Consider the following 44,495-nt stretch of genomic DNA (forward strand, 5'->3'; position numbering starts at 1 on the left):
CGGTCCGAGCGCGGGCGCGCCGGCACTGTCGTAGCGCTTGGCCACGCCGGTCAGTTCGATCAGTGGTGTCATGGGAGTTCGTCCGTCCTCGCGGTCGGTTCGGGTCGGGCCGGGCGGGCTCGTGCCGTTCCGGTCCGGCGAACGTAGGGGCGGCGGCGGGTGCGGCGCGTCCGCCGGGGCACCGACTTGCGGCCGTCCGCGCGAAGGACCCGGCCGTCGCGTCGTCCGCGCGGCGTACGTCCCGGGTACCGGTTCCCCGCCGTCGAGGCGGACGCGCGGGCGGGCCGGCGGGTCGCACAATGTGCGGATGGAGACGGAGGACCGGCGCGGGTGGCGTCGGCAACTGCGCGACGCGGTACGGCCGGAGATTCGGCGCGGCCCGTTGTCGCGGCGGGAGCTGCGCCTGGACGTGGTGCTGGCGGTGCTGCTGACGGTGGTCGCGCTGTACGCGGCGGCGCGCTATCCCGGCGACGGGCCGATCCGGGTCGATCCGAGGGCCGGGATCACCCCGTCGCCGCCGCCCCTGCCGCCTGTCCCGCCCGGCGCCGAAGTGTCCGTCGGCGTACGGCCCGAGGCACCGTTCGGCGAGGTCCAGGTCTCCCCCTCCTGGGGGTTGGTGGTGCTGTCCGCGCTGCCGCTGGCGGCCCGGCGGCGTTACCCGCTGGCCGTGTTCGCGGTCGTCCTGGCGGCCGTGCTGGCCATCGGCGACCAGGCGTCCTGGATCAACGTGCTGACGTGTGTGGTGGGCGCGTACAGCGCCGTCATGTACAGCAGGCACCGGGCGGGGGCGATGGCCGCGATGCTGCTGGGGGCGGTGCTGGCGGGGGTGGCGTTCCGCGACACCGAGCCGATCCTGCCGGGCTGGTCGAGCCCCGCGGTCGTGCTGCTGATCGCCGGGGTGCTGGCCGCGCTGGCCCGGTTCTGGCGCCGGCGGCTGGCGGCCGGCCGCGAGCGGCTGGCCCGGCTCCAGCGGGACCAGGAGGAGGCGACCCGCCGGGCCGTGGAGGAGGAACGGGCGCGCATAGCGGCGGAGTTGCACGATGTGGTGACCCACAATGTGAGCGTGATGGTCATCCAGGCGGGCGCGGCTCGCAAGGTGATGGACGTGGCCCCGGAGCGGTCGAAGGAGGCGCTGCTCGCCGTGGAGGCGGGCGGCCGGGCCGCGATGGCCGAACTGCGGCATGTGATGGGCCTGTTGGCGGCACCGTGTGCCGAACACCCCGAGGATCTCGAACCGCAGCCCGGGCTCGCGCAGCTCGACGCGCTGATCGGACGGGTCCGGGCGGCCGGGACGCCGGTCGCGCTGGCGGTGTCCCTGCCGCCGGAGCCGTTGCCGCCGGGCCTCGACCTCACGGCGTACCGGGTCGTGCAGGAGGCGCTGACCAACACGATCAAGCACGCGCCGGGCGCCGATGCCTCCGTGATGATCGGCTACGCCGAGGACACCCTGGAGATCGAGGTGCTGGACACCGGTGCCCTGCACGCCGCGCCGCCGGCCGACGGGAACGGCCGCGGGCTCATCGGCCTGCGGGAGCGACTGGCCGTCTACGGGGGCGAGTTGACGGCGGGCCCGACGCTCGCGGGCGGCTACCGGGTGAAGGCGCGCGCTCCTTGGCGGTCGGTGTGAGCGGGCGGGCGCTGCGCGCGGTCATCGCCGACGACCAGGCGCTCGTCCGCACGGGCTTCGGGATGATCCTCGCCGCGGACGGCATCGAGGTGACGGCCGAGGCGTCCGACGGGGCGGAGGCGGTCGAGGCCGTCCGGCGCACCGGACCGGACGTCGTCCTCATGGACGTCCGGATGCCGCGGATGGACGGCATCGAGGCCACCCGCCGCATCCTGTCCGGCGGCGCCGCCGAGGGCACGAGGGTGATCATCCTGACCACCTACGACCTGGACCACTACGTGTACGCCGCGCTCACCGCCGGTGCCAGCGGCTTCCTGCTCAAGGACGTGACCCCGGAGCACCTGGTGGCCGCCGTGCGGCTGGTGCAGTCGGGGGACGCGCTGCTCGCCCCGGCGATCACCCGCCGGCTCATCGAGCGCTTCGCCCAGCGCGAGGAGGCCCCCGCGGCCACCGCCGCCCCGCACCGCGACCTGGCGGGACTGACACCGCGCGAGCTGGAGGTCCTGCGGCTGCTCGGGACCGGCCTCAGCAACGCGGAGCTGGCCGAGCGGCTGTTCCTGAGCCCGACCACGGTGAAGACGCACGTCGGGCGCATCCTGTCGAAGCTCGATCTGCGCGACCGGGTCCAGGCGGTGGTGCTCGCCTACGAGACGGGGCTGATCACGCCCGGCGCGGAGCGCGCCCCGGGTGCCGAGGGGGGCGGCGGAAAAGCGGGAGACGGCCGGGGCGCCGATCACTACGGTTGATCCATGAAGTCCTTCAGGCACCGTCACACCGCAGCCGCGCGAGCGACCAGCTCCCCGGCTGCCGACGCCTGATCCGACTCACTTCTCCCCCCGGCGGCCGGAAACGGACCGCCGGTGCGGTGCGCGCCTCCAGCCGTCTTCCGCCACCCGTTCCCGCGGTCCTTTCCGGTCCCACGACCGAAGGAACCCCGCCATGGACACCGTCCCCAGCACCGTCGTGAACAGCGTCATGACCACCGAGCGGACCCTGCGCACCTTCCTCGACTTCTACGTCGAGCGCGGCCATCACCTGATCACCGGCAGCACCCTCCTCCCGCCGCCCGGCGACCCGGTCCTGTTCACCACGTCCGGCATGCACCCGCTCACCCCCTACCTGGAGGGCCGCCCCCATCCGCTGGGCCGGCGTCTGGTCAACGTCCAGCGCTGCCTGCGCACGACCGATCTGGAGGAGGTCGGCGACTCCACCCATCTGACGCTCTTCGAGATGCTCGGCTCCTGGTCGCTGGACGACTACGGCCATCCGCAGAGCCTGCGCTGGGGCCACGAGCTGCTCACCGACGGTTTCGGCATCCCGCGTTCGCACCTGTACGTCACCGTCTTCGGCGGGGACGGCGAGGTCGGCCCGGACACCGGTTCCCTCGGCCTCTGGGAGGAGCTGGGCGTGCCGGTGGAGCCGACGACGGACGAGAACTGGTGGTCCAACGGCCCCGTCGGCCCGTGCGGGCCCGACTCGGAGATCTTCGTGTGGACGGGCGGTGACACCCCGCCCACGGGCAGCCCCACGACCGATCCGCGCTGGGTCGAGGTCTGGAACCACGTCCACATGAAGTACCGCCGCCACGAGGACGGCTCCCTGGAGCCCCTGCGGTCGCCGTCCGTCGACACGGGGATGGGCCTGGAGCGGCTGCTGAGCGTCCTCCAGGGCTGCGACTCGGTTCACGAGACCGACCTCCTGCGGCCCTGGTCCCGGTCGGTCCGGCCGTTGTGGGACCTCGGCGTGGAGGAGCTGCGTCTGGTCTGCGACCACCTGCGGTCGGGGATCGTCGTGGTCGGGGAGGGCGTACGGCCGTCCCCCAGCGGTCGCGGCCACGTGCTGCGCCGGCTGGTGCGCCGGCTGCTCACCACGCTGTGGCAGCGGGATCCCACCCGCACGCTCGGCGATCTGCCGGGCGGACTCGTGGACCACACCCTGGACCACTTCCGGATGGACGTGGGCCGGGACGAGGTGCGCAGCGTGCTCCTGGACGAGGAACGCCGGTTCCGCGGGCTCCTCGACCGGGGCCGGACGGTTCTGTCCCGCCCTCGGTTCCGGGGCCCGCTGACCGACGAGGACCACGAGTACCTGCACGACACGCACGGCCTGCCCCGGGACCTGGTGATCCACCTGCGTGGTCCGCAGCCGCCCGACGTCTTGTCTTGACATGCGGTCGGAGTGGTTCGTAGCTTGGGCTGATCATTTAGAAACGTGAAGCTGGTTCATGTACATGAATATATGAACCTCCGGAGTGCGCAGAGCGGGAGACATGAAGTTCCAAGGAGTGCTGTTCTTCCCGGTGACACCGTTCACCGCGGACGGGTCCCTGGACGAGGAACGGCTGGCCCGGCACATCGAGTCCGGGGTCACCGCGGGGGCGGGCGGCGTCTTCGTCGCCTGCGGCACCGGCGAGTTCCACGCCCTGACGCCGGACGAGATCGAGCGGGCCACCCGGGTCGCGGTCGCCGCGACCGCGGGCCGGGTGCCCGTCCTCGCGGCGGCCGGCGGACCGGTCCCGGTCGCCCGCGACCAGGCCGCCCGGATCGCCCGCGCGGGCGCCGACGGCATCCTGCTGCTCCCGCCGTACCTGGTGACGGCCCCGCAGCAGGGCCTGGTGCGCTACGTCGAGGAGATCGCCGCGGCGAGCGACCTGCCCGTCGTCTTCTACCAGCGCGGAACCGCCCGCCTCACCCCCGCGACGGCCGCCACGATCGCCGCCCTCCCGCAGGTCGTCGGCCTCAAGGACGGCATCGGGGACATCGAGGGGATGCACCGGATCGTCCGGGCCGTCCGCGCCCTCCCCGAGGGCCGGGACTTCCTGTTCTTCAACGGTCTGCCGACCGCCGAGATGACCGCGCCCGCCTACCGGGGCATCGGCGTCGGCCTGTACTCGTCGGCCGTCTTCGCCTTCGCCCCCGAGATCGCCCTGGCCTTCCACGGCGCCCTCGCCCGGGGCGAGGACACGCTGGTCTCCACCCTGCTCGACGAGTTCTACGGCCCGCTCGTGCGCCTGCGCGACGAGGTGCCCGGGTACGCGGTGGCACTGGTCAAGGCGGGCGTGACGCTCAGAGGCCTGGACGTGGGCGGCGTACGGGCCCCGCTGGTGGACCCGGCTCCGGAGCATGTGGCGCGGCTCGCGAAACTCATCGATCACGGCCTGGAGGCGGTCCACGCATGAACCCCACGAACCCGACCCGGATCAGGGAACTGATCGTCACCCCGATCGCCTTCCGCGACCCGCCGCTGCTCAACTCCAACGGCGTCCACGAGCCCCTCGCCCTGCGGATCGTCCTCCAACTCGTCCTGGAGGACGGCACGGTGGGCCTCGGCGAGTCCACCGGCGGCGCCGTCCGGCTGGAGCGGCTCCTGACCGCGGCCAAGGTGGTGCCGGGCATGGACGTCTTCGACACGACGGCCCTGTCCGCCGCGATCGACGCCGCCCTGCTGCCCACCGTGCCCAGCTCGCACGAGCGCGGCTGGACGACCTCGGCCGTGGAGGTCGCCTGTCTGGACGCCCAGGGCAAGCTGCTCGGCCGCCCGGTCAGCGACCTGCTCGGCGGCGCCGTACGCGACGAGGTGCCCTTCGCGGCCTACCTCTTCTACAAGTGGGCCGAGCACCCGGCGCTCGACGGCCGTCCGGCGGTGGGTGACGACTGGGGCGCCGCCCTCGACCCGGCGGGGATCGTCGAGCAGGCCCGGCTGATGCAGGAGCGGTACGGCTTCCGCTCGTTCAAGCTGAAGGGCGGTGTGTTCCCGCCGGACGAGGAGATCGCCGCGATCCGCGCGCTGGCCGAGGCCTTCCCCGGTCAGCCGCTGCGCCTGGACCCCAACGTCGCCTGGACGGTGGAGACCTCACTGCACGTGGCGCGTGAACTGGACGGGGTGCTGGAGTACCTGGAGGACCCGACCAGGGGCATCGAGGGCATGGCGGAGGTGGCGCGGGACGCCCCCATGCCGCTGGCGACCAACATGTGCGTGGTCGCCTGGGAGCACCTCAGGCCCGCCGTGGAGCAGAACGCCGTGCAGGTCCTGCTCACCGACCACCACTACTGGGGCGGTCTGCGCCGCACCCGCGAACTCGCCGCCGTCTGCGAGGCGTTCGGCATCGCCCTGTCGATGCACTCCAACTCGCATCTGGGCATCAGCCTGGCCGCGATGACGCATGTCGCCGCGGCCATCCCGAACCTCGACCACTCCTGCGACACGCACTACCCGTGGAACTCCGCCGACGACGTGATCGTCCCGGGCGTCCTGGAGCTGCGGGACGGCGCGGTGAAGGTGCCCACGGGTCCGGGTCTGGGCGTCGAGCTCGACCACGAGGCACTCGACCGGCTGCACCGGCTGTACGTGGACTCCGGTGTCCGCGGCCGGGACGACACGGGCTACATGCAACGCTTCGACCCCTCCTACGAGTTGAAGCTGCCCCGCTGGTGACCTCACCCCCCGAGCCGGCGGAACGGCGGGGGCGCGGACGGGAGGACGCCGTCCACCGGCGTCACCCGCCGGGCGATCCGCTCCGCCGACTCGGGGACGAACGGACGCAGTTCACCGGCCAGGACACGGCACGCGGCGACGAGCGCGCCCAGCACCGCGTCCAGCCGTTCCGCCTCGCCCGCCCGGGCCAGTTCCCAGGGCCGGGTCGCCTCGACGCACCGGTTCGCCGCCTCGACGATCTCCCGCACCGCGCGCAGCGCCCGCCGGAAGTCGAACCCCTCCAGGGCCTCGTCGATCCTGCCGGGAGCCTCCCGGCAGGCCTCCCCCAGGGCCACCGAGGCCGGGTCGGACGCCGCGACGGACTCGGGCACGATCCCGTCCCGGTACCGGTGGACCATGGTCACGACCCGGTGGACGAGGTTGCCGAGGCCGCCCGCGAAGTCCGCGTCGGCGCGCTCGACCAGCCGGTCCACGGTGAAGTCGGCGTCCCCCACCCGGGGCACGTCCCGCAGCAGCCACCACCGCACCGCGTCCGTGCCGTACTCCGCGGTCAGCGCCACCGGATCGACGGTCGCGCCGCCGGACTTGCTGATCTTGCGTCCGCCGACGGTCAGATAGTCGTGGACGAGGACGTCCGTAGGCAGCGGCAGCCCGGCCGACAGCAGCATGGCGGGCCAGTACACGGCGTGGAACCGCACAACTCCCTTGCCCACCAGATGGATACGACGGTCACCGGCCGTCCACCAGTGGTCGTGGGCGGGGTCGCCGGTGCCGTAGCCGAGGCTGGTGACGTAGCTGCCGAGGGCGTCCCACCAGACGTAGACGACCTGGCCGGGATCGTCGGGCACGGGGATGCCCCAGCCGTGGGCGCGGGTGCGGGAGCGGGAGACGGAGAAGTCGTGCAGGCCGCCGTCGATCAGGGCCAGCACCTCGTTGCGGCGGACGGCGGGTTCGATCCGCAGGGTGCCGTCCGTGATCAGCTCCCGTAACCCGCCGGCGTACCGGGACAGCCGGAAGAACCAGTTCTCCTCGGCGACGCGCCGGGGTTCGGTGCCGTGCTCTGCGCATCTGCCGTCGACGAGTTCGTCCGGCGTCCAGAACTGCTCGCAGCCGACGCAGTAGAGCCCTTCGTACTCCTTGCGGTACAGGTCGCCGGCCGCCGCGCAGCGCCGCCACAGCCGCTCGACGCCGATGCGGTGGCGGGGGTCGGCGCTGGTGCGCAGGAAGTCGTCCAGGGAGAGGGCCAGCGGCTCGCGCAGCGCGGCGAACGCGTCCGCGTTGCGGTCCACCAGGGTCCGCACGTCGACGCCCTCGGCCTGCGCGGCCAGCACGTTCTTCAGGGAGTTGTCGTCCGTCCCGCTCGTCAGCCGGACGTCGGCGCCGCGCAGCCGGCCGTGCCGGGCGAGGGTGTCCGCCTGCACGAGTTCGAGGGCGAAGCCCAGATGCGGGCGGGCGTTGACGTACGGGATGGTCGTGGTGATGTAGTGCCGTGGTGGGGTCAAAGTTCCTCCTCGGCCGGCGGCGCGGGCGGTGACCGCACCCCGGCGGCGCTAGGGTCGAACACCATGACGATTCAGTTCTGTGTCCTGCTGTGGGCCCGGCCCGGCCGCGCCGACGCGCTCGCCGCCTACGAGGACAGGGTTCTGGCCCTGCTGGGCGAGCACGGCGGCAAGGTGGTGCAGCGGGCGCGAGCCGACGGCGCCGAAGGCCGCCCGGACGAGGTGCAGTTGATCGAGTTCACCGAGCGGGCCGGATACGACGGCTACCTGTCCGACGAGCGGCGCACCGCCCTCGCGGCCGAGCGCGACGCGGCGGTCGCGCGCACCGATCTCTACCCCGTCGAGTTCGTCTGACCTTCCTGCCTCTGGGCGGTCAGGCCGCCATGGGTGTGTAGAAGCGGGCACGGACGCGCAGCAGCCACGCCTCCACCGCCGCCTCGTCCGGCTCGTCCGGCAGCGCCGGGCGGGTCTCGTCGAAGGCCGTCTCGTACCGGGCGAGGAGCGGGCGGGCGGCCGACGGGTCGGCGGCCACGCGCTCGCCGAACGCGCGGTACTCGTCCGGGTTGTCGAGACGGATCGTGAGGTGGCCGGTGGCGTACAGCTCCAGGCCCTGATGGCACAGCCGCTTGAGGTGCCGCGCGTGCTTCGCGGTGCGGTGGTCGGGGGCGCGGTTCTCCAGCCGCCGGAACTGCTGCGTGGCGTACCCGAGATAGGCGTCGCGGATCCGCTTGGCGCTGAGGAACGACATGCGCAGGCCGATCAGTTCGTCGCCCAGCGGGGTCCGCACCTCGTACAACTCGGGCGGCAGCCAGGCGAGTTCCATGGCGGTGGGGTTGCCGCCCAGCGCCAGACGGCACCACTTGGCGGCCTCGTGCAGGGTCCGGTCCGGGTCGGTGCTGACATGGGACTCGCGCGGTGTGCGCAGGCCGAGCAGGGCTTCGGTGGGCACGGCGAACATGCCGAGCCGGTCCACGTCGGAGCCCTCGTGCGCGAGGCCGTACGCGGTCGAGCCGACGATGCCGGACAGCAGGACGTTCGGAACGGTCATGATCGGCCACCTTTCTCCTCCGCCCCATTGTGCTGACCTGCGGCGACCCGGGGCATCCGGTTTTCCGCGCCCGGGCCGGTCGTCGGCACCCTCCGCTAATGTGTGCCGCCTCGATCGAAGGGAGACACGGCGGTGCTGGTCAGGGCGGGGAACGCGGGGCGTCGGATGGCGCAGGTGGCGTTGCTGGCGGGGGTGTTGGCGGGGTGCTCCGAGGACACCGGGGCGAGCGGGGAGAAGGAGGACGCGAAGGCGTCCGCGAGCGTGTCGGCGAGCGCCTCCGAGGGCGCCGTGCGCGGGGGGACGGTCGGTGCGGCGGGCTCGGCCTGTCTGCTCCCGGTGGGTTTCGACACCGCGGCCGAGTGGCGGGCGGACGCGCTGGACGGATCGTCCGCCGACCCCGAAGGGGACGGCGACGGCAGCGGGAGCGGAGAGGACCTGGCGGCGCTGCTCCGTCAGGGGCCGGTCTCGCTGGTGTGCGAGATCGACGCCAAGCCCGCCGGGCACATCGGCTTCCTCCGGGTCTACACCGCGGAGCCCGGCGAGGACGACGCCGAGGCCGTCCTCAAGGCGTTCGTCGCGGGCCAGGACGGCACGGACAAGGCCCGGTACAGCTCCTTCGAGGCGGACGGCCTGACCGGAGCCGAGGTGTCGTACCTGAGCACGAGCGAGCTCCTGGAGGAGACGAAACCGGAGGCCGCCTTCGCCGTCGTCACCCCGGACGGCCCGGTCGTCGTGCACCTCGGCGGCATGGACGAGGAAGAGCACAAGGACATGCTCCCGGCCTTCGAGCTGGCGAAGAGGACGCTGCACACCGTCTGACCGCGGGCCACGCGGGCCGCGGGCGGTCCGCGTGGCGCGATACCGGGACAAGCTGCAACCATTGACCCGTCCGGGTTGTCTCACCAGATATCAGGCACAACAACCCTGGGGGACATCATGCGACGCACCCGAACCGCATGGATCACGGCCGCTCTCGTCACGGCGACGCTGGGGCCGGCCGCGGCCCCAGCACAGGCCGCCGCCGCGACCTGCCCGACCGGCTGGGGCAGCCAGACCAAGAGCCGGGAGGCCGGCACGACCGACTCCGTGCGCAACGCGCGGACCGGCCGGAGCGCCTGCTACGACCGGCTGGTCATCGACGTACCCGGGGCGGACAAGGCCGCGCTCGGCTACTCCGTCCGGTACGTCGACCGGCTGCGCCAGGACGGCTCGGGGCGGGTCGTCCCGGTGTCCGGCGGGGCAGTCCTGGAGGTGCGCGTGGCCGCGCCCGCGTACGACCCCGCGACCGGGGCCCCGACCTATCCCGGCCGGGTGGGCCGTCCGCTGCCGGGCGTGGACCTCACCGGGTACCGCACGTTCCGGGACGCCCGGTTCGCGGGCAGCTTCGAGGGCGACACCCAGTTCGGCCTCGGCGTCCGCGGCAGGCTCCCGTTCCGGGTGCTGCCGCTGGACGGCCGGGTCGTGGTGGACGTGGCCCACACCTGGGGCGCGAAGCCCTGACGGCGGTGCGCTACCCGGCGGCGCCGGTGTAGAAGGCGATCGTCGCCCTGGTGGTGGACTCGACGGTCCCGGCGTCGGCGCCGGACGCGGTGTAGGCGGCGCCCCACGCGGTGCCGGAGATCCTCGCGCACTCCTTGCCCTCGTCCGAGAGCTGCCAGGCGACGCTCTCCTCCTGCGTCATACGGCCGCCGGCGAGGTGCAGGGCGAGGCCGAGGGACATCAGGTCCCAGCCGACGCCGGTGGCGCCCGGCCCGAACCGGCCCCAGAACTCCTCGGGCACGACCGCGACGTGCTCCAGCTCGAACAGGGTTCGCTCGTCGCCCTGGGGCGTGAGCCGCACCTCGACCTCGCTGAACCCGGGGTCGGGGCCGAACAGCCAGCTCACCCGCAGCCGCTCCGGCTCGGCGCACTCCAGGATCTCGCCCCCGGCCTGCCCTTCGAGCTGGTAGCGCCCGCCGACCTCGAACTCCCCGCTGACGGGGAGGAACCAGCGGGCGATGCGCTCCGGCGAGGTGACCGCGTCCCACACGTCGGCGATGCCCGCGTCGTAGGTGCGCCGCATCAGGACGGTGCGGGCCTCGCCCGCCTCGACCCGCCGGGTGCCGACCTGCCGGTGCAGTCGGTTGATCTGGTCGACGAAGTCAGTCATCTCCGCTCGCTTCCTCTCGCAGTCCGCGTTCACGCCTGCCCCGGGCGAGTTCCGTCCCGAGGGCGTCGAGCCGCTGGTCCCAGAAGCCCCGGAACCTCTCCAGCCAGGCGTCCACCTCGCGCAGAGGGTCGGCCCGGACGGCGTACAGCCGCCTGGTCCCCTCCGCCCGCACGGACGCGAACCCGCTCTCCCGCAGCACCCTCAGATGCTGCGACACGGCGGGCTGGGAGATCCCGAACTCCTCCCGGATCACGGCACCGACCTCGCCCGAAGGCTGCTCACCCGAGGCCAGCAGCTCCAATATCCGGCGTCTGACCGGATCCCCGAGTACGTCGAAGGCATGCACGTGACCGACTATGCCATGCCCTGCTTATATAAGCCAAGACTTACATTCGACGCTCAGGCGCGGCACGGCGGCACGGCGGGACCGGGAGCGGGACCGGGACCGGGAGCGGGGTGGCCCGCCCGGTCGCTCCCAACTCGCCCTCACCGCACGGCATTTCCGACACACGGAACAGATGCGAACAGAGGGAGGGCAGTTTCGGAAGGAAGTATTGAGCAACCGTGCGAGATGGGGCGATGACGGTGTGTACTGTGCAGCGAAAGGCCTCTCACAGGGTTTCGACAACGTCGCTGACGACGCCCTGCCGGGAACCGCAGGTGCCCCACTCTCGTGCCCGACTCCTCCTGGACGCCGATTCGATGATCGAATTACCGGACCTGGCCGTGGGCGGCCTCGCCCTGGGCACGCTGACCGCCCTCGTCCTCGGCGGCGGACTGCTGCGGTCCCGGCGTCAACTGAAGCGCCATCGCACGGAGAACGCCGCACTGCGCTCCCATCTCGACGCCGCGATACCCGCGTTGATCGCCGAGGTCGACTATCTGGCGGCCCGGCGCATGCCCGCCGCCGCCCGGCAGCTCGACCACCCTCATGTGACACTGCCCGGTCCGCTCCAGCCGCAGACCGCGGGAACGGCGCTCGGGATCGCCCTGGAGAGCGTCCTGCTGGGGCTGCGCACCGAACTGGCCGCGCAGCGCACCCGGATCGACTCGGCCGCGCAGGCGGGGATGCGCGGCACCACCCGGGAGATCCAGGCGGCCCTGTACCGCCTCCAGGACGCGATCCGCCAGCTGCAACAGCGCTTCGACGATCCGGAGCTGGCGCAGATCCTGTTCCAACTGGACCACGAGAACGAGCAGTCGCTGCGCCGCGCGCAGGTCGCGGCCGTGGTGTGCGGGGCGTGGGTGGGGCTCGCCCGTGAGGAGTCCCATCTCGTCGAGGCCGTCACCGGCGGCCAGTCGCGGCTCGCGGGCTACGAGCGGGTCAAGGTGCACAACCACCTGGAGACCGGCACCGCCCTCGTCTCCCACGCGGTCGAGCCCGTCGCCATCATCGTCGCCGAACTCCTCGACAACGCGCTGCGGCACTCCGCGCCGGACACCGACGTCGTGGTCAACCTGGAGCAGGTCCCGCACGGGGTGTGCGTCACGGTCGACGACTACGGCGTGGGCATGACCCGGGACGAACGGGCCTTCGCCCAGCGCCTGGTGGGCTGCCACGACCCGATCCTGCTCACCGACCTCGGCGATCCGCCCCGCATGGGGCTCGCCGCGATCGGCCGGCTGACCCGGCAGTTCGACCTGGTCGTCGACCTGTCCTCGCCGTCGCCGTACGGCGGGGTACGCGCGGTGCTGCGCGTCGAGAGCCATCTCCTCAGCCGTATCGACCCCGAGGAACAGCCCCCGGCCGCGAGCACCCCGCGCTCCACGCGCCGCGCCCCGGAGCACACCGTCGAGGAACCGCTCCCGCAGCGGCGTCGCCGTACCCGTGTCACCGCCGCGGAGACACCCGCGGCGGAGCACTCGGCGCGCCGCCCCGAGGAGGCCGCCGCCGCGCTCGGCGCGCTCCAGTCCGGTACGGCCGCCGCCCGCGCGGACACCGTCCTGGCCCATGACACCGACCACGAGGAGGGAACGGCCCGATGACCAGCCGCGAGGCAGGCGACACGGCCTGGGTGCTGGAACCGATCCTGGAGGTGCCCCATGTCCGGGCCGCCGTGCTGCTGACCCGGGACGGCCTCGTCACGGGGTACACCGACGCGCTGTCACGGCCCTCGGCCGAGCGGGTCGCCGCCATCACCAGCACCGTGCAGGGCGCGTGCCGCACCGCCGCGGCAGCGTTCGCGGACCGGGACCGGGCCGAGGTGCGGCAGGTCGTCATCGAGTCGGACCGGGGATACGTGCTGATCGTGCCGACCGAGCACGGCACGTGCGTGGCCGCGTACGGCGGCCCCGAGGTCCGGCTGGACCTGCTCGCCCACCGCGTCCACTCCCAGGTCGCGCGCCTCGGCGAGAAGGCCATGTCCGCGGCACCCCGAGGGAGCGACCCCGGCGCACCGGCATGACGGCGCGCACCCCGGGCGAGCCGTGGGACCGCCCCGGCCCGACCGCCGCCCCGGCTCCGGGTGAACCCTGGGACGACACGCCTCCGCCGGACGCCCCCCACCCACCGAGCGCGGCCCCGTCCGACCCGGCGCGGCGCACGGCCGGGTCCGACCCCATCGCGGGCGAACCCTGGGACCGCTCGACGCCACTTCCCCGCACCCACAGCGAGCCCCCCTCCCCCAGCGCCTCCACCGGCTCGCACCCCGCCTCACCGGGCACCCCACAACCCCACCCCCGCAGGACGGGCCCCGACACCAGCGACTCCCACCCCCGAACGGCGACACCACCTCCGAACGCGGCCACCCCGAACACACCGCGCCCCACGACAACCGACGCCTCACAGCCCACGGGCCCCCAACCCACCCCACCCCAGCACCCCACCCCAGACACCCCACAACCCCACCCCCACAGAACCGTCCCCGACACCAGCGGCAACCGCTCCCACCCGGCCACCACCGACCGCCCACGAACAGAAACACCGCTCCCGAACAGCGGCGGGTCAAACACCACACGCCACGCCACCACCGACAACACACAGCCCGCCGGCACCCCGTTCCCCCCAACCCCCCACCCCACCCCAGACGCACCCCACCCCCACCCCCACAGAACCAACCCCGACACCGGCAGCTCCCACCCCCACCCAGCCACCACCAACCACCCACGAACGGAAACAGCGCCCCGCCACGACACCCCGAACACACCGCGCCCCGCCTCAACCGACAGCTCACAGCCCGCGGGCCCCCAGCCCACCCCGACCCCCACCCCAAGCACCCCACAACCCCAGCCCCAGCCCCAGCCCCACAGAACCGACCCCGACACCAGCGGCAACCACCCCAGGACCGCGGCCCCACCCCCGAACCCGACACGCCCCTCCACAGCCGACGGCGCGCACCCCACCACCCCGGACCACCCCCACCTCCACACAGCCGACCCCGGCACCCCCGGCAACACCCCCACCGCGCCACGCCCCCACGCCCCCGAACCCGGCTCAGGCATCCGGCATGCCCGGCCGAGCGCGAGCGACCGCGCTCAGAACGGGCCGCCCCGTCTCGACCCGGTCGCCCCCGCCCCAGGCGCCCCCCTCACCCGTACGCCCCAGGCCGGACCGTCGGCGCACCGCGACACACCGGCGTCCGACGCAGGCGCTCCGCATCCGCGTCCCCACAGCCCCGACCCCCACCGGCGCGGGCCATGGGACGCCCCGGCGGCAGCCGCACGCGAACCCGACGGCCCGCGTCCATCCCCCACGCCGGCGGGCGGCCCCCGGCCGAGCGCGTCCCCGGAACCTCGCCCCCAGGCCCCGCGCCCCGCCACCCACGGCCGCCCCCTCGTCCCCGCCTATCTCTCCACCGGAGGGCTCGCGCGGCCGACTCGGCCTCATCTGGAGCGGCTGTCGCTGCTCTCCGGGAGCGGTGGTGCGGCGCCGCTGGGGCTGCCCGCGGCCGAGTCGGCGCTGCTGGAGGCCCTGGACGAGGGCTCGTTGACGGTGGTGGAGGCGGCGGCGCTGCTGCGGCTGCCCGTGTCCGCGGTGCGGGTGCTGGCGAGCGCCCTGCTGGACCGGGGGCTGGCGCTGTCCCGTGCCCCCGTCCCGCCCGCCGACCGTTTCGACCCCGACCTGCTGAAGAGAGTGGCCGATGGCCTCCGCGCCCTCAAGCACGACTAGCGCCCGCCCCACCGACGGCGTGCATCTGCCGGACACGGCAAGCGACTTGGTGAAGATTCTCGTCGCCGGGCCGTTCGGTGTCGGCAAGACTACGCTGATCGACTCGGTGTCCGAGATCGCCCCGCTGCACACGGAGGAACACCTCACCGAGGCGTCCGCACGGACGGACCGGCTCGTCGGTGTGCGGGACAAGTCGACGACGACGGTCGCCATCGACTTCGGCCGGGTCAGCCTCACCGGCGGAGTCGTGCTGTATCTCTTCGGCACACCCGGCCAGGAACGCTTCCGCGCCCTGTGGGACGACATCGCGTACGGCGCGCTGGGCGCCCTCGTGCTGGTCGACGGCCGCCGCGTCGACGCGTCCTTCGACGTCCTCGGCCTGGTGGAGGAGTCGGGGCTGCCGTACGCGGTCGCGTTCAACGACTTCCCGGACGCGCCCCGCCGCCACACGGACGACGAGCTGCGCGCGGCCCTGGACCTGGACGCGGCCACCCCGATGGTCACGTGCGACGCGCGGGACACCAACTCCTCGATCGACGCCCTGCTCGCGCTGGTGGAACACCTCGCCGCGCATCCCCGGGAGACCCGATGATCACGCCTGTGCGGCTGTGGGAGAACGACTTCGCCCGCGACCCCGACCGCTACTACGACGCGCTCCGCGCCCAGGGCCCGGTCGGCTGGGCGGAGTTGGCGCCCGAGGTGACGGCGTACGTGGTCACGGGCCGGCGGGCCGCGCTGGACCTGCTGCACGACGAGGTGACGTTCTCCCACGATCCACGGCCCTGGGAATCGACGGTCGCGGACGACTCCCCCGTGCTCGGCATGATGCGCTGGCGCCCCAACTCCCTCTTCGCGGACGGCGCCGCGCACGTCCGCTACCGCACCGCGCTCATCGACACGTTCGCGCTCGTCGAGCCGCACGACCTGCGGGAGCGGGTGCACCGGGCCGTGCATCTGCTGGTGAGCCGGTTCGGGCCGCGCGGACGGGCCGATCTGGTGGGCGAGTTCGCCCGGCCGCTGATGGCGCTGGTCTTCAACGGCCTGTTCGGGCTGCCGGACAGCCAGAGCGACCGGCTCGACGGGGCGCTCGGCAAGATGATGGAGGGCGGCGCCCAAGCCGCCGAGGGCGAGGCGGAGTTCGGCGGGTACGTGCTGGAGCTGATCGCCGCGAAGGCCGAGCGGCCGGGCGACGACCTGCCGAGCCGGCTCCTGGAGCATCCGGCGCGCCTCACGCCCGAGGAGGTCACCTGGCAGGTGTTCCTCACCCTCGGCGCCGGTCACGAGCCGACCGCGAACCTGGTGTCGAACGTACTGTCCCGCGTCCTCGGCAACCCGGACTACTACTCGACCCTCACCAGCGGCGCCCGCCCCGTGATGGACGCGGTGGTCGAGGTCCTGCACCACGAGACGCCGCTGGCCAACTACGGCATCCACTACGCCCGGCACCCGCTCTCCTTCCACGGCACCTGGGTGGAGGAGGCGGTACCGGTGGTGATCTCCTACGGCGCGCTCGCGCACCGCGCGCGGACCGGTGGCCCCAAGGACGCCTCGCACCTGTCGTGGTCGGCGGGCCCGCACGCCTGCCCGGTCAAGCAGCACACCCTGCTCATCGCCACGGAGGCCGTGGAACGGCTCACCCAGTGGCTGCCCGACCTCGCTCCGACCAAGCCGCGCGAGCAACTGACCTGGCGGCCCGGCCCGTTCCACCGCTCACTGACGGCGCTGCCGGTCCGGTTCAGCCCTCGCTCCCCCGACCAGCCAGGAGAAGACGCGTGACCGTCACGGACCGCTTCGTCATCGACCCGTTCGGCGCGGACCTGGCGGCCGAGTGCGCCGAGCTGCGCGCCCTCGGCCCGATCGTCCCCGTGGAACTGCCCGGCGGCATCCCCGCGTGGGCGCCCACCGGGTACGACGTCCTCAAGGAGCTGATCCTCGACCCCCGCGTCAGCAAGGACCCCCGGAAGCACTGGGCGTTGTGGCCGGAGATGGGCGAACACCCCTCCTGGGGCTGGGTGCTGGGCTGGGTCGGCGTGGTCAACATGCTCTCCACGTACGGCACGGACCACGCGCGGCTGCGCAAGCTGGTCGCGCCGAGCTTCACGCACCGGCGCACGGAGGCGATCCGGCCCCGGGTGGAGGCGATCACAGCGGAGCTGCTCGACGCGATCGCCGCGCGGGACGACCGCGGGACCGTCGATCTGCGGGCGGCCCTCGCCCATCCCCTGCCCATGCGGATCATCTGCGAACTCTTCGGTGTGCCGGACGAGTTGGTGGACGACACCGCCGGTCTCATCGCCGCGATCATGGACACCTCCGATCCGTCCCCGGAGCACGCGGCGTTCGTGCAGCGGCAGATCGGCACGGTGCTGCCCGCGCTGATCGCCCATCGCGCCGGGCGTCCCGGCGACGATCTGACCTCCGAGCTGATCCGGGTCAGGGACGAGGACGGCGACCGGCTCAGCGACGAGGAGCTGGTGTACACGCTGCTGCTGGTGATCGGGGCCGGTTTCGAGACGACCGTCAATCTCATCGGCAACGCGATCGTCGCGCTGCTGCGGCGCCCCGAGCAGCTCGCGGCGGTGCGGGCCGGGAAGGTCGGCTGGGACGCGGTCGTCGACGAGACGCTGCGGGCGCACCCGTCGATCGCGGCGCTGCCGCTGCGGTTCGCGGTCTCCGATCTGACGGTCGGCGGCGTCACCGTCCCGGCGGGCGACGCCCTCCTCACGACGTTCGCCGCCGCGGGCCTGGACCCCGATCACTACGGGCCCGACGCGGACGTCTTCGACGCGGCGCGCGGCGCGGAGGACCATCTGGCGTTCGGGATCGGCGTGCACCGGTGCGTCGGCGCCCCGCTCGCCCGGGTGGAGGCGATGACGGCGCTGCCCGCCCTCTTCGACCGCTTCCCCGGGCTGCGGCTGGCGGTCGAGGACGGCGAACTGCGCCAGGTGCCGTCGTTCATCGCGTTCGGCTGGCGGGAGGTCCCGGTGCGGCTGCGCGGCTGAGGGCGCGCGAGGACGAGGACGTGGGCGCACGGACCCGACGGGGGCCCGGAGAAGAGGACAGGGGCCCAACCGGTCCCCCGTTCCGGTCGTGCCCCTGTGCTTCAAACCTACGTAAAGGACCGTGTGCTTGTGAATCGTGTCCGTGCCCGTTGCACCACGCGCATCACTCACCTGTGCACAAGTGAGTCCGAATAGCGCGTTTTCTGGTGCCCAGAGCGGCCGAATCCCCCGTGCCGGCCCCGGCGAATCGATTCAATCTCACCGATCCAGACCGGGTGAATCGAGCTCGCCGGTCGCCAGATGGGCCAGCACGACCTCGTAGAGGTCGCTGCCCCCGGCCAGCAGCTGGCGTTCGAGGACGGGTTCGGCGCTGCGCACATGGTCCCGGACGGTCTGCGCGTGGACGCCGAGCCGCTGGGCGGCGCGTTCGGAGTTGCCGCCCGCGGTGATCCAGGTGCGCAGGGTGCGGCGCAGATCGCGGCCGTCGGCGTCGAGCCGGCCGAGGAGGTCCTGCCCCCAGGAGGTGAGGGCGGGCCCCGCCAGCGCCTCCCCGAGCCGGGTGGCCGCGGGCTCCGGGACTCCGTAGTGGCCGCCCGGGCCCTGGTCCAGGGCGGCCTGGGTGTTGAGCGCCAGGTGGACCAGGGCGCGGACGGTGAGGTCGGTGAAGGCGGTGCCGAGCAGGCCCTCGACGCGTTCCATGCGGGCGCGCACGGTGTTGCGGCTGACGCCGAGGATCTTCGCCGCGTTGACCGCGGTGAACTCCAGACCGAGCCGGGTGGTGGCGAGGAGTTCGGCGCGGGTGTGGTGCGGCAGCGTGTCCAGGGGCCGCAGCAGGCGGGTGGTCCAGGTCCGCAGCGCCTCGGGGTCCATCAGCCGTTCGGGGTGGGTGCGCTCGGCGTAGACCGCGGCGTTGCCGGGCCGGAAGCGGGCCACTGCGAGGGCGCTGACGGCCTGTCCGTAGGCGGTGGCGGTACGGGCGAGGCTCTGCCGGGAGCTGCCGCCGAGGAAGGTCCCGGGCAGCTGGTCGATCAGCGTCCGCAGTGCGCGGGCGGCGCCCTCGACGGGCGTCAGCACGATCACGTGCTGGTCCAGCGCGGGGCAGCGCACGACCAGGGCCCGCTCCGCGGTGGCGGCCAGGCACTCGGCGAGCAGCCGGTCGCGTTCGTCGGCGGCGCCCTCGACGACGTAGACGTACGCGGAGTCGGTGTCCAGGAGGCCGGGCCACAGGCCCGCGGCGACGCGGCGCGCCGAGACGATGTCCTCGACCATGAGCAGCTGGAGGATCGCCAGGCGCAGATCGGAGGTGGCCTGTTCGAGGCGGTGTCCGGCGGCGGCCGTCTCGTGCGCTCTGAGCAGGAGTTCGAGGACCTGCGCGGTGTGCGTCACCATGTCGGCGGCGCGCCGGTCGAAGGGCTCGGTGCGGGACACCGCGAGCACCCCGACCCCGGAGGTGCGGGGCTGCTCGACCCGTACGAGGCGCTGGTGTCGGCCCTCGCCGTCCCAGGCGGCGGAGGCGATCCGGCCCGCGACGATCTCGGCGACGAGGTCCTCGTCGAGCGCGGTGCGGCTGCCGGCGACGAGGGTGCCGCTGTGGTCCTGGAGCAGGACCGTGCCGCGCACACCGTCCGCGAGCCAGGCGACGATCCGGCGGACGTCCCGGCCCGTGGGGCGCAGATGGTCGAGGAGTTCCTCGGCCCACGGCACCCCGGTGCCCGTCGTGCGTGCCCCGTCCTGTGCGCCGCCCACGTCACCCTTCTCCTTAGTCCGACGACATGCCGCCGGACGACATGTTCGTTCAACGACATGGTGATCGGAACGCCCGAGGCGTATCCGACCGGGACCGTACCTCACCCCGGGCCTGTGGTCTTCCCGGTCCACGACCTGAGAGAAGCGGGTCCACCGGTTTTCTGCCACACGCTCGCCGGGCGGGCGGGGAGCGGTGCGCGGCGGGCGTCCCGCCCACGGCATAAGCTCGGCGGATGGCGAAGTACTTCGACGTGCACCCCGACAACCCGCAGCCGCGCACGATCTCCCAGATCGCGGACAGTATCCGGGCCGATGCCCTCATCGCGTACCCGACGGACTCCTGCTACGCGCTCGGCTGCCGGCTGGGCAGCCGGGAGGGCATCGACCGGATCCGCTCCATCCGGCAGCTCGACGACCGGCACCACTTCACCCTCGTCTGCCAGGACTTCGCGCAGCTCGGTCAGTTCGTGCGGATCGACAACGACGTGTTCCGCGCCATCAAGGCGTCGACGCCGGGCAGCTACACCTTCATCCTGCCCGCCACGCGCGAGGTGCCGCGCATGCTCCAGCACCCGAAGAAGAAGACGGTCGGGGTGCGCATCCCCGACCATGTCGTCACCCAGGCCCTGCTGACCGAGCTGGGCGAGCCCCTGCTGTCGAGCACGCTGCTGCTGCCCGACGAGGACGAGCCGATGACGCAGGGCTGGGAGATCAAGGACCGCCTCGACCACGTGCTGGACGCGGTGGTCGACTCCGGCGAGTGCGGCACCGAACCGACGACGGTCATCGACTTCTCCAACGGCGAGGCGGAGATCGTCCGGCGGGGCGCGGGGGACGTCACGCGATTCGAGTGAGGCGGGGCGGGGCCCGTGCCGGGACTTTGTCAGCCATTTACGTGGCCCATGCAACGATGATCACAGCCCCGGCCGCGCCCGACCGGCGGCGCACGCACCGTCGTGGACGCACAGAGCCAGAGAGGCATCCCCCATGACCTCCGTTCAGGGAACAGCCGTGGACATCCCCACCGAGGACGGCGTCGCCGACGCCTATCTGGCCCACCCCGGTGACGGGCTCCCCCACCCCGGCGTGCTCCTCTACCAGGACGCCTTCGGTCTGCGCCCGCATCTGCGGTCGATGGCCGACCGGCTCGCCGAGGCCGGGTACACGGTCCTGGTGCCGAACGTGTTCTACCGCCACGGCCGTGCGCCGGTCTTCGAGCTGCCGGAGTTCATCGACACCGACGCGCGGCCGGACCTGTGGCAGGCGATCGGCCCGGTCATGACGTCCCTCACCCCCGAACCGGCGATGCGGGACGCGGGCGCCTATCTGGGCTGGCTGGCAGGGAGCCCGCTCGTGGCCGACGGTCCGGTGGCGCTGACGGGCTACTGCATGGGCGCCCGGCTCGCCCTGCTCACGGCGGGCACCTATCCGGACCAGGTCGCCGCCGCCGCGGGCTTCCACGGCGGCCGGCTGGCGACCGACGCCCCGGACAGCCCGCATCTGGTCGCCGAACACGTCACCGCCGAGCTGTACTTCGGCCACGCGGACGAGGACGCCTCGATGCCGCCCGAGCAGATCGAGCTGCTGGACGCGACGCTCACCAAGGCGGGCGTACGGCATCGCAGCGAGGTCTATCCCGGCGCGCACCACGGGTACACGCAGGCCGACACGGCGGCGTACCACGCGGAGGGGACCGAGCGGCACTGGGTGGCGCTGCTCGATCTGCTGGAGCGCACGTTCCGTTGAACCGGACGTTCCGTTGAACCGGACCGTTCCGTTGAACCGGCCGCTCTGAGCGCCCGCGCGCCGAAGGCGGTACCCGAACTCTCCTCGGGTACCGCCTTCGGCGCGCGGGCGCCCCCGCCTTCCGTTCGCCCTCGTCCCGTTCATCCTCCTTCTGTTCGTTCTCTTGACATGCCCTCGTCGCGGCGTAACTCTGAGAGCGCTCTCAGAACTGGTATGGACCAGAACTCCCCAACCCCCCACGGAGGTGGAGCGTGCTTGCCCGACTCAGGCACCAACTCCTCGTCGCAGCCGCACTGTTCGGCACGCTACTGGCTCTCGGCACACCGTCGGCCTCGGCCGCCGCGGTCCCCGCCACGATCCCCCTGAAGATCACCAACAACTCCGCGCGCGGTGACGCGGTCTACCTCTACAACCTCGGCACCAACCTGGCCACGGGCCAGCAGGGCTGGGCGGACGCGAACGGCACGTTCCACGCGTGGCCGGCCGGCGGCAACCCGCCGACCCCCGCCCCGGACGCCTCCATCGCGGGCCCCGCCTCGGGCCAGTCGAAGACGATCCGGATGCCCAAGTTCTCGGGCCGCGTCTACTTCTCGTACGGGCAGAAGCTCGACTTCCGGCTCACCACCGGCGGGTTGGTGCAGCCCGCGGTGCAGAACCCGAGCGACCCGAACCGCAACATCCTCTTCAACTGGTCCGAGTACACGCTCAACGACTCGGGTCTGTGGCTCAACAGCACGCAGGTCGACATGTTCTCCGCCCCCTACGCGGTGGGCGTGCAGCGCGCGGACGGCACCACGGCGAGCGCCGGCCGCCTCAAGTCCGGTGGCTACAACGCCGTGTTCAACACCCTGCGCGCCCAGTCGGGCGGCTGGTCGGGCCTGATCCAGACCCGCTCCGACGGCACGGTTCTGCGGGCCCTGTCGCCCGCCTACGGCCTGGAGACCGGGGCGCTGCCCGCGAGCGTGATGGACGACTACGTGAACCGCGTCTGGCAGAAGTACGCCTCGACGACGCTCACGGTCACCCCGTTCGCCGACCAGCCGAGCGTCAAGTACTACGGCCGGGTCTCCGGCGGCGTCATGAACTTCACCAACTCCTCCGGCGCGGTCGTCACCACGTTCCAGAAGCCCGACGCGCCCAGCATCTTCGGCTGCCACCGGCTCCTGGACGCGCCCAACGACCCCGTCCGCGGCCCGATCTCCCGCACCCTGTGCGCGGGCTTCAACCGCTCCACCCTCCTGACCAACCCCAACCAGCCCGACACCTCGGCCGCCGCCTTCTACCAGGACGGGGTCACCAACCACTACGCCCGCACCATCCACTCCCAGATGGCCGACGGCAAGGCGTACGCCTTCGCCTTCGACGACGTGGGCCAGCACGAGTCCCTGGTCCACGACGGCAACCCCCAGCAGGCGTATCTGACGCTCGATCCACTGAGCTGACGGGGGATCCGCCCGCGACGCCGTTTCCCGGGAGCGTGTCCGCGCGCCCGGCCCGTGTCACCGCACGCTCAGGAAGTCGCGGGGGCCGCGCAGCACCGTACGAAGCTGCTGTCGGGTGCGGGTGCTGTCGAGGCGGACGTCGAGCGGCCCGGGGACGCCGCTCTCGACGCGGCTGCCCGGGGTGAGGGCACAGGGGTCCAGGGCGTCCCGGGCGGAGACCAGGAGGCCGATGTCGTAGCGGCTGACCGGGTCGGGTCCGGCGAGGTGGCAGACACCGGTGTGGGTGGAGACGGCGAGTTCCAGGAGGGCGTCGGCGAGGTCGGTGACGTGGACGGGGCAGCGGACGTCGTCGGTGAAGAGGCTGCCCGCGCGGCGCCCGGAGGCCAGGTCGTGGACGAGGGTCTCGTGCGGGGAGTCGCCGTCGCCGAGGATCAGCGAGGTGCGGGCGACGACCGCGGCCGGGGCGCACAGGCGGATCGCCGTCTCGGCGGCGGCCTTGGCGGCGCCGTACGGGGAGACCGGATCGGGGGCGGCGGACTCGTCGTAGGTGACGTCCGCGCCGGAGAAGACGACGTCGCTCGACACGTGCACCAGTCGCGTTCCGTGCCGGCCCGCGGCGAGCGCGAGACGGACGGGGCCCTCGGCGGTGACGGCCCAGTCGCCCTTGCGGTAGGCCGTGTTCACGACGACGTCGGGCCGGGTCTCGGCGAGCACCTGTGTGATCCGCTCGCCGTCCCGCAGGTCCAGCGGGAGCCAGCCGGCCCCGGGGACGTCGCCGGGGCGGGTCGCGTACGTCGCCGTCACCTCGTCACCGGCCGCCAGGGCCCGCCGGGCCACCTCACGGCCCAGATAGCCGCTGCCACCCACGATCAGGATCCTCATGCTCCGCCACGCTAGATGCCGTCCTCGATCACGTCATCCCACCCTCCTCATTCCCCCACGCCGTAGCACGGTGATGACCGGAATCCACCTCTGTGTGACGGCGGTTGGACCCTGATGACGAGGATTTCACCGAGTCGATTCCGGTTAATGCTTGCTTTTGGCCACCCTGCCCACGTAGAAACATCCCGCACAAACGGAGGGCGACTCTGGGGGGAGTTGACGCATGGAAGGTACGGTCGACGGTTTTCGCTATGGGGTGGTCACGCCGGTCGCGGCGTATCTCATGGCCTGTCTGGGAGGGGCGCTGGGGCTGCGCTGCATCGTCCGGTCCCTGATCAACGCACCGTCATGGAAGGCCGGTTGGCTGGCGCTGGGCGCCGCGTCGATCGGCTGCGGCATCTGGACGATGCACTTCATCGCCATGATCGGCTTCCAGGTCGAGGAGATCCGGATCCGCTACGACGCGGGCCTGACCGTCCTCAGCCTGGCGGTGGCGGTGGTCGTGGTGGGCATCGGCGTGTTCATCGTGGGCTACCGCGGCGCGAGCACCGGCACGCTGGCCCTGGCCGGCATCGTCACCGGGATCGGCGTGGCCGCCATGCACTACCTGGGCATGTACGCGCTGCGCCTCAACGGCACGGTGGAGTACGACCCGTTGCTGGTCGGCGCGTCGGTGCTGATCGCGGTGATCGCCGCGACCGCGGCGCTGTGGGCGGCCGTCACGATCCGCGGGTTCATGACGAGCCTGGGCGCGAGCCTGGTGATGGGCGTGGCCGTGTCCGGAATGCACTACACGGCGATGGCCGCCGTCAGTGTCCATGTGCACGGCGCGAGCGGCGGTTCCTGGGACGGCGACTCGGCGTCCTCGCTGCTGCTGCCGATGCTGCTGGGGCCGGTCATCTTCCTCGTCCTCGCCGGGGTCGTCGTGATGTTCGACCCGCTGCTGGTCCTCGGCGACGGCGACTGGCACGGCACCGGCTCGCACCGCGACGGGTCCGCCCGCCCGCGTGACGAGGCGCCGCTGCCGCGCCACAGCTCCCTGCGGGGGACGGAGGCGAGCGCCCCCGGGCGGGCCCGCCAGCACCCGTACCAGCGCGAGGGCTGACCATCCCCCAACCACGCACCGGGCCAGGGGAGTTCGCGAACCCCGTCACCGGCTCCGGCTTGATCGATTGTTACGGTTCACCGATGTCCCACTCTTCCCGTGACACCGCCGAGGGCGCCGGCTGGGGCGCCGCGGAACGCGGTGCGTACGAGCACCTCATGCCGGCCGAGGTCCAGAAGATCTCCTGGCTCGATCCGCGCATGCTGTGGGCGGCCCGCAACGGCGTCCTCGCCTCCTGGTTCGGCGACCCGACCGGCCGCACCCGCGCCCGCTGGGTGGCCCAGCGCGCCGCGCTCGGGACTCCCCCGGACAAGCTCGTCCGGCGGGACGACCCGGACCGTTTCTCCTTCATGGTCATCGGTGACACCGGCGAGGGCGACGCACCCCAGTACTCGGTCGTCCCGGGCTTCCTGAAGGTCAGCGAGGGCACCAGCTTCGCCGTCCTCGCCAGCGACGTGATCTACCCGGTGGGCAGCGCCGACGACTACGACACCAAGTTCTTCCGCCCCTACCAGGACTACCAGGCGCCGATCTACGCGATACCCGGCAACCACGACTGGTACGAGGACCTCGGCGCGTTCATGCGCGTCTTCTGCGACGACGCCCCGCCCCTCGGCCCCGAGCCCGCGCCGCGCCCGTTCTCCCGGGCCCGGCTCCGGTCCCTGCTGTGGCACCGCCCGCGCCCGCGCGACGGCGAACACCTCGACGCGGCCCGCAAGTTGCGCTCCTCGCCCGCTCAACAGGCCGTCCAGCCGGGCCCGTACTGGGCCGTGGACGCCGGACCGGTCCGGATCATAGGCATCGACACCGGACTGCTCGGCACGCTCGACGCCGAACAGGGCGCGTGGCTCCGGGAGATCTCCCAGGGCCCCCGCCCCAAGATCCTCGTCACCGGCTCGCCCCTCTACGTGGACGGCGAGCACCATCCGTGCCCCATCGACGGCGGCGGCACCGTCGACGACATCGTCCGCGACCCGGCACACCGCTATGTCGCGGCGATAGGCGGGGACATCCACAACTACCAGCGGTATCCGGTCGACGTGGACGGCCGCACCGTGCAGTACGTGGTCGCGGGCGGCGGCGGGGCGTTCATGCACGCCACGCACACCATCCCGCACGTCGGCGTCGCGAACGTCACCGAGGACGACTTCCGGTGCTACCCGCTGCGCGGGGACTCCCTCGCGTTCTACAGCCGGCTGTACGGCCGCCGGCTGCGTCTGCGCCGCTTCTTCGCGCTCACCGAGGACGAGGCCACCGCCGTCATCGCCGAGCGGCTGCGCATCCGGCCCGGCCGCGCCCCCGCCGGGGCGCCCCGGATCACCTGGCGCATCCGCCTGGTGGCCTCGCTCCTGGGCACCGCGCGCCGGCCCGACCGCAAGGCCCGCTTCCGCCTCCCGGTGCGCAAGATCTACACGCAGCTCTTCTCGCCGAGCTCGGCGACGTACAGTCCGCCGTTCTTCAAGTGCTTCCTGCGCCTGGACGTCACCCCGGACTCCGTCCGGCTGCGTTGCCACGCGGCGACGGGGAACCTCGCCCAGGAGCTGGACCCCCCGATCGAGGACGAGGTCACCATCCCCCTGACCTGACCTGACCTGACCCGCCAACCCGGCGGGCGGGAACACCCTCGCCCGGGTACGGGTTGGCACGGTGGTACGCCGTAGATCGCCGAGCAACGGAGGACCCGTGCCGTCCGACTCCCGCCCCCGCTCCCGCCCGCTGCGCAAGCTGGGCTTCCTCACCATCGGGCTCTTCGACGAGGCGGATCCCCGGCGGGGCCACGAGTCGACGCTGGAGATCATCGAGCTGGGCGAGCGGCTCGGCTTCGACAGCGCCTGGCTGCGCCACCGGCATCTCCAGTTCGGCATCTCCTCCCCCGTGGCGGTCCTCGCGGCGGCCTCCCAGCGGACCCGCCGGATCGAGCTGGGCACCGCTGTCATCCCGCTCGGCTGGGAGAACCCGCTGCGGCTCGCCGAGGACCTGGCGACGGTCGACATCCTGTCCGGGGGCCGGATCAACCCGGGCGTCAGTGTCGGCCCGCCGATGCACTACGAGCAGGTCAAGGGGGCGCTGTACCCGGACACGTCCGCCGCCGAGGACTTCTCCTACGAGCGGGTACGGCGTCTGCTGGACCTCGTGCGCGGCAAGCCGGCCACCGACTTCAGCGGCGTCGAGGGCTTCGAGACCTTCTCGGACCGGGTACAGCCCCAGTCCCCCGGCCTGGGCGGCCGGCTCTGGTACGGCGGCGGCAGCCTCGGCTCCGCGCGCTGGGCGGGCGAGCACGGCATGAACTTCCTGACCAGCAGCGTCGTCAAGGCCGAGGACCCCGAGCCGGGCACGGACTTCGCCGCGATCCAGCTCTCCCACATCCGCGCCTTCCGCGCCGCGCACCCCGACGGCGAGGCCGCCCGCGTCTCCCAGGGCCTGGTCGTCATCCCCACCGACTCGGCCACGCCGGAGCAGCGCGCACGGTACGAGGCGTACGCCGCGCAGCGTGCCCCCCGCACCACCTCTCCGCAGGGCCCGGCCCGCCTGCTGTTCGCCCCGGACATCGTCGGCACCTCGGCCGAGATCGCCGAACGCCTCCACGCCCACGCCGCCTTCCGCGAGATCGACGAGGTCGCCTTCGCCCTCCCCTTCACCTTCGCCCACGAGGACTACGTCCAGATCCTCACGGACATGGCGACCCACCTGGGCCCTGCCCTGGGCTGGAAGCCGGGCGCCTGACGCACTCATAACGCGGCCCCCTCGGTACGGGACCATCGGGCAACGGACCGGGGGGTGTCATGGCGTTCAACGTGTTGTCGCTCGTGCTGTCGGCGGTGGCTCTGGTGGCCTCGACCTGGGGCATCGGCAGACAGGTGGCCCGCTCCCGGGCCGACGGCGACCGGGCCTGGACGACGGAGCTGCTGCTGACGCATGTGCGCGACCGAGAGTTCCAGGAGGACCAGCGGTGGGTGCTGACCCGGCTGGCCGCCGAGCACAGTCCGGACGGCGGGTTCAACGCCCTGCCCGAGGAGGTCGCCTACCGGGTCTGGAACGTCGCCGTGATGTTCGAGGCGATCTGCATCACGCAGTACTTCGACATCGTCAGCGACAGCATCCTGACGAGCCTGACGCACTACCGGCTGATGCGGACCTGGGAGGCCATCGAGCCCTTCGTGCTCGCCGAGCGGGCGCACCGGGGCAGTGTGGTGTTCCCGTTCTTCGAGCACGCCTACGCGACGGCCCGGCGGACCGACCCGGACGCCCTCTACCGCCGGCTCGGGCTGCTCAGGGCCGATGGGACGCCCCGGTAGCGTTCCGGGTCACCAGCGGCCCGGTGCCGTGCCGGTGATCGGGGTCGACGGTGTGCCGTCCACACCGACCGGGACGTCGCCGGCGAGCATCACGCGGTGCATGACGCGGGGGAAGCCGAGGTGGGCGTTGTCACTGGGGGCGAGGTGGATGGTGGCGCGGTTGTCCCAGAAGGCGACGCTGCCGGGCTCCCAGCGGAAGCGGACCGTGTACTCGGGGCGGACCGCCTGTTCCAGGAGCATGTCGAGGAGGGCGCGGCTCTCCGCGCGGGAGACGTCGGCGAGTTGCTCGACGTAGTAGCCGTTGACGTACAGGACGCGCTCGCCCGTCTCGGGGTGGACGCGGACCAGTGGGTGCAGTGAGGCGACCTGGTGGTCCAGGAGGTGGCGGACGTAGGAGTCGTCGCCGGGGCGGGGCTGGTAGCCCACTCCGAGCCGGTGTTCGGCGCGCAGCCCGTCCACGAACGCCTTCACGGGGGCGGAGAGCCCGGCGTACGCGGCGGCCAGGTTGGACCAGGTCGTGTCGCCGCCGTAGGGCGGGACGGTCTCGGCGCGCAGGATGGACGCGGCGGGCGGGTCGACGCGGGCGCCGTGGTCGCAGTGCCAGCCGCGCAGCAGGGTGTGGCGGCGCCGCTGGAGCCACTCGTCGTGCTCCATGCCGAACCTGCCGCCCAGTTCCAGCCGGTCGGCGGTCGTCTCGACCTCGGGGAAGTCCGCCGGTGAGGCGCTCCCCCGCCGGCTCGGCGCGACCGGGTCGCCGAACCGCCGCGCGAACGCCACGTGCCCGGCGTGGTCCAGCTTCTGCTCCCGGAAGAACACCACCTTCCAGCGCAGCACCGCCGCACGGATCGCGGCGACCACGGCGTCGTCGAGGCCGTCCGCCAGATCGACGCCGACGATCTCCGCCCCGATGTTCCCGGCGACGGGCCTCACCTCGATCCCGGGGAGGTCGGGCGTGGCCGTGGTGTCCGTGTTCTTCGTCATGCGTGCTCCGTCGGTCGTCCGGGGCCCTCGCGGGTGGATCGAGGTAGATCGTGTCAGCGATCAAGGCACCTGGCGACAGGGCCTTTCCAGCACCGCGTCCACCGCCTCGGCGAGCGACAGCCCGCTCGTGTCGAGGCGGCGCAGCCCGAGCGCGTCGACGGACGCGACCGTCAGCCGCTGGTGACGCAGGCTGCGGGCGAGGAATTCGTCGACCAGGGCCCGGTTCTCCGCGTCCCGTGCCGACTCCCGCATCCGGGCCTCCAGCGTCTCCTCGTCGGCCGTGAGCCACACGGCCCGCGTGTGCGGTACGGACAGCGCGGCCACGTTCCCGGGCCGGAGCGCGGAGCCCTCCAGGACGAGTCCCGGCCCGTCCTCGCGGACGCGCTCGGCGATCAACTCCACGACACGGGGCCGCAGTCGGGTGTGGTGGTCCAGCACCGAGCCGGTCGACTCGTCGACGGTGAGGGTCCGGTAGTGCTCGGCGACATGCGGCGGGACCTTCCGGTCCGGGATCGGCCAGGGCCGGCCGGGATGCCGGGCGAGCAGGTCCGTGGAGCGGTGCTCCCACCCGAGCCGTCCCGCGACCGTGCGGGCCGCGCTCGACCTGCCGCAGTGGGAGGTCCCGCCGATCAGCAGTCCGCACATCCCGCCGACGACAGACGCCCACGGCGGCTCGGCCCCGGACGGTGAACTCCTGTATCACCATGGTCCTCCGCGACACCACCGCCCCGACGCCCTCACCGAGAGGGCGTCACCCCGCAGGAGGCCGGCGTTGAACCCTGACCCCAACACCCCGCGTTTCCGCGTCCGTCCGCCGGCCGCCTGGATCAACGACCCGAACGGGCCCTTCCGTTGGCGGGGCCGCCACCACCTCTTCTACCAGCACAACCCGGACGCCCCGGTGCACGCGAACGTCCACTGGGGCCATGTCTCCAGCACCGACCTCGCCCGCTGGGAACACCATCCGGTCGCCCTCGCCCCGACCCCCGGCGGCCCCGACGAGGCGGGCTGCTGGTCGGGGTGCGTGGTCGACGACGACGGGGTGCCCACCGCCGTGTACACCGGCGTCGACCGCCATCACACCGGTCTCGGCGCGATCTGCCTGGCCCGGGCCGTCGCGCCGCAGGACGAGACCCTCGCCGGCTGGACGGCCCGACCGGCACCCGTGGTGACCGGCCCGCCGGACGGCCTCGGCGTCGTGATGTTCCGCGACCCGTTCGTGTTCCGCGCCGACGGCCGCCGCTGGGCCCTGGTCGGCGCCGGGCACGCCGACGGCACCCCGTCGGTGCTGCTCTACGACTGCGAGGACCTGACCCGCTGGCGGTTCGCCGGGGTGTTCCTGGACGGGCACGACCCGGTCGCCGCCGAGGTGTTCGGTTCCGGGGCGGTCGGCTGGGAGTGCCCGCAGCTCTTCTCGACGCCGGGCGGCGCCTGGGTGCTCGTCGTGTCGCTGTGGGACGGAGAGCCGCGCGGCACCGGCTTCCTGACGGGCCGTCTGACCGCCTCCGGCGACGGCGACCCGCGTCTCGTCGCCCGCACCGGCGGTCGCCTCGACCACGGACGGGACTTCTACGCGCCCGCCGTGCTCCAGGAGGAGGAGCGGGCGTTGCTGTGGGGCTGGTCCTGGGAGACCCGCCCGCAGGACGAGATCGACCGGGCGGGCTGGGCGGGGGTGCTCACCGCCCCGCGGGTCGTGGACGTACGGCCCGACGGCACGCTGACCGTCGTACCGGCACCGGAGCTCCACCTTCTGCGGGCGGCCGAGCCGTTCGCCGACGGGGCGCCTCGACGGACGGCGCTTCCGGTGTCGTACGACCTGACGGTCACCGCGACCGCGCGGACCACCGTCTCTCTGCTGCGGCGCGCCGACGGTGGGGAGTTGAGGGTGGTGATGGATCCGGACGAGGGCACGGTGAGCGTGGAGCACGGTGCGCGGGAGCCGGTCGTCGTCAGGACGCCGGGACGGCGGGTCCGGATCCTCGTGGACGGCTCTCTCCTCGAGCTGTTCGCGGACGACGGGCCGACCGTCACCGAGCGGTGCTACCGGCGGCCGGGCGATGTGGCCGAACTCGTCGTGACCGGTGCCGGGGCCGTCGTCGGCGGATGGGAGCAGGTGGCACCGACGGACCGGTGAGGGGCGGGCAGGCGGGGCGCGGCCCGTCCCGTCCGCTTGATCATCGCCTGCCCGTCCATGAGGGTGGGGGTACGACACAGTCGAGGAAAGGTCCGGCAGTGACACCGGTACACACGCTCAACGACGGTACGAAGCTCCCGGCCGTCGGTCTCGGCACCTGGCCCATGACCGACGCGGAGGCCGAACAGGCGGTGGCGGAGGCCCTGGGGCTCGGTTACCGCCTGGTCGACACGGCGACGAACTACAGGAACGAGACCGGTGTCGGTCTCGGTGTCGCCCGCAGCGGCGTCCCGCGCGAGGAGGTCGTCGTCACGACGAAGCTCCCGGGCCGCCACCACGGCCGCGAGGAGACCCTCGCGTCCTTCGAGGAGTCCCGGCGGCGGCTCGGCGTGGACTATGTCGACCTGTATCTCGTCCACTGGCCGCTGCCCCGCGTCGACAAGTACGTCGACTCCTGGCGGGCCATGATCGAGCTGCGCGAGGAGGGTCTCGTGCGGTCGATCGGGGTCTCCAACTTCACGCGGGAGCACATCGAGCGGCTGGAGAAGGAGACGGGCGTGCTGCCGTCCGTGAACCAGATCGAGCTGCACCCGCTCTTCCCGCAGGAGGAGCTGCTCGCCTTCCACGCCGCGAAGGGCATCGTCACGGAGAGCTGGAGCCCGCTGGGCCGGGCCACGACCCTGCTCGACGACCCGGCCGTGGTGGGCGTCGCCGAGGCGCACGGGGTGACGCCGAGCCAGGTGATCCTGCGCTGGCACCTCCAGCTCGGGGCGGTCCCGATCCCCAAGTCCGCGGACCCGGGGCGCCAGCGCGAGAACCTGGACGTCTTCGGCTTCGAGCTGGACCCGGCCCAGATGGCGGCGATCGCCGACCGGCCGCACGCGCGCATGGGCGGCGACCCGGAGGTCCACGAGGAGTTCTGAGCCACGCCCCGGTCCGCGACGGCACCGGCCCGGTCGCCGCGCCCCTCGGTCGGGGTGCGGCTCCGGGCCAGGGGTCACTTCCGGTGGTCGCGCAGGGCGGCGAGCGCTTTGTCCGCGTGGGTGTTCATCCGCAGCTCGCTGCGGACGACCTCCAGGACGGTGCGGTCCTCGGCGATGACGAACGTGGTCCGCTTGGTGGGCGCCAGCGAGAACCCGCGGGCCACACCGAAGAGTTCGCGGACGGTGCCGTCGGTGTCGGAGAGCAGGGGCATGCCGAGGGAGTGGAGTCCGGAGAACTGCTGCTGCTTCTCGACGGTGTCGCCGCTGACGCCGACCGGCTGGGCGCCGACGGCGGCGAACTCGGCGGCCAGGTCCCGGAAGTGGCAGGCCTCGGCGGTGCAGCCGGCGGTCATCGCGCCGGGGTAGAAGAACAGCACGACCGGCCCGTCGGCCAGCAGGGAGGACAGGCTGCGCGGTGTGCCGGTCTCGTCGGGCAGCTCGAAGTCCTCGATCTTCTCGCCGACCTTGATCGCCTTGCTCATTCCCGGACCTTTCCGCCGTGGGGGGTGTGCCGGGCGATATTACTCAAGGGTACGGACGGGCGGTACGGCGGGCTGCCCCTTGGGGGAACGGGCGTTGAACCTTCAGGCGGAGCCGGCCGGTTCGGGCTCGTCGTCGATGGCGTAGGCGAGGAAGTCGTCGACCATCCGGTGGAAGAGCGTGGCGAGCCGGGCGAGTTCCTCCGGGGACCAGCCGGACAGGGCGAGTTGCATGCCGCGGGCTCCGGTGTCACGGATGCGGTCGATGGCCCGGCGGCCCGCATCGGTGAGTTCGATGCGCTGGGCGCGGCGGTCGTCGGGGTCGGGGACGCGGGTGACGTAGCCCGACTTCTGGAGCTGCTGCACGGTGCGGGTGACGTGCGAGGCCTCGACGCCGAGCCGGACGGCCAGTTCACCCGGCCGCAGCGGCTCGGAGTCGGCGATCTGGCGCAGCAGGGCGACGGCGGCCCGGTCGAGCGGCACCCCGGCGAGGGCCATCAGCCGCTCGTGCTGGCGGGCGCGGGTGCTGAGGTAGGTGACGCGGGTCAGCGCCCGCTCGATCTCGACGATCTCGGGCGACGCGGGGACGTCGGGCAGTTCGGGGAGCGGCGGGGTGGGCATGCCGTCACTTTACCATCTCGTTGCGTAACGCAAGTAAAGCCTTTCGTGACACCTGCCGCGGCGCCTTCCGCCGTGCCTCCCTCCGCCCGCCGCGTCCCCCTCCGCCCGCCGCGTCACAGCCGTCCGCCGCGTCACAGCCGTCCGCCCGCGCGTTCTCCGCGCAGCAGCCACGCCAGGTAGAGGCCGCCCGTGACACCCGTGACCACGCCGACCGGCAGCAGGGCCGAGCCGGTGATCCGCTGGGTGGCCAGGTCGGCGAGGGCCACCAGGAGGGCGCCGGTCCAGCCCGCCGGGAGGAGGTGGGGGCCGGTGGCGCGGGTGACGCGGCGCGCGATCTGGGGTGCCGCCAGCGCCACGAACGGGATCGGCCCGGCCGCGGCCACCGCGAGCGCGGTGAGGCCGGTTCCCGCGCAGAGCAGGACGAGGCGGGTGCGTTCCGGGGGTACTCCCAGGGCGGCCGCGGTGTCGTCGCCCATCTCCAGGAGCGCCAGGCGGCGGGCGTACACCAGCACCACCGGCAGGAACAGGAGGGGTCCGAGGGCGGCGATGCGGACGTCGCCCCAGTCGCGGGCGTTGAGCGAGCCGATCATCCAGCTCGCGGCCTGGGCCGCCTTGCCGATGTCGGCGCGGACGTAGAGGAAGCTGGTGGCCGAGCCGAGGACGGCGGAGGCCCCGATGCCGACGAGGACGAGCCGGTATCCGTGCACACCGCGCTTCCAGGCGAGCAGGTACACGGCGGCGGCGGTGGCGAGGCCGCCGCACACCGCTCCGGCGGCGGTCTGCGGGTCGCCCGCGTCGAAGAGGATGATGGCGACGAGGGCCCCGGCGGAGGCGCCGTTCCCGAAGCCGGTGATGTCGGGGCTGCCGAGCGGGTTGCGGGTGAGCGACTGGAAGACCGCGCCGGCCACCCCCGTCCCGAAGCCGACGAGCAGGGCGACCAGGGCACGGGGCAGCCGGAGGTCCATGAGGACGAACCCGGCGCCGGGCGGGCCGTCCCCGGTGAACGTGCGCAGCACGTCCAGGGGTGTGAGGGCGTAGGTCCCCGTGCCCACCGCGAGGACGGTGGCGCAGGCGGCGAGGACGGCGAGGGCGGCGCAGACCAGCAGGGCGCGCACGCCGTACCGCACCGACCACCGCCCCGTCCGCAGCAGGGCGGTCCTGTCGTGGTGCGTGAGGGTCACAGCCGGGCCACCTTCCGGCGGCGGACGAGATGGACGAACAGGAGGCCGCCGAGGAACGCGGTGACCGTGCCGACCTCGATCTCGGAGGGCGGGACGACGATCCGGCCGATCACGTCGGAGACGAGCAGCAGGACGGGGGCGTACAGGGCGCAGAAGGGGAACAGCCACCGGGGGTCGGGGCCGCAGAAGGCGCGGGCGGCGTGCGGGATCATCAGGCCGACGAAGCCGATGGGCCCGCAGACGGCGGTGGCCCCGCCGCACAGCAGGGTGAGGGCGAGGACGGCGAGGACCCGGGTGCGGCGCAGGTCGGTGCCGAGCGCGCGGGCCTGGTCCTCACCGAGCGCGAGGGCGCCGAGGGGCCGGGCGAGGGCCAGGGCGAGCAGGGCGCCGGCGACGAGGAGCGGGGCCACGGTCAGCAGAAGCGCCGGGTCACGTCGGGCGAGGGTGCCGACGGACCAGTGGCGCATCTCGTCGAGGGTGTTCAGGTTCCCCAGCTGGAGGCCGTTGACGTAGCCGAACAGGGCGGCGTTGACGGCGGTTCCGGCGAGGGCGAGGCGGACCGGGGTGGCGGACCGGGCACCGCCGAGCGCGTGCACGGCGGTGGCGGCGAGGGCGGCTCCGGCCAGCGCGAACCAGAGGTAGCCGGTGAACGAGGTGATGCCGAGCACACCGATCGCGGTCACGACGGCGGCGGAGGCGCCCGCGTTGACACCGAGCAGCCCGGGGTCCGCGAGGGGGTTGCGGGTCAGGGTCTGCATCACGGCGCCGCCGAGGCCGAGCGCCGCGCCGACGGCGATCCCGATGAGGGTGCGCGGGAGTCTCAGCTCGCGCACGATCCCGTCGCTCTCGGTGCCCGAGGGGGCGACCAGCGCCGACCAGACCTGGTCGAGCGGGATGTGCCGGGTGCCCACGGAGAGGGAGAGGGCCGTCGCCGCGGCCAGCAGGGCCAGGCCGAGGAGGAGTCCGGCGGAGCGTACGGAAGGGCGGGAGAGGCCGGTCGGGGTCAGCGGGGTTCCTCGGGTCCCGGCATGCACACCTGGGTTCATGTGCTTAGCTTAGGCTAACCTAACTTCGATCGTTGACCATTGTGTCGACAGATCGTGGCCCCGCCGTCTGCCTGGAGACCTCCGATGACCGCCACGCGCGCCCCCGCACTGCGCGACCCCCGCCACGACGTACGGCCGGTACGGGTCACCGGCCCGCGGGTGGCCCGGCTCGTGGCCCAGCTCTCGGAGGCCGACGACACACGACGCGCCACGCTGACCGAGGAGTTCTGGGCCGAGACCGAGGAACGGGGCACCCCGCTGATCGAGGAACTGGAGGAGGAGCCGGGCCACCGGGTCGTCACCTTCCTGTGGCGGGGCCACCGGGCGACCCGGCAGGTGCTTCTCGCCGGGAACCGGATCACCGACCGCGACCACTACGCCGGTTCGCTCCTGGAGCGGGTGCCGGGCACCCACATCTGGCATCTGGGGCTGCGGCTGCGCGCCGACCACCGCGGCACCTACCGGCTGGCCGCCGACATCTCGCTCAAGGAACCGCCCACGGAACCGGCCGCGTTGCAGCGCCGCCTGCGCTCGCTGTCCGCCCACGCGGCACCCGATCCGCTCAACAGGTCGACCGTGCCCATGCGTTGGCAGGCCGTCGGCTCCTCGGAGTTCGCCCTCCCCCAAGCCCCGGCCCGACCGTGGTCCGGCCGGGAGCCAGGCGGGCCGACCGGGCGGGTGGAGCGGCACCGGGTGCCCACGCGGTCGCTCGGCGGGGAGCGCCAGGTCTGGGTCTATCTGCCCCGGGCGGGCGAAGGGCCCCTGCCCGTCCTGCTGTTGCCGGACGGCGACATGTGGTTCGACCGGCTCGGTCTCGACGCCACGCTCGACGCCCTGATCGCCGACGGCGCGCTCCCGCCCCTCGCCGTGCTCGCGCCGGACGCGGTCGACCGGGACACCCGCTGGCGCGAACTCGGGGCGCGGGACCCGTTCGTGGGCTTCCTCGCGGACGAGCTGCTGCCGTGGGCGGCGCGGCGCTGGCCGCTGACCGACGACCCCGGCCGCACCGTCGTCGCCGGACAGAGCCTGGGCGCGATGACCGCGCTGTACGCCGGGTATGTGCGGCCCGACCGGTTCGGCGGGGTGATCGCCCAGTCACCGTCCCTGTGGTGGCGGCCCGGACTGCCGACGCCCACCGACCCCGGAACCCCGGTGTACGGGACGCCTTGGCTCGCCGCGCAGTTCGCCGCCGCACGCTCGGCGCCGCTCACCGTCCATGTCGACGTCGGCCTGCACGAGGGGACGATGGTCGACCACAGCCGCGCCCTGTACGACGCGCTGGTCTCCGCCGGTCACCACGTCACCTACGACGAGTTCAACGGCGGTCACGACTACGTCTGCTGGCACGGCGCCCTGGCGGACGGCCTGGTGCGCCTTCTCGGCACCTGACACCACCCCCTCGTTCCGTATCACCCTTTCCCCCCATAGGAGTTGCTCCCCCATGTCCTCCGCACGTGTCTCCCGCCGGGCCGTCGTCGCCTCCGCCGCCATGGCCACGGGAGCGCTGCTCCTCACCGGCTGCGGCGACGGCGGCTCCTCCGGCAGCGCCGCAGCCGAGGAGACCGGCACACGACAGATCACCGACGCCACGGGCCGCGAGGTGCGGATACCGAGCTCCCCGCAGAAGGTCGTCGCCCTCAGCGAACCCACCTTGGACGCCGCCCTCGCCCTCGGCGTGGAGCCGGTGGGCGCCACCGCGGGCCGGGGCCAGAGCGGGGTCTCCGGCTATCTCGCCGCCAAGGCGGAGACGACGCAGGTCGTCGCGACGGTCGCCGAGGCCGACATGGAGAAGCTCGCCGCGCTCCGGCCCGACCTGATCCTGCTGGACGGGACGACCGCCGTGAAGAGCGAGGTCTCCAAGCTCCAGGCCATCGCCCCGACCGTCGTCACCGCCGAACTCGACGCGGACTGGAAGGACGCCTTCACCACGACGGCCGACGCGCTCAACCAGGAGGCACGGGCCCAGAAGATCCTCACCGGCTTCGCCGCGGACGTCGCGGCCACGAAGAAGCGGCTCGGCGCGCAGAGCGGCGCGGTCGTCAGTGTCGTCCGCTGGCAGAACGGCGCGCCGTCCGTGGTCGGCAAGGGCGTCGGCCACGTGGGTTCCACCCTGTCCGCCCTGGGCCTGAACCGGCCGGCGGACCAGCAGGGCGCGAGCACCGGGCACAGCGAACCGGTGAGCCTGGAGAAGCTGTCGACGATCGACGGCGACTGGCTGTTCCTCGGCACCCTCGGTGACCGGGCCGACGGTGAGAAGGCGTACGCCGAGGCCCGGAAGGTCACCAACTTCTCCCGGCTCGAGGCCCAGAGGGCCGGCCATGTGGTCGTCGTCGAGGGCTCGGCCTGGAACAGCGCGGGCGGGCCGCTGGCCGCGGGGATCGTCCTCGACGACATCACCAAGGCCCTCGCCCCGTGAGCAGCGGACGGCGGCAGGCGCCCGCGCCCGTGACGGGGGCCCGACCGTGACCACGGCCATCGCTCCTCAGGTGCTGGTGCGCGGTCCGGGCCTGTGCCCCCGGAAGCTGTCGGAGGGTCCGCTGCTGTGGCTGGTGCGGACCCCGGCCGCGGACGCGCCGCTCGACATCTCCGTGCTGGACGCGGGGGAACGACGTCGTGCGGCGGCGCTGCGGCGGCCCGCGGAGCGGGCGCTGTTCGTGGCCGCGCACAGCGCCCTGAGACGGGTGCTGAGCGCGTACACCGGGGTGCCCGCCGCCTCGGTGCGGCTGGTCCGGCTGCCCTGCCCGGGCTGCGGCGGCCCGCACGGCCGTCCGGCGCTCGCCGGGCCCGCCGGGGCCGGGGTGCACTTCTCGCTCTCCCTCTCGGGCGGTCTCGCGCTGCTGGGCGCGGCCACCCGCCCGCTCGGCGTGGGCATCGAGGAGATCCCGGCACAGCGGCTCGCCGAGGAGGCGTCCCGGGGGCTGCACCCGTCCGAGCGTCAGCAGGTGACCCGTTCCCCGGCGCCGGTCAGGGCCGGTGCCTTCGCGCGCTGCTGGACCCGCAAGGAGGCGTATCTCAAGGTGACGGGCGAGAGTCTGTCCCTGGGCGCGCTGCGGGAGGTGTACGTCGGTGCCGGTCCCGCCCCGGCCCGGGCGCCCGGTCACCGGGTGAGCGACGTGGACGTGCCGGACGGCTGGGCGGCGGCCGTGGCGGTCGATGTCCCCGGAACTCCGCCGGCCCGTCGGCCGGTTCCGTGCGCCGGTACAGACACCTCGCCTCGTGATGCCGTCAAGTCCGCGGGATGAGCCCTCCGTTCACGGCACGGGCGTGGAGCCGGACACGTCTGTCGAACTCGTCTTCGCTCGCCTCCTCGTCGGGAAGCCGGCCGTGGGCGACGAACGTCTGCACTCCGGATCTCATGGGCGAATGATCGGCTTCCGCTCCGCCGCGAGCAAAGCGTCCTCATTCACCGGAATTTCGTCCCAGGACGCGCCGGTCGCCACGGTCTGCCGCCACGCGCGGATCGCCTTGGGCGGCATGCCGACCGCGAGGACACCGGTCACCCGGTTCCCGGCCCGGTAGGCGGCGATGAACCGTCGCTCGGCCAAGTCGCCCTCCACCAGCGTGACTTCGTCGTGGCCGCGCAGATGTCCGTATGCCTGGATCTTCAGGTCGTACTGGTCGGACCAGAAGTACGGCACCGGCGCGAACGGTGTGCGCGCCTCGGGGTGCAGGAGGTTGCGGGCGGCGGCCATGCCCTGTTCGGCGGCGTTGGTGCGGTGCTCGATCCGCATCGCCACCCCGAACAGGGGGTTGTGCCAGCGGGCCACGTCACCGGCGGCGTAGACGTCCGGGGCGGCGGCGCAGTACGCGTCACAGACGACGCCGTCGGCGACGGTGAGCCCGCTGCCGTCGAGCCAGTCGGTGCGGGGCACGGAGCCGACGGCGACCAACACCGCGTCGGCGCCGACGACTTCGCCGTCCGCCAGCCGTACGCCGTCCGCGGTCGCCTCGGTGACGGTGACGCCGCAGCGCAGGTCCACGCCCCGGTCGAGGTGGGCGCGGGCCAGGACGCGTCCGACCCGGTCGCCGACGGCGTGGGCCAGTGGTACTTCGGCGGGTTCGAGGAGGGTGACCTCGGCGCCCAGGCCCCGGGCCACCGCGGCGGCCTCCGCGCCCAGGAAGCCCGCGCCGACGACGACCAGGTGCCGCCCGGGGGCGAGCCGTTCGCGCAGGGCCAGGGCGTCGTCCAGGGTGCGCAGGGCGTGGGCGCCCTCGCCGGGCAGGCGCCGCGGCCGGACCCCGGTGGCGATGACCAGCCCGTCGTACGGCAGGGTCGAGCCGTCGGCCAGCCGCACGGTGCGCGAGGCGGGTTCCAGGCCGGTCGCGCGGACGCCGAGCCGCAGGTCCAGGCCGAGCGCGTCGAGGTGGGCGGGGGTGCGCAGGGCGAGCCGGGACGGTTCCCAGGTCCCGGCGAGGAGTTGCTTGGACAGGGGCGGGCGGTCGTAGGGGAGGTGCGGTTCGTCGCCGACGAGGGTGAGCGTGCCGTCATAGCCCTCGCGGCGCAGGGTCTCGGCCGCCGCGAGTCCGGCGGCGGAGGCACCGACGACGACGATCCGCCTCACCGCTCGACCAGACGGATCGCGGCGGCCGGACAGATCGCGACGGCCTCCCGCACGTCGTCCAGTCGACCGGTCGCGGGCTGTTCCTCCAGGAGGATCGCGATGCCGTCGTCGTCCTGGTCGAAGACGTCCGCCGCGGCGAGCACGCACTGCCCCGAGGCGACGCACTTGTCGGCTTCCAGTTCCACCCTCATGTCTCTTCTCCTTGCTGTCCGGTGCGGTGCGGGCGGTGAACTGTCACCAGGTGACGGGGAGTTCGTGGACGCCGTAGATGAACGCGTCCTCCTTGAAACGGACTTCGTCCAGCGGGCGGGCGAGCCGCAGGGTGGGGATGCGCCGGTAGAGGGTGCCGTAGACGACCTGGAGTTCCATGCGGGCCAGGGGCTGGCCGAGGCACTGGTGGACGCCGAACCCGAAGGCGACGTGGCGGCGGGCGTCGCGGGTGAGGTCGAGGCGGTCGGGGTCGGTGAAGACGGCGGGGTCGCGGTTGGCGATCTCGTTGGCGAGGATGACGCCCTCACCGGCCCGGATGGTCCGCCCGCCGATCTCGATGTCCTCGGTGACGGCCCGGCGCCGTCCGAGATGGGTGATGTGCAGGTAGCGCAGGAGTTCCTCGACGGCGGCGGCGACGCGTTTCGGGTCGTCGCTCTCGCGCAGGAGGGCGAGTTGGTCGGGGTGCTCCAGGAGCGCCGCGGTGCCGAGGGCGATCATGTTGGCGGTGGTCTCGTGCCCCGCGATCAGCAGGAGCAGTGCCATCTCGGTGGCCTCGCGGTGGTCGATCTCTCCCGCGGAGACCTGTCCGGCGATGACGGAGAGGAGGTCGTCCTTCGGGGCGGCGATCCGCTCGCCGACGACCCCGGCGAGATACCCGGCGATCTCGCGGGACGCCTGGCCGCGCTGTTCGGGGGTGGCGTCCCGGTGGACCATCGTCTTGGTGCGGGACTGGAAGAGGGCGTGGTCGTCGTAGGGCACGCCGAGCAGTTCGCAGATCACGAGGGACGGGAGCGGCAGCGCGAACTCCTCGACCAGGTCGGCCGGTCGGGGTCCTGCGAGCAGGTCGTCGACGAGGCCGTCCACGATCCGCTGCACGGCCGGGCGCAGGGCCTCGACCCGTTTCACCGCGAACGGCGCCGTCACCATCCGGCGCAGCCGGGCGTGTTCGGGGTCGTCCATCATGATGAAGCTGAGTTTGCCGTCGCCGGCGCCGGGCGACGCCTTGGTCGGGTAGCCGGGGGTGTCGGTGTCCGCGCTGACGCGGGGGTCGCCGAGCAGGGCGCGCTGCTCGGCGTACCGGGTCACCAGCCAGGGTTCGCTGCCGTCCCAGAGCCGCACCTTCGTCAGGGGCGCCTGCTCCTGCAACTCCTTGAGGGCGGGCGGCGGGTCGAAGGGGCAGCGGGCGGCGCGCGGCATGGGGAACTCGGGCGCGGTGAGGGCGTCGGCCATGGTTCTCCTCGGGGTGGGGGCTCCGATGGGGCGGAGTGCCGGAGAAGGGCGGTTCGATCGGGCGCGGGGCGCCTCGACGTGCCCAGGCAAACAGAGCGGGCTGACGCCCTCCGGTCGGTTCCCTGACAGTTGCCTGACGTGACCCGGCTCATACGCCCGTCCCGGGGCGCCCCGTCAGTCCTCCGGGGGAACGGGGGTGACCGGTGCCAGCCACAGGGCGGTGACGGCGTCCGCGATGCCGGTCGCCGTGGCCCGCCAACTGGAGCGCGGCGTGGGGGTGTTCTCGGCGAGGGCGCGTTCCCGCTCGGCGGAGACGTGCAGGATCAGATGGCGGGCCATCTCACCGCGTTCGGCCCTGATCTCGGCGGGGAGTTCGGGCAGGCAGCGCCGCAGGCCCTCGATGATCCGCTGGAGGGCGGGTGAGGCGAGGGACTCGTCGACCATGGCCGGGTGCAGTGCGGGGTCGGCGGCGATCTGGACGCAGAACCGCGCGTACCAGGTGGGGCTGCCGAGGGCGGCGAGGTGTTCGGGGACCGGACGCACCAGGCAGTCCACCCAGTCCCGGACGTCGGTCGAGTCGCCGGTCGCGGCGGCCAGCCGGACCCGGATCGCCTCGATGGGTTCGGCGTGGCGGCGGAAGATGGCGCGGACGAGGTCGGCCTTGGTGCCGAAGTGGTAGCCGACGGCGGCGTTGTTGCCCTGTCCGGCGGCCTCGCTGACCTGGCGGTTGGACACCGCGTAGACGCCGTGCTCGGCGAACAGCCGCTCGGCGGCGGTCAGGATCGACTCCCGGGTAGCGCTGACCTGTTCCGCCCGTACCGACCTGCCCACAGCCATCCTCACCGTCGCTCCGGGACTTCACCGAGCCCCGCGGCGGCCAGTCCCTGAAGCCGTCGTGGATTCTCCGCCGCTGCGGCGGGCTCCGCGCCCGAAAGCCTACGCAACGCCTGCTCAGGGCCCTTCGGCGAGCGTGTCCAGCCACTGGTGCAGCAGGGCCGACTCCGCCTGCGTGAACGTCGCCGCGGGGTCGGCGCGCAGCCGGGCGGCGAGGGTGGCGGCGGCCACGGGCACCCCATCGTCGGTGTGGCCGGGGGCGGCGGGACGGGTGAGGGAGTCGAAGACGGCGTCGCGCAGCCTGGCCGAGAAGTCCGGGTCCGGGTACTGCTCGGGCCGGGTGAGCATCGACAGGGCGGCACCGACGTTCGCGGACATGATCATCCGGGTGGCGAGGGCGGGCGGCACGGTCAGCCGTCCGGCGGCGGCGCAGCGTTCGAGGATCGCGTGCAGCAGGTCGTGCGCCTCGCGGGCCGCGGCGGGCGGGGCGGTCAGCTCGGGCGAGTACATCAGGCGGTAGTGGTTGGGGTGGCTGAGGGCGAACCGCATGTGGTTGTCCCAGCCGCTGCGCAGGTCGGCGACCGGGTCGGCGCCGGGCCGGGCCGCCCGCTTGGAGGCCAGGTACTCCTCGAAGCCCCGGTCCACCACGGCCGCCAGCAGCCCCGCCTTGTCGCCGAAGAGCCGGTAGAGCATCGGCGCCCCGACCCCGGCCGCCTCGCACACGGCACGCGTCGAGACGTCGGCGACCGGCGCCTCGGCCAGCAGCGCGGCGGCGGCTTCCAGGATCTTCTCCCTCGCGTCCATGACTGAACGGTACGCCATTCGTAGCGGCGATACGAACCGGGGAATACCAACGCTACGGAACCGTGTTATCGTCGATACGAGATTGGCGTACCGCCGCTAACAAGCGACGGGCGACGACCCGGACGAGAAGCCCCAGGAGGCATCATGACCACCCCTTCGAGCCCTGAGCAGCGCGTCGCGATCGTGACCGGCGGATCACGCGGCATCGGCCGCCAGGTCGCCCTGCGGCTCGCCGCCGACGGGTTCGCCGCCGTCGTCGGGTACGCCGGCAACAAGGACGCGGCCGACGAGGTCGTACGAGCCGTCGAGGCCGACGGCGGCAGCGCGTTCGCCGCCCGCGCGGACGTCGGCGACGAGACCGAGGTCGCCGCCCTGTTCGACCTGGCCGAGACCACGTACGGCGGGATCGACGCCGTGGTGCACGCGGCCGGGCGGATGCCGCTGTCCCCGGTCGCCGACCTCGACCTCGACGTGCTCGACGCGCTGTACCGCACCAACATCCGCGGCACGTTCGTCGTCGACCAGCAGGCCGCTCGCCGGCTGCGCGCGGGCGGGGCGCTGGTGAACTTCTCGTCGTCCGTCGTCGGGCTCTCCTTCCCCGGCTACGGGGCGTACGCCGCGTCCAAGGGCGCGGTGGAGGCGGTGACCCTGATCCTCGCGCGCGAGCTGCGCGGCCGTGACGTGACGGTCAACGTGGTCGCCCCCGGCCCGACCGCCACCGACCTGTTCCTCGACGGCAAGGACGAGGAGACGGTCGCCCGCCTCGCCGCCCAGCCCCCGCTGGAGCGCCTGGGCACCCCGCAGGACATCGCCTCCGTCGTGTCCTTCCTCACCGGCCCGGACGGACGCTGGGTGAACGGACAGGTCCTGCGCGCCAACGGAGGCATCGTCTGACCCGCCACGGCGGCGAGCAGACCCCGACCCGCCCCACCACGCGAGGACGCCCCCCACCGGCCCCTCCTCCGCCCGGCGGGGCCGACGCGGGGAGGAGGGGCCACAGGGGTCCCGCACGACCGGCCCGCACGCGGCACCCGAGGGCGAGGGCGCGCCCCTGCCCGGCAGGTGTTCCGGGCGCCACCGAGACCACGGGCCGACCGGGAGAACCACCACCCGCCACACCTCAGGACGACCCGCACGAACGCAGGACGAACGGGGCAGGTGCCGCGCGCCACGAGCCAGGTCAGCCACCCCCGCGCCCGAAGACCCGGCACGCCCCCTCACACCTCCGAACGACCGCACGGACGCAGGACCAACGGGGCAGGTGCCGCGCGCCACGAGCCAGGTCAGCCACCCCCGCGCCCGAAGACCCGGCACGCCCCCTCACACCTCCGAACGACCGCACGGAC

General features: G+C 73.2%; 45 protein-coding genes (1 of these 45 cut by a window edge). 27 read left to right on the top strand and 18 right to left on the bottom strand.

The annotated features are described in order from the left end of the window. Positions 1-72: the start of an ABC transporter ATP-binding protein gene (locus ACIPSE_RS29490; protein WP_401668175.1), read on the bottom strand. Its footprint begins 621 nt before the window's first position; the window shows 72 of its 693 coding nt (coding positions 1-72); the start codon lies at positions 70-72; its stop codon lies off the left edge, out of view. A 235-nt stretch (positions 73-307) separates the two neighbouring features. On the opposite strand from ACIPSE_RS29490, the gene ACIPSE_RS29495 reads away from it, so the two are divergent. The 5 genes from ACIPSE_RS29495 (at position 308) to ACIPSE_RS29515 (ending at position 6,061) form a co-directional block, all read left to right on the top strand. Continuing rightward, positions 308-1,627 carry a sensor histidine kinase gene (locus ACIPSE_RS29495; protein ID WP_401668178.1) on the top strand — a complete coding sequence of 440 codons (1,320 nt, stop codon included), beginning with the start codon at positions 308-310 and terminating at the stop codon, positions 1,625-1,627. Further along, positions 1,612-2,373, top strand: a complete 762-nt coding sequence (locus ACIPSE_RS29500) for a response regulator (protein ID WP_401668180.1) — start codon at positions 1,612-1,614, stop codon at positions 2,371-2,373. Before ACIPSE_RS29495 ends, ACIPSE_RS29500 begins: the two co-directional genes overlap by 16 nt. A 229-nt stretch (positions 2,374-2,602) precedes the next feature. Beyond that, positions 2,603-3,793: an alanine--tRNA ligase-related protein gene (locus ACIPSE_RS29505; protein WP_401668301.1), complete on the top strand. Its 1,191-nt coding sequence runs from the start codon at positions 2,603-2,605 to the stop codon at positions 3,791-3,793. A 103-nt stretch (positions 3,794-3,896) separates the two neighbouring features. Next, positions 3,897-4,805: a 5-dehydro-4-deoxyglucarate dehydratase gene (locus ACIPSE_RS29510; RefSeq protein ID WP_401668182.1), complete on the top strand. Its 909-nt coding sequence runs from the start codon at positions 3,897-3,899 to the stop codon at positions 4,803-4,805. Next, entirely contained in the window at positions 4,802-6,061 is a 1,260-nt protein-coding gene (locus ACIPSE_RS29515) for a glucarate dehydratase family protein (protein WP_401668184.1), read from the top strand. Before ACIPSE_RS29510 ends, ACIPSE_RS29515 begins: the two co-directional genes overlap by 4 nt. Positions 6,062-6,063: 2 nt before the next feature. Here ACIPSE_RS29515 and ACIPSE_RS29520 read toward each other — a convergent pair whose 3' ends face one another. After that, the gene (locus ACIPSE_RS29520; RefSeq protein ID WP_401668186.1) at positions 6,064-7,563 is read right to left on the bottom strand and encodes a methionine--tRNA ligase; all 1,500 of its coding nucleotides are present in this window, start codon (positions 7,561-7,563) and stop codon (positions 6,064-6,066) included. A gap of 63 nt (positions 7,564-7,626) precedes the next feature. On the opposite strand from ACIPSE_RS29520, the gene ACIPSE_RS29525 reads away from it, so the two are divergent. After that, positions 7,627-7,914: a hypothetical protein gene (locus ACIPSE_RS29525; protein ID WP_401668189.1), complete on the top strand. Its 288-nt coding sequence runs from the start codon at positions 7,627-7,629 to the stop codon at positions 7,912-7,914. A 19-nt stretch (positions 7,915-7,933) separates the two neighbouring features. Here the strand turns inward: ACIPSE_RS29525 and ACIPSE_RS29530 are convergent, their stop codons facing one another. Beyond that, the gene (locus ACIPSE_RS29530; RefSeq protein WP_401668191.1) at positions 7,934-8,608 is read right to left on the bottom strand and encodes a DNA polymerase beta superfamily protein; all 675 of its coding nucleotides are present in this window, start codon (positions 8,606-8,608) and stop codon (positions 7,934-7,936) included. A 132-nt stretch (positions 8,609-8,740) separates the two neighbouring features. Here ACIPSE_RS29530 and ACIPSE_RS29535 point away from each other — a divergent pair, with 132 nt between their 5' ends. Further along, positions 8,741-9,427 carry a lipoprotein gene (locus ACIPSE_RS29535; RefSeq protein ID WP_401668194.1) on the top strand — a complete coding sequence of 229 codons (687 nt, stop codon included), beginning with the start codon at positions 8,741-8,743 and terminating at the stop codon, positions 9,425-9,427. A 117-nt stretch (positions 9,428-9,544) separates the two neighbouring features. After that, entirely contained in the window at positions 9,545-10,108 is a 564-nt protein-coding gene (locus tag ACIPSE_RS29540) for a hypothetical protein (RefSeq protein WP_401668196.1), read from the top strand. A 10-nt stretch (positions 10,109-10,118) separates the two neighbouring features. Here the strand turns inward: ACIPSE_RS29540 and ACIPSE_RS29545 are convergent, their stop codons facing one another. Beyond that, positions 10,119-10,757, bottom strand: coding sequence for an SRPBCC family protein (locus tag ACIPSE_RS29545; RefSeq protein ID WP_401668198.1), 639 nt, complete (start codon positions 10,755-10,757; stop codon positions 10,119-10,121). Further along, on the bottom strand, positions 10,750-11,103 hold the full coding sequence (locus ACIPSE_RS29550) for an ArsR/SmtB family transcription factor (RefSeq protein ID WP_401668200.1): 354 nt from the start codon (positions 11,101-11,103) through the stop codon (positions 10,750-10,752). Before ACIPSE_RS29550 ends, ACIPSE_RS29545 begins: the two co-directional genes overlap by 8 nt. 356 nt (positions 11,104-11,459) lie before the next feature. Between ACIPSE_RS29550 and ACIPSE_RS29555 the strand changes: the two genes are divergently transcribed. The 6 genes from ACIPSE_RS29555 (at position 11,460) to ACIPSE_RS29580 (ending at position 17,867) form a co-directional block, all read left to right on the top strand. After that, entirely contained in the window at positions 11,460-12,743 is a 1,284-nt protein-coding gene (locus ACIPSE_RS29555; RefSeq protein ID WP_401668202.1) for an ATP-binding protein, read from the top strand. Then, positions 12,740-13,162, top strand: a complete 423-nt coding sequence (locus ACIPSE_RS29560; RefSeq protein WP_401668204.1) for a roadblock/LC7 domain-containing protein — start codon at positions 12,740-12,742, stop codon at positions 13,160-13,162. Before ACIPSE_RS29555 ends, ACIPSE_RS29560 begins: the two co-directional genes overlap by 4 nt. Positions 13,163-14,583: 1,421 nt before the next feature. Next, positions 14,584-14,865: a DUF742 domain-containing protein gene (locus ACIPSE_RS29565; protein ID WP_401668303.1), complete on the top strand. Its 282-nt coding sequence runs from the start codon at positions 14,584-14,586 to the stop codon at positions 14,863-14,865. Further along, on the top strand, positions 14,837-15,457 hold the full coding sequence (locus ACIPSE_RS29570; protein ID WP_401668207.1) for a GTP-binding protein: 621 nt from the start codon (positions 14,837-14,839) through the stop codon (positions 15,455-15,457). The genes ACIPSE_RS29565 and ACIPSE_RS29570 overlap by 29 nt, the downstream gene beginning before the upstream one ends. After that, a complete protein-coding gene (locus ACIPSE_RS29575) occupies positions 15,454-16,641 on the top strand; it encodes a cytochrome P450 (protein WP_401668210.1) in 1,188 nt (395 codons plus the stop codon). Before ACIPSE_RS29570 ends, ACIPSE_RS29575 begins: the two co-directional genes overlap by 4 nt. Beyond that, positions 16,638-17,867 (top strand): cytochrome P450, encoded by a 1,230-nt coding sequence (locus ACIPSE_RS29580; protein WP_401668213.1) that lies wholly within the window; start codon positions 16,638-16,640, stop codon positions 17,865-17,867. The genes ACIPSE_RS29575 and ACIPSE_RS29580 overlap by 4 nt, the downstream gene beginning before the upstream one ends. A gap of 258 nt (positions 17,868-18,125) precedes the next feature. On the opposite strand, the gene ACIPSE_RS29585 is transcribed toward ACIPSE_RS29580, so the two are convergent. Further along, the gene (locus tag ACIPSE_RS29585) at positions 18,126-19,613 is read right to left on the bottom strand and encodes a helix-turn-helix domain-containing protein (RefSeq protein ID WP_401668216.1); all 1,488 of its coding nucleotides are present in this window, start codon (positions 19,611-19,613) and stop codon (positions 18,126-18,128) included. Between the two features lie 233 nt (positions 19,614-19,846). Between ACIPSE_RS29585 and ACIPSE_RS29590 the strand changes: the two genes are divergently transcribed. The 3 genes from ACIPSE_RS29590 (at position 19,847) to ACIPSE_RS29600 (ending at position 22,801) form a co-directional block, all read left to right on the top strand. Next, positions 19,847-20,467, top strand: coding sequence for an L-threonylcarbamoyladenylate synthase (locus tag ACIPSE_RS29590; RefSeq protein ID WP_401668218.1), 621 nt, complete (start codon positions 19,847-19,849; stop codon positions 20,465-20,467). A 133-nt stretch (positions 20,468-20,600) separates the two neighbouring features. Then, positions 20,601-21,359: a dienelactone hydrolase family protein gene (locus ACIPSE_RS29595; RefSeq protein ID WP_401668220.1), complete on the top strand. Its 759-nt coding sequence runs from the start codon at positions 20,601-20,603 to the stop codon at positions 21,357-21,359. Positions 21,360-21,610: 251 nt separating this feature from the next. Beyond that, a complete protein-coding gene (locus tag ACIPSE_RS29600) occupies positions 21,611-22,801 on the top strand; it encodes a glycoside hydrolase family 64 protein (protein ID WP_401668223.1) in 1,191 nt (396 codons plus the stop codon). A 57-nt stretch (positions 22,802-22,858) separates the two neighbouring features. Here ACIPSE_RS29600 and ACIPSE_RS29605 read toward each other — a convergent pair whose 3' ends face one another. Then, entirely contained in the window at positions 22,859-23,683 is an 825-nt protein-coding gene (locus ACIPSE_RS29605; RefSeq protein ID WP_401668225.1) for an SDR family oxidoreductase, read from the bottom strand. A gap of 223 nt (positions 23,684-23,906) precedes the next feature. Here ACIPSE_RS29605 and ACIPSE_RS29610 point away from each other — a divergent pair, with 223 nt between their 5' ends. From ACIPSE_RS29610 to ACIPSE_RS29625, 4 genes are all read left to right on the top strand, one after another. Beyond that, positions 23,907-24,788: an MHYT domain-containing protein gene (locus ACIPSE_RS29610; protein WP_401668227.1), complete on the top strand. Its 882-nt coding sequence runs from the start codon at positions 23,907-23,909 to the stop codon at positions 24,786-24,788. A gap of 83 nt (positions 24,789-24,871) precedes the next feature. Then, positions 24,872-26,374, top strand: coding sequence for a metallophosphoesterase family protein (locus ACIPSE_RS29615; RefSeq protein WP_401668230.1), 1,503 nt, complete (start codon positions 24,872-24,874; stop codon positions 26,372-26,374). A 97-nt stretch (positions 26,375-26,471) separates the two neighbouring features. After that, entirely contained in the window at positions 26,472-27,512 is a 1,041-nt protein-coding gene (locus tag ACIPSE_RS29620) for an LLM class flavin-dependent oxidoreductase (protein WP_401668232.1), read from the top strand. Between the two features lie 59 nt (positions 27,513-27,571). Further along, a complete protein-coding gene (locus ACIPSE_RS29625; RefSeq protein ID WP_401668235.1) occupies positions 27,572-28,084 on the top strand; it encodes a hypothetical protein in 513 nt (170 codons plus the stop codon). A gap of 9 nt (positions 28,085-28,093) precedes the next feature. On the opposite strand, the gene ACIPSE_RS29630 is transcribed toward ACIPSE_RS29625, so the two are convergent. Continuing rightward, positions 28,094-29,065, bottom strand: a complete 972-nt coding sequence (locus ACIPSE_RS29630; protein ID WP_401668237.1) for a TauD/TfdA dioxygenase family protein — start codon at positions 29,063-29,065, stop codon at positions 28,094-28,096. A 60-nt stretch (positions 29,066-29,125) separates the two neighbouring features. Beyond that, on the bottom strand, positions 29,126-29,710 hold the full coding sequence (locus tag ACIPSE_RS29635; RefSeq protein ID WP_401668240.1) for a hypothetical protein: 585 nt from the start codon (positions 29,708-29,710) through the stop codon (positions 29,126-29,128). Between the two features lie 127 nt (positions 29,711-29,837). On the opposite strand from ACIPSE_RS29635, the gene ACIPSE_RS29640 reads away from it, so the two are divergent. Both ACIPSE_RS29640 and ACIPSE_RS29645 read left to right on the top strand, forming a co-directional pair. Next, positions 29,838-31,199, top strand: coding sequence for a glycoside hydrolase family 32 protein (locus ACIPSE_RS29640; RefSeq protein ID WP_401668243.1), 1,362 nt, complete (start codon positions 29,838-29,840; stop codon positions 31,197-31,199). 98 nt (positions 31,200-31,297) lie between these two features. Further along, the gene (locus ACIPSE_RS29645) at positions 31,298-32,122 is read left to right on the top strand and encodes an aldo/keto reductase (RefSeq protein WP_401668245.1); all 825 of its coding nucleotides are present in this window, start codon (positions 31,298-31,300) and stop codon (positions 32,120-32,122) included. A gap of 74 nt (positions 32,123-32,196) precedes the next feature. Here the strand turns inward: ACIPSE_RS29645 and ACIPSE_RS29650 are convergent, their stop codons facing one another. The 4 genes from ACIPSE_RS29650 to ACIPSE_RS29665 all read right to left on the bottom strand — a co-directional run bounded on the left by ACIPSE_RS29650 (position 32,197) and on the right by ACIPSE_RS29665 (position 35,509). Then, positions 32,197-32,664: a peroxiredoxin gene (locus ACIPSE_RS29650; RefSeq protein WP_401668247.1), complete on the bottom strand. Its 468-nt coding sequence runs from the start codon at positions 32,662-32,664 to the stop codon at positions 32,197-32,199. Positions 32,665-32,766: 102 nt separating this feature from the next. After that, positions 32,767-33,282 carry a MarR family winged helix-turn-helix transcriptional regulator gene (locus ACIPSE_RS29655; RefSeq protein ID WP_401668250.1) on the bottom strand — a complete coding sequence of 172 codons (516 nt, stop codon included), beginning with the start codon at positions 33,280-33,282 and terminating at the stop codon, positions 32,767-32,769. Between the two features lie 131 nt (positions 33,283-33,413). Continuing rightward, positions 33,414-34,463, bottom strand: a complete 1,050-nt coding sequence (locus ACIPSE_RS29660; protein WP_401668252.1) for a FecCD family ABC transporter permease — start codon at positions 34,461-34,463, stop codon at positions 33,414-33,416. Further along, positions 34,460-35,509, bottom strand: a complete 1,050-nt coding sequence (locus ACIPSE_RS29665) for a FecCD family ABC transporter permease (RefSeq protein ID WP_401668254.1) — start codon at positions 35,507-35,509, stop codon at positions 34,460-34,462. Before ACIPSE_RS29665 ends, ACIPSE_RS29660 begins: the two co-directional genes overlap by 4 nt. Before the next feature lie 84 nt (positions 35,510-35,593). Between ACIPSE_RS29665 and fes the strand changes: the two genes are divergently transcribed. The 3 genes from fes to ACIPSE_RS29680 are packed head-to-tail and all read left to right on the top strand — an operon-like array spanning position 35,594 to position 38,751. Then, complete coding sequence (gene fes / locus ACIPSE_RS29670; RefSeq protein ID WP_401668257.1) at positions 35,594-36,898, top strand: enterochelin esterase; 1,305 nt, start codon at positions 35,594-35,596, stop codon at positions 36,896-36,898. Positions 36,899-36,950: 52 nt separating this feature from the next. Further along, positions 36,951-37,925, top strand: coding sequence for an ABC transporter substrate-binding protein (locus ACIPSE_RS29675; protein ID WP_401668261.1), 975 nt, complete (start codon positions 36,951-36,953; stop codon positions 37,923-37,925). Between the two features lie 46 nt (positions 37,926-37,971). Next, positions 37,972-38,751: a 4'-phosphopantetheinyl transferase family protein gene (locus ACIPSE_RS29680; protein WP_401668263.1), complete on the top strand. Its 780-nt coding sequence runs from the start codon at positions 37,972-37,974 to the stop codon at positions 38,749-38,751. 111 nt (positions 38,752-38,862) lie between these two features. On the opposite strand, the gene ACIPSE_RS29685 is transcribed toward ACIPSE_RS29680, so the two are convergent. The 5 genes from ACIPSE_RS29685 to ACIPSE_RS29705 form a co-directional block, all read right to left on the bottom strand. After that, positions 38,863-40,071, bottom strand: coding sequence for an NAD(P)/FAD-dependent oxidoreductase (locus ACIPSE_RS29685; protein ID WP_401668266.1), 1,209 nt, complete (start codon positions 40,069-40,071; stop codon positions 38,863-38,865). Beyond that, positions 40,068-40,262, bottom strand: coding sequence for a ferredoxin (locus ACIPSE_RS29690; RefSeq protein WP_401668269.1), 195 nt, complete (start codon positions 40,260-40,262; stop codon positions 40,068-40,070). Before ACIPSE_RS29690 ends, ACIPSE_RS29685 begins: the two co-directional genes overlap by 4 nt. A gap of 43 nt (positions 40,263-40,305) precedes the next feature. Further along, complete coding sequence (locus ACIPSE_RS29695; protein ID WP_401668271.1) at positions 40,306-41,511, bottom strand: cytochrome P450; 1,206 nt, start codon at positions 41,509-41,511, stop codon at positions 40,306-40,308. Between the two features lie 174 nt (positions 41,512-41,685). Continuing rightward, positions 41,686-42,348, bottom strand: coding sequence for a TetR/AcrR family transcriptional regulator (locus ACIPSE_RS29700; protein WP_401668273.1), 663 nt, complete (start codon positions 42,346-42,348; stop codon positions 41,686-41,688). A 114-nt stretch (positions 42,349-42,462) separates the two neighbouring features. Continuing rightward, complete coding sequence (locus ACIPSE_RS29705; protein WP_401668275.1) at positions 42,463-43,149, bottom strand: TetR/AcrR family transcriptional regulator; 687 nt, start codon at positions 43,147-43,149, stop codon at positions 42,463-42,465. Between the two features lie 144 nt (positions 43,150-43,293). Here ACIPSE_RS29705 and ACIPSE_RS29710 point away from each other — a divergent pair, with 144 nt between their 5' ends. Next, complete coding sequence (locus ACIPSE_RS29710; RefSeq protein WP_401668277.1) at positions 43,294-44,043, top strand: SDR family oxidoreductase; 750 nt, start codon at positions 43,294-43,296, stop codon at positions 44,041-44,043. Positions 44,044-44,495 lie beyond the last annotated feature (452 nt).

The sequence above is a fragment of the Streptomyces sp. NPDC090106 genome (genome assembly GCF_044747265.1).
In the GTDB taxonomy this organism is placed as follows: Bacteria; Actinomycetota; Actinomycetes; order Streptomycetales; family Streptomycetaceae; genus Streptomyces.

Bases quoted from the DNA above. Each gene is read 5' to 3' on its own strand.
- ACIPSE_RS29495 (WP_401668178.1), top strand. From the start codon at position 308: ATGGAGACGGAGGACCGGCGCGGGTGGCGTCGGCAACTGCGCGACGCG.
- ACIPSE_RS29505 (WP_401668301.1), top strand. From the start codon at position 2,603: ATGACCACCGAGCGGACCCTGCGCACCTTCCTCGACTTCTACGTCGAG.
- ACIPSE_RS29510 (WP_401668182.1), top strand. From the start codon at position 3,897: ATGAAGTTCCAAGGAGTGCTGTTCTTCCCGGTGACACCGTTCACCGCG.
- ACIPSE_RS29515 (WP_401668184.1), top strand. From the start codon at position 4,802: ATGAACCCCACGAACCCGACCCGGATCAGGGAACTGATCGTCACCCCG.
- ACIPSE_RS29525 (WP_401668189.1), top strand. From the start codon at position 7,627: ATGACGATTCAGTTCTGTGTCCTGCTGTGGGCCCGGCCCGGCCGCGCC.
- ACIPSE_RS29530 (WP_401668191.1), bottom strand. From the start codon at position 8,608: ATGACCGTTCCGAACGTCCTGCTGTCCGGCATCGTCGGCTCGACCGCG.
- ACIPSE_RS29540 (WP_401668196.1), top strand. From the start codon at position 9,545: ATGCGACGCACCCGAACCGCATGGATCACGGCCGCTCTCGTCACGGCG.
- ACIPSE_RS29545 (WP_401668198.1), bottom strand. From the start codon at position 10,757: ATGACTGACTTCGTCGACCAGATCAACCGACTGCACCGGCAGGTCGGC.
- ACIPSE_RS29555 (WP_401668202.1), top strand. From the start codon at position 11,460: ATGATCGAATTACCGGACCTGGCCGTGGGCGGCCTCGCCCTGGGCACG.
- ACIPSE_RS29560 (WP_401668204.1), top strand. From the start codon at position 12,740: ATGACCAGCCGCGAGGCAGGCGACACGGCCTGGGTGCTGGAACCGATC.
- ACIPSE_RS29570 (WP_401668207.1), top strand. From the start codon at position 14,837: ATGGCCTCCGCGCCCTCAAGCACGACTAGCGCCCGCCCCACCGACGGC.
- ACIPSE_RS29575 (WP_401668210.1), top strand. From the start codon at position 15,454: ATGATCACGCCTGTGCGGCTGTGGGAGAACGACTTCGCCCGCGACCCC.
- ACIPSE_RS29590 (WP_401668218.1), top strand. From the start codon at position 19,847: ATGGCGAAGTACTTCGACGTGCACCCCGACAACCCGCAGCCGCGCACG.
- ACIPSE_RS29595 (WP_401668220.1), top strand. From the start codon at position 20,601: ATGACCTCCGTTCAGGGAACAGCCGTGGACATCCCCACCGAGGACGGC.
- ACIPSE_RS29605 (WP_401668225.1), bottom strand. From the start codon at position 23,683: ATGAGGATCCTGATCGTGGGTGGCAGCGGCTATCTGGGCCGTGAGGTG.
- ACIPSE_RS29610 (WP_401668227.1), top strand. From the start codon at position 23,907: ATGGAAGGTACGGTCGACGGTTTTCGCTATGGGGTGGTCACGCCGGTC.
- ACIPSE_RS29615 (WP_401668230.1), top strand. From the start codon at position 24,872: ATGTCCCACTCTTCCCGTGACACCGCCGAGGGCGCCGGCTGGGGCGCC.
- ACIPSE_RS29625 (WP_401668235.1), top strand. From the start codon at position 27,572: ATGGCGTTCAACGTGTTGTCGCTCGTGCTGTCGGCGGTGGCTCTGGTG.
- ACIPSE_RS29630 (WP_401668237.1), bottom strand. From the start codon at position 29,065: ATGACGAAGAACACGGACACCACGGCCACGCCCGACCTCCCCGGGATC.
- ACIPSE_RS29635 (WP_401668240.1), bottom strand. From the start codon at position 29,710: ATGTGCGGACTGCTGATCGGCGGGACCTCCCACTGCGGCAGGTCGAGC.
- ACIPSE_RS29650 (WP_401668247.1), bottom strand. From the start codon at position 32,664: ATGAGCAAGGCGATCAAGGTCGGCGAGAAGATCGAGGACTTCGAGCTG.
- ACIPSE_RS29655 (WP_401668250.1), bottom strand. From the start codon at position 33,282: ATGCCCACCCCGCCGCTCCCCGAACTGCCCGACGTCCCCGCGTCGCCC.
- ACIPSE_RS29665 (WP_401668254.1), bottom strand. From the start codon at position 35,509: ATGAACCCAGGTGTGCATGCCGGGACCCGAGGAACCCCGCTGACCCCG.
- fes (WP_401668257.1), top strand. From the start codon at position 35,594: ATGACCGCCACGCGCGCCCCCGCACTGCGCGACCCCCGCCACGACGTA.
- ACIPSE_RS29675 (WP_401668261.1), top strand. From the start codon at position 36,951: ATGTCCTCCGCACGTGTCTCCCGCCGGGCCGTCGTCGCCTCCGCCGCC.
- ACIPSE_RS29690 (WP_401668269.1), bottom strand. From the start codon at position 40,262: ATGAGGGTGGAACTGGAAGCCGACAAGTGCGTCGCCTCGGGGCAGTGC.
- ACIPSE_RS29695 (WP_401668271.1), bottom strand. From the start codon at position 41,511: ATGGCCGACGCCCTCACCGCGCCCGAGTTCCCCATGCCGCGCGCCGCC.
- ACIPSE_RS29700 (WP_401668273.1), bottom strand. From the start codon at position 42,348: ATGGCTGTGGGCAGGTCGGTACGGGCGGAACAGGTCAGCGCTACCCGG.
- ACIPSE_RS29705 (WP_401668275.1), bottom strand. From the start codon at position 43,149: ATGGACGCGAGGGAGAAGATCCTGGAAGCCGCCGCCGCGCTGCTGGCC.
- ACIPSE_RS29710 (WP_401668277.1), top strand. From the start codon at position 43,294: ATGACCACCCCTTCGAGCCCTGAGCAGCGCGTCGCGATCGTGACCGGC.